51 protein-coding genes and 9 pseudogenes (1 of these 60 cut by a window edge) are annotated in these 55,498 nt (G+C 70.2%); 28 read left to right on the top strand and 32 right to left on the bottom strand.

Annotated features, from left to right (window positions below):
• Positions 1-660, top strand: partial view of an NADP-dependent oxidoreductase gene (locus ACH4VO_RS29180; protein WP_360994828.1) — the 3' portion only. 240 nt of this gene lie to the left of the window's left edge; 660 of the gene's 900 nt are visible here — the last part of the coding sequence; its start codon lies off the left edge, out of view; its stop codon occupies positions 658-660.
• Here ACH4VO_RS29180 and ACH4VO_RS29175 read toward each other — a convergent pair.
• From ACH4VO_RS29175 to ACH4VO_RS29140, 8 genes are all read right to left on the bottom strand, one after another.
• Complete coding sequence (locus ACH4VO_RS29175) at positions 627-767, bottom strand: hypothetical protein (RefSeq protein ID WP_360994825.1); 141 nt, start codon at positions 765-767, stop codon at positions 627-629. The two genes, ACH4VO_RS29180 and ACH4VO_RS29175, sit on opposite strands and share 34 nt — an antisense overlap.
• Before the next feature lie 113 nt (positions 768-880).
• A complete protein-coding gene (locus tag ACH4VO_RS29170; protein ID WP_360994823.1) occupies positions 881-2,020 on the bottom strand; it encodes an NAD(P)/FAD-dependent oxidoreductase in 1,140 nt (379 codons plus the stop codon).
• Positions 2,021-2,221: 201 nt separating this feature from the next.
• Positions 2,222-2,917: a TetR/AcrR family transcriptional regulator gene (locus tag ACH4VO_RS29165; protein ID WP_360994820.1), complete on the bottom strand. Its 696-nt coding sequence runs from the start codon at positions 2,915-2,917 to the stop codon at positions 2,222-2,224.
• A 427-nt stretch (positions 2,918-3,344) separates the two neighbouring features.
• Entirely contained in the window at positions 3,345-3,977 is a 633-nt protein-coding gene (locus ACH4VO_RS29160) for a CoA transferase subunit B (RefSeq protein ID WP_360994817.1), read from the bottom strand.
• Positions 3,974-4,726, bottom strand: coding sequence for a CoA transferase subunit A (locus tag ACH4VO_RS29155; protein WP_360994814.1), 753 nt, complete (start codon positions 4,724-4,726; stop codon positions 3,974-3,976). The genes ACH4VO_RS29160 and ACH4VO_RS29155 overlap by 4 nt, the downstream gene beginning before the upstream one ends.
• Positions 4,726-5,931 (bottom strand): fumarylacetoacetase, encoded by a 1,206-nt coding sequence (fahA, locus tag ACH4VO_RS29150; RefSeq protein WP_360994811.1) that lies wholly within the window; start codon positions 5,929-5,931, stop codon positions 4,726-4,728. The genes ACH4VO_RS29155 and fahA overlap by 1 nt, the downstream gene beginning before the upstream one ends.
• Positions 5,928-6,806, bottom strand: a complete 879-nt coding sequence (locus ACH4VO_RS29145) for a hypothetical protein (RefSeq protein ID WP_360994996.1) — start codon at positions 6,804-6,806, stop codon at positions 5,928-5,930. Before ACH4VO_RS29145 ends, fahA begins: the two co-directional genes overlap by 4 nt.
• A gap of 5 nt (positions 6,807-6,811) precedes the next feature.
• Positions 6,812-8,014 (bottom strand): homogentisate 1,2-dioxygenase, encoded by a 1,203-nt coding sequence (locus tag ACH4VO_RS29140; protein ID WP_360994808.1) that lies wholly within the window; start codon positions 8,012-8,014, stop codon positions 6,812-6,814.
• Between the two features lie 439 nt (positions 8,015-8,453).
• Between ACH4VO_RS29140 and ACH4VO_RS29135 the strand changes: the two genes are divergently transcribed.
• The gene (locus tag ACH4VO_RS29135; protein WP_360994805.1) at positions 8,454-9,125 is read left to right on the top strand and encodes a helix-turn-helix domain-containing protein; all 672 of its coding nucleotides are present in this window, start codon (positions 8,454-8,456) and stop codon (positions 9,123-9,125) included.
• A 201-nt stretch (positions 9,126-9,326) separates the two neighbouring features.
• Here the strand turns inward: ACH4VO_RS29135 and ACH4VO_RS29130 are convergent, their stop codons facing one another.
• Positions 9,327-9,989, bottom strand: coding sequence for an IclR family transcriptional regulator (locus ACH4VO_RS29130; RefSeq protein WP_069173529.1), 663 nt, complete (start codon positions 9,987-9,989; stop codon positions 9,327-9,329).
• Between the two features lie 204 nt (positions 9,990-10,193).
• Between ACH4VO_RS29130 and ACH4VO_RS29125 the strand changes: the two genes are divergently transcribed.
• The 7 genes and pseudogenes from ACH4VO_RS29125 to ACH4VO_RS29095 all read left to right on the top strand — a co-directional run.
• Positions 10,194-10,649 carry a nuclear transport factor 2 family protein gene (locus ACH4VO_RS29125; RefSeq protein ID WP_360994801.1) on the top strand — a complete coding sequence of 152 codons (456 nt, stop codon included), beginning with the start codon at positions 10,194-10,196 and terminating at the stop codon, positions 10,647-10,649.
• 232 nt (positions 10,650-10,881) lie between these two features.
• Positions 10,882-12,225 carry an MFS transporter gene (locus ACH4VO_RS29120; RefSeq protein WP_360994798.1) on the top strand — a complete coding sequence of 448 codons (1,344 nt, stop codon included), beginning with the start codon at positions 10,882-10,884 and terminating at the stop codon, positions 12,223-12,225.
• Complete coding sequence (locus ACH4VO_RS29115) at positions 12,222-13,037, top strand: SDR family NAD(P)-dependent oxidoreductase (RefSeq protein WP_360994795.1); 816 nt, start codon at positions 12,222-12,224, stop codon at positions 13,035-13,037. Before ACH4VO_RS29120 ends, ACH4VO_RS29115 begins: the two co-directional genes overlap by 4 nt.
• Positions 13,038-13,139: 102 nt before the next feature.
• Positions 13,140-13,976 carry an SDR family oxidoreductase gene (locus ACH4VO_RS29110; RefSeq protein ID WP_360994792.1) on the top strand — a complete coding sequence of 279 codons (837 nt, stop codon included), beginning with the start codon at positions 13,140-13,142 and terminating at the stop codon, positions 13,974-13,976.
• Entirely contained in the window at positions 13,969-15,435 is a 1,467-nt protein-coding gene (locus ACH4VO_RS29105; RefSeq protein WP_360994789.1) for an FAD-dependent oxidoreductase, read from the top strand. The genes ACH4VO_RS29110 and ACH4VO_RS29105 overlap by 8 nt, the downstream gene beginning before the upstream one ends.
• A complete protein-coding gene (locus ACH4VO_RS29100) occupies positions 15,432-15,938 on the top strand; it encodes a nuclear transport factor 2 family protein (RefSeq protein ID WP_360994786.1) in 507 nt (168 codons plus the stop codon). Before ACH4VO_RS29105 ends, ACH4VO_RS29100 begins: the two co-directional genes overlap by 4 nt.
• Positions 15,939-16,217: 279 nt before the next feature.
• Positions 16,218-16,397: pseudogene (locus ACH4VO_RS29095) on the top strand (RidA family protein); the annotation flags it as partial.
• A 155-nt stretch (positions 16,398-16,552) separates the two neighbouring features.
• Here the strand turns inward: ACH4VO_RS29095 and ACH4VO_RS29090 are convergent.
• The 7 genes from ACH4VO_RS29090 to ACH4VO_RS29060 form a co-directional block, all read right to left on the bottom strand.
• A complete protein-coding gene (locus ACH4VO_RS29090) occupies positions 16,553-17,311 on the bottom strand; it encodes a GntR family transcriptional regulator (protein WP_360994783.1) in 759 nt (252 codons plus the stop codon).
• Positions 17,312-17,419: 108 nt separating this feature from the next.
• A complete protein-coding gene (gene deoC, locus ACH4VO_RS29085) occupies positions 17,420-18,133 on the bottom strand; it encodes a deoxyribose-phosphate aldolase (protein ID WP_360994780.1) in 714 nt (237 codons plus the stop codon).
• Between the two features lie 123 nt (positions 18,134-18,256).
• Positions 18,257-18,712 (bottom strand): D-ribose pyranase, encoded by a 456-nt coding sequence (gene rbsD, locus ACH4VO_RS29080; RefSeq protein WP_360994776.1) that lies wholly within the window; start codon positions 18,710-18,712, stop codon positions 18,257-18,259.
• A 59-nt stretch (positions 18,713-18,771) separates the two neighbouring features.
• Positions 18,772-20,340, bottom strand: a complete 1,569-nt coding sequence (locus tag ACH4VO_RS29075) for a sugar ABC transporter ATP-binding protein (RefSeq protein ID WP_360994773.1) — start codon at positions 20,338-20,340, stop codon at positions 18,772-18,774.
• Positions 20,340-21,371: a substrate-binding domain-containing protein gene (locus tag ACH4VO_RS29070; RefSeq protein WP_360994770.1), complete on the bottom strand. Its 1,032-nt coding sequence runs from the start codon at positions 21,369-21,371 to the stop codon at positions 20,340-20,342. The genes ACH4VO_RS29075 and ACH4VO_RS29070 overlap by 1 nt, the downstream gene beginning before the upstream one ends.
• A gap of 144 nt (positions 21,372-21,515) precedes the next feature.
• Positions 21,516-22,553 (bottom strand): ABC transporter permease, encoded by a 1,038-nt coding sequence (locus tag ACH4VO_RS29065; RefSeq protein WP_360994767.1) that lies wholly within the window; start codon positions 22,551-22,553, stop codon positions 21,516-21,518.
• Positions 22,550-23,467, bottom strand: coding sequence for a ribokinase (locus ACH4VO_RS29060; RefSeq protein WP_360994764.1), 918 nt, complete (start codon positions 23,465-23,467; stop codon positions 22,550-22,552). Before ACH4VO_RS29060 ends, ACH4VO_RS29065 begins: the two co-directional genes overlap by 4 nt.
• Positions 23,468-23,730: 263 nt before the next feature.
• Between ACH4VO_RS29060 and ACH4VO_RS29055 the strand changes: the two are divergent.
• From ACH4VO_RS29055 to ACH4VO_RS29045, 3 genes and pseudogenes are all read left to right on the top strand, one after another.
• Positions 23,731-23,923, top strand: a pseudogene (locus tag ACH4VO_RS29055) (IS3 family transposase); the annotation flags it as partial.
• A pseudogene (locus ACH4VO_RS29050) lies at positions 23,921-24,166 on the top strand (transposase); the annotation flags it as partial. The pseudogenes ACH4VO_RS29055 and ACH4VO_RS29050, both read left to right, overlap by 3 nt.
• A 590-nt stretch (positions 24,167-24,756) precedes the next feature.
• Entirely contained in the window at positions 24,757-26,745 is a 1,989-nt protein-coding gene (locus ACH4VO_RS29045; RefSeq protein WP_360994761.1) for a serine/threonine-protein kinase, read from the top strand.
• 743 nt (positions 26,746-27,488) lie between these two features.
• Here the strand turns inward: ACH4VO_RS29045 and ACH4VO_RS29040 are convergent.
• Entirely contained in the window at positions 27,489-28,541 is a 1,053-nt protein-coding gene (locus ACH4VO_RS29040) for a LacI family DNA-binding transcriptional regulator (RefSeq protein WP_360994990.1), read from the bottom strand.
• 164 nt (positions 28,542-28,705) lie between these two features.
• Positions 28,706-28,873 (bottom strand): annotated as a pseudogene (locus ACH4VO_RS29035) (IS256 family transposase); the annotation flags it as partial.
• A gap of 246 nt (positions 28,874-29,119) precedes the next feature.
• Here ACH4VO_RS29035 and ACH4VO_RS29030 point away from each other — a divergent pair.
• On the top strand, positions 29,120-29,455 hold the full coding sequence (locus ACH4VO_RS29030; protein ID WP_360994759.1) for a hypothetical protein: 336 nt from the start codon (positions 29,120-29,122) through the stop codon (positions 29,453-29,455).
• A 72-nt stretch (positions 29,456-29,527) separates the two neighbouring features.
• Here the strand turns inward: ACH4VO_RS29030 and ACH4VO_RS29025 are convergent, their stop codons facing one another.
• On the bottom strand, positions 29,528-29,710 hold the full coding sequence (locus tag ACH4VO_RS29025) for a hypothetical protein (RefSeq protein WP_360994756.1): 183 nt from the start codon (positions 29,708-29,710) through the stop codon (positions 29,528-29,530).
• 304 nt (positions 29,711-30,014) lie between these two features.
• Positions 30,015-30,413 (bottom strand): hypothetical protein, encoded by a 399-nt coding sequence (locus ACH4VO_RS29020; RefSeq protein ID WP_360994753.1) that lies wholly within the window; start codon positions 30,411-30,413, stop codon positions 30,015-30,017.
• Between the two features lie 752 nt (positions 30,414-31,165).
• Between ACH4VO_RS29020 and ACH4VO_RS29015 the strand changes: the two genes are divergently transcribed.
• From ACH4VO_RS29015 to ACH4VO_RS28975, 9 genes and pseudogenes are all read left to right on the top strand, one after another.
• The gene (locus ACH4VO_RS29015; protein ID WP_360994750.1) at positions 31,166-31,933 is read left to right on the top strand and encodes a GntR family transcriptional regulator; all 768 of its coding nucleotides are present in this window, start codon (positions 31,166-31,168) and stop codon (positions 31,931-31,933) included.
• Between the two features lie 157 nt (positions 31,934-32,090).
• Entirely contained in the window at positions 32,091-33,215 is a 1,125-nt protein-coding gene (locus ACH4VO_RS29010; RefSeq protein WP_360994748.1) for a TIGR03364 family FAD-dependent oxidoreductase, read from the top strand.
• 5 nt (positions 33,216-33,220) lie between these two features.
• The gene (locus ACH4VO_RS29005) at positions 33,221-33,925 is read left to right on the top strand and encodes a phosphonatase-like hydrolase (protein ID WP_360994745.1); all 705 of its coding nucleotides are present in this window, start codon (positions 33,221-33,223) and stop codon (positions 33,923-33,925) included.
• Positions 33,922-35,055 carry an ABC transporter ATP-binding protein gene (locus tag ACH4VO_RS29000; RefSeq protein ID WP_360994742.1) on the top strand — a complete coding sequence of 378 codons (1,134 nt, stop codon included), beginning with the start codon at positions 33,922-33,924 and terminating at the stop codon, positions 35,053-35,055. The genes ACH4VO_RS29005 and ACH4VO_RS29000 overlap by 4 nt, the downstream gene beginning before the upstream one ends.
• A complete protein-coding gene (locus tag ACH4VO_RS28995; protein ID WP_360994740.1) occupies positions 35,048-35,992 on the top strand; it encodes a 2-aminoethylphosphonate ABC transporter permease subunit in 945 nt (314 codons plus the stop codon). The genes ACH4VO_RS29000 and ACH4VO_RS28995 overlap by 8 nt, the downstream gene beginning before the upstream one ends.
• A complete protein-coding gene (locus tag ACH4VO_RS28990; protein ID WP_360994737.1) occupies positions 35,979-36,776 on the top strand; it encodes an ABC transporter permease subunit in 798 nt (265 codons plus the stop codon). Before ACH4VO_RS28995 ends, ACH4VO_RS28990 begins: the two co-directional genes overlap by 14 nt.
• A gap of 49 nt (positions 36,777-36,825) precedes the next feature.
• Positions 36,826-37,887, top strand: a complete 1,062-nt coding sequence (locus ACH4VO_RS28985; RefSeq protein WP_360994735.1) for a 2-aminoethylphosphonate ABC transporter substrate-binding protein — start codon at positions 36,826-36,828, stop codon at positions 37,885-37,887.
• Between the two features lie 200 nt (positions 37,888-38,087).
• A complete protein-coding gene (locus ACH4VO_RS28980; protein ID WP_360994732.1) occupies positions 38,088-38,579 on the top strand; it encodes a hypothetical protein in 492 nt (163 codons plus the stop codon).
• A gap of 66 nt (positions 38,580-38,645) precedes the next feature.
• Positions 38,646-38,834: pseudogene (locus tag ACH4VO_RS28975) on the top strand (restriction endonuclease); the annotation flags it as partial.
• Between the two features lie 410 nt (positions 38,835-39,244).
• On the opposite strand, the gene ACH4VO_RS28970 reads toward ACH4VO_RS28975, so the two are convergent.
• A complete protein-coding gene (locus tag ACH4VO_RS28970; protein ID WP_398441663.1) occupies positions 39,245-40,057 on the bottom strand; it encodes a peptidase S1 in 813 nt (270 codons plus the stop codon).
• 471 nt (positions 40,058-40,528) lie between these two features.
• Between ACH4VO_RS28970 and ACH4VO_RS28965 the strand changes: the two genes are divergently transcribed.
• Together ACH4VO_RS28965 and ACH4VO_RS28960 are read left to right on the top strand one after the other, a co-directional pair.
• Complete coding sequence (locus tag ACH4VO_RS28965; protein ID WP_360994727.1) at positions 40,529-40,966, top strand: hypothetical protein; 438 nt, start codon at positions 40,529-40,531, stop codon at positions 40,964-40,966.
• Between the two features lie 222 nt (positions 40,967-41,188).
• Positions 41,189-42,610, top strand: coding sequence for a hypothetical protein (locus tag ACH4VO_RS28960; protein WP_360994724.1), 1,422 nt, complete (start codon positions 41,189-41,191; stop codon positions 42,608-42,610).
• On the opposite strand, the gene ACH4VO_RS28955 is transcribed toward ACH4VO_RS28960, so the two are convergent.
• From ACH4VO_RS28955 to ACH4VO_RS28945, 3 genes are all read right to left on the bottom strand, one after another.
• Positions 42,572-43,039 carry a hypothetical protein gene (locus ACH4VO_RS28955; protein ID WP_360994722.1) on the bottom strand — a complete coding sequence of 156 codons (468 nt, stop codon included), beginning with the start codon at positions 43,037-43,039 and terminating at the stop codon, positions 42,572-42,574. The genes ACH4VO_RS28960 and ACH4VO_RS28955 overlap by 39 nt on opposite strands.
• Before the next feature lie 172 nt (positions 43,040-43,211).
• Positions 43,212-44,522: an FAD-dependent oxidoreductase gene (locus tag ACH4VO_RS28950; RefSeq protein ID WP_360994719.1), complete on the bottom strand. Its 1,311-nt coding sequence runs from the start codon at positions 44,520-44,522 to the stop codon at positions 43,212-43,214.
• A 193-nt stretch (positions 44,523-44,715) separates the two neighbouring features.
• The gene (locus ACH4VO_RS28945; RefSeq protein WP_360994716.1) at positions 44,716-45,312 is read right to left on the bottom strand and encodes a TetR/AcrR family transcriptional regulator; all 597 of its coding nucleotides are present in this window, start codon (positions 45,310-45,312) and stop codon (positions 44,716-44,718) included.
• Positions 45,313-45,364: 52 nt separating this feature from the next.
• Here ACH4VO_RS28945 and ACH4VO_RS28940 point away from each other — a divergent pair, with 52 nt between their 5' ends.
• From ACH4VO_RS28940 to ACH4VO_RS28930, 3 genes are read left to right on the top strand one after another with little or no spacing between them, the layout of a single operon-like run.
• The gene (locus tag ACH4VO_RS28940; RefSeq protein ID WP_360994713.1) at positions 45,365-46,591 is read left to right on the top strand and encodes an amidohydrolase family protein; all 1,227 of its coding nucleotides are present in this window, start codon (positions 45,365-45,367) and stop codon (positions 46,589-46,591) included.
• Complete coding sequence (locus tag ACH4VO_RS28935) at positions 46,588-47,442, top strand: alpha/beta hydrolase-fold protein (RefSeq protein ID WP_360994710.1); 855 nt, start codon at positions 46,588-46,590, stop codon at positions 47,440-47,442. Before ACH4VO_RS28940 ends, ACH4VO_RS28935 begins: the two co-directional genes overlap by 4 nt.
• A gap of 60 nt (positions 47,443-47,502) precedes the next feature.
• Complete coding sequence (locus tag ACH4VO_RS28930; protein WP_360994707.1) at positions 47,503-48,918, top strand: FAD-linked oxidase C-terminal domain-containing protein; 1,416 nt, start codon at positions 47,503-47,505, stop codon at positions 48,916-48,918.
• 89 nt (positions 48,919-49,007) lie between these two features.
• On the opposite strand, the pseudogene ACH4VO_RS28925 reads toward ACH4VO_RS28930, so the two are convergent.
• The 5 genes and pseudogenes from ACH4VO_RS28925 to ACH4VO_RS28905 all read right to left on the bottom strand — a co-directional run.
• Positions 49,008-49,189 (bottom strand): annotated as a pseudogene (locus ACH4VO_RS28925) (methyltransferase, FxLD system); the annotation flags it as partial.
• Positions 49,185-49,325: pseudogene (locus ACH4VO_RS28920) on the bottom strand (leucine zipper domain-containing protein); the annotation flags it as partial. The pseudogenes ACH4VO_RS28920 and ACH4VO_RS28925, both read right to left, overlap by 5 nt.
• Positions 49,326-49,383: 58 nt before the next feature.
• A pseudogene (locus ACH4VO_RS28915) lies at positions 49,384-49,942 on the bottom strand (dihydrofolate reductase family protein); the annotation flags it as partial.
• Positions 49,943-50,197: 255 nt separating this feature from the next.
• Positions 50,198-50,404: pseudogene (locus ACH4VO_RS28910) on the bottom strand (transposase); the annotation flags it as partial.
• Between the two features lie 660 nt (positions 50,405-51,064).
• Complete coding sequence (locus tag ACH4VO_RS28905) at positions 51,065-51,391, bottom strand: helix-turn-helix domain-containing protein (protein ID WP_360994704.1); 327 nt, start codon at positions 51,389-51,391, stop codon at positions 51,065-51,067.
• 85 nt (positions 51,392-51,476) lie between these two features.
• Between ACH4VO_RS28905 and ACH4VO_RS28900 the strand changes: the two genes are divergently transcribed.
• Positions 51,477-52,673, top strand: coding sequence for an MFS transporter (locus tag ACH4VO_RS28900; protein ID WP_360994702.1), 1,197 nt, complete (start codon positions 51,477-51,479; stop codon positions 52,671-52,673).
• A 556-nt stretch (positions 52,674-53,229) separates the two neighbouring features.
• Here ACH4VO_RS28900 and ACH4VO_RS28895 read toward each other — a convergent pair.
• The 3 genes from ACH4VO_RS28895 to ACH4VO_RS28885 form a co-directional block, all read right to left on the bottom strand.
• Complete coding sequence (locus tag ACH4VO_RS28895) at positions 53,230-54,240, bottom strand: aldo/keto reductase (protein WP_360994699.1); 1,011 nt, start codon at positions 54,238-54,240, stop codon at positions 53,230-53,232.
• Positions 54,241-54,251: 11 nt separating this feature from the next.
• Positions 54,252-55,025, bottom strand: a complete 774-nt coding sequence (locus ACH4VO_RS28890; RefSeq protein ID WP_398441657.1) for a helicase-related protein — start codon at positions 55,023-55,025, stop codon at positions 54,252-54,254.
• Positions 55,025-55,498: DEAD/DEAH box helicase family protein (locus tag ACH4VO_RS28885; protein ID WP_398441655.1), on the bottom strand; the 474-nt coding region annotated here is incomplete at its 5' end. The genes ACH4VO_RS28885 and ACH4VO_RS28890, both read right to left, overlap by 1 nt.

Here is a 55,498-nt window from a genome sequence, read left to right as displayed (position 1 = left end):
GCGGTGGGTGACGAGGTCCTGGGGTGGACCGTCACCGGCGCATACGCCGAGCACGCGCTGGCCGTCGACTTCGGCCCGAAGCCCGCGGACCTCGACTGGGACCTCGCCGCGGCACTGCCCGTCGCCGTCGAGACCTCGGTCCGCGTGCTCGACGCCCTCGGCGTCGGGGAAGGCGACACGCTCCTGCTGCACGGAGCCGCGGGTGTGGCCGGCGCCGTCGGTGTTCAGCTCGCGGTCACCCGCGGCGCCACGGTCATGGGCACCGCCTCCCCCGGAAACCACGACTACCTGCGCTCGCTGGGCGCGATCCCGGTCGCCTACGGCGCCGGCCTCGCCGACCGGGTCCGCGAGGCCGCACCGCAGGGCATCGACGCCGTGTACGACGCCGCGGGGGCAGGCGACCTGGAGGTGTCGATCGACCTGCGCGGCGGCACCGACCGGATCATCACCATCGCCGATCTGAAGGCCGTCGAGCTGGGCGTCACCTTCTCCGGCCCCGGCGCGCCGTTCGGTTCCCGCCTCGGCGAGTACGCCCGCCTCGCAGCCGACGGCAAGCTCACGGTGCGCATCGCGCAGAGCCTTCTGCTGGAGGACGCCGCGAAGGCGCAGGAACTGAGCGCGAGCGGTCACGCCGCCGGGAAGCTCGTCCTGCGGCCGTAGCTCAGCGCCCGGCCGCGCTGGCGGGCCTGTTCCAGGACCCATGGGGCGACGTTCGCTCCGGCGCGGCCGGTGCGGGTGCTGCCGAGAATGATCGCGATCTTCGGCAACGTGACTCCTGTGGGTAGAAGTCTCCGGGCGGGGGAGAGCTGTGTGCGGTGGGCGTACCGGCCCTGGGGGAAAGGCCGGTGGGGTCCGCCGCCGCGTGGCGTGGGGGCGGGGGTTACGGGGCTGCCGGACCGGTGGTGAGGAACGCCGTCATCTGCTCCAGGCCTTGCGGGCCGAACATCGTGTCCAGGCTCCGGGCGGAGTCGGCGGCGGAGGCTTCGCTGCGCGGGAAGAGGGCTTCCTCGTAGGCGGTCAGGGCGGCCTCGGTGTCGCCGGGGTGTGCGGCGATGGCCAGGGCGAGTTCGGCGCCGTCGAACATGGCGAGGTTGGCGCCCTCGCCGGCGAAGGGCGACATCACGTGGGCGGCGTCGCCGAGCAGGGTCACGCCCGGCACGCGGTTCCAGCGGTGGCCCACCGGCAGGGCGTGGATGCGGCGGGGGGTCATGGTGTCCGCGTCGGTGATCAGGCCGCGCAGGGCCTCGTCCCAGCCCTCGAAGCGGGCGAGGACGGCCTGCTTGGCCGCCGTCAGGTCGGCGAAGTCGACCGTGTCGAGCCAGCCCTCGTCCGCCTTGAGGGCGGTGTGGACGTGGAGGCTGCCGTCGGTCTCCTTGTGGGCGAGGAAGCCGCGCTCGTCGCCGAGGCAGATGAAGAAACCGCCGCCGATCACGGCCGCGCTGCGCGGGTGGCGGGTCTCGGCCTCCAGCAGGTCGGTCTCGACGAAGGAGATGCCGGTGTACGCGGGCCTGGCGTCGGAAAGCAGGGGCCGCACGCGTGACCAGGCGCCGTCGGCGCCGATCAGCAGGTCGGTGGTGATGGCGGAGCCGTTGGCGAAGGTCACCTCGTGGCGTCCGCCGTCCAGGGCGCGGACTCCGGTGATCTTCCTGTCCCAGTGGACGGTGCCGTCGGGGAGGGCGTCGAGGAGCAGGTCGCGCAGGTCGCCGCGGTCGACCTCGGGCCGGCCGCCGGTGCCGTCGTCCTCCTCCGAGACGTGGACGGTGCCGTCACGCCCGAGCAGGCGCATGGCCTGGCCGCCCTCGTGAATGATCTTGAGGAAGCCGTCGTGGAGGCCGGCGGCGTGCAGGGCCTTCTGGCCGTTCTCCTCGTGGATGTCGAGCATGCCGCCCTGCGTGCGGGCCTCCCGCGACGGCTCCAGCTCGAAGACGGCCGCCTTGATGCCGTGGACGTGGAGGACACGGGCGGCGGTGAGGCCGCCGAGACCTCCGCCGATGATCGCGATGGGGTGGTGCGTGTTCATGGGGTCCTCCTCGGGGTGCGGGGAATGACGCTGCGGCCGCCCTTGCCAGCTCGCACTTCAACCGTAACGAACGTGTTCGTAGCGAACAAGTTCGTCGATGGGTTGCGTCCCTCGTGCGTCCCTCCCGTGCGCCATGGGCGCGGGCCGAAGCGCAAAGCGGCGTCCCGAGCGGGACGCCGCAGCCCTCGGAGCCTCCCGGAATCAGCCGGTGGCGCCCGGGACGGGGGTGTGGAGGATGCCGTTGATCACGAGATCGAAGCCCCAGGACAGCCGGGCGTCCTGGGTGCCGGACAGTAGCGCCGGCAGGTGCGCCTTGATCATCGGGTGCTCGGCCTTGTCCACGCCGTGCGCGGCACGGGTGAGCGCGTCCCAGTCGTCCTGACTCATCGGGTCGCGCTCCTGGGTGCCGTGCTCGGCCGCGGTGGCGGTCGCGTACTGCAGGAGGTTGTCCACTCCCCAGGCGACCTGCTCGCGCGGGGCGCCGCTGCGGGAGAGCAGCAGTAGGAGGCGTTCGAGCAGGTCCAGGTAGTTCGCGCCGCTCGGGCGGGCGATCAGGGCGGAGCGGGCGAGCTGCGGGTGCTCGAAGAGCAGGCGGGTGTAGGAGGTCAGGACCGCGACAAGGTCGTCGCGCCAGTCGGCCCCGGGCCGGTCGGCGGGCAGCTCCACCTCACCCAGGAGCGCGTCCAGGACGGCGGCGTGCAGCTCGGCGGTGTTGGCCACGTAGACGTAGAGCGAGGCCGGGCCGGTATCCAGCTCCTGGGCCAGGCGCCGCATGGTCACCTTCTCCAGCCCCTCGGACCGCATGACCCGCACCGCCGCCTCGACGATCCCCCACCGTGTCAGGGCCGGCTTCGCGGGTCGTTCCCGCCGGCTGATCGGTTCTCGCTTGGCAGTCATACGCCGATCGTAACGAACATGTTCGCCGCCCAGGGCGGTTGGGAAACACGCCTTGCCCGCCCCGCCCGTCGAGCCGGCGCCCCCTGGGCAGGCTCCTTCGCCGCGGGCTGCCGGGCCGGTACGCCCGCCATGCCACCGGCCAGGCACGTGCGAGAACCGCCAGCGCCACCGGCCCCACGGTGCCGAAGCCCTCCGGGGCCCGCGCCCCGGGGCCGCCGCCGGGACGTCCACTACTCCCAGCGACGACCCTCCCGCCCGTGCCCGCCGGCTCCCGGCCACGGGGTCCTCGGCGCAACGCTCCGCGGTCTCCCGTTTCGAGCCAGGACCGTGCCCCCGCCGTGCGGGTTGCGGCCCGCGTCCCCCTTCCCGGCAGTGCCGGCCGACGTTTCAACGCCCGGCTCGGACCTGTCCGGTCGTACGGGTTCCGCTATCCGCAACTGATCTCCGGCTGAGTCCTGGCCCTGACGTCCCCGACGGAGACGTTCGGAGCCAGTTCGACCAGACGCAGGCCCTCGGTGGTGACGTCCAGGACGCACAGGTCCGTGATGATCCGCTGCACGGCCCGCTTTCCGGTGAGGGGCAGGGAGCACTCCTCGACGATCTTGAAGCTCCCGTCCCGAGCGACGTGCTCCATCAGGACGATGACCCGCCTGGCACCGTGCACCAGGTCCATCGCCCCGCCCATCCCCTTGACCATCTTTCCGGGGATCATCCAGTTCGCGATGTCCCCCTTCGCCGATACCTGCATGGCTCCCAGGACCGCTGCGTCGATCTTGCCGCCCCGGATCATGCCGAAGCTGGTCGCGGAGTCGAAGAACGAGGCGCCGGCGCGGACGGTGACGGTCTCCTTGCCTGCGTTGATCAGGTCGGGATCGACCTCGTCCTCGGCCGGGTAGGGGCCCGTGCCGAGGATGCCGTTCTCGGACTGGAGTACCAGCTCCACGTCCGCCGGGATGTGGTTGGGCACCAGCGTGGGCAGACCGATGCCGAGGTTGACGTAGTCACCGTCGGACAGTTCCGCCGCGGCACGGGCCGCCATCTGCTCGCGGGTCCAGCTCATCGCACCGTCCTCTTCTCGATCCGCTTGTCGGCGGCCTGCTCGGGCGACAGCGCGACGACACGGTGTACGTAGACGCCCGGCAGGTGCACGTGGTCGGGGTCGAGTTCGCCGGGCTCGACGAGTTCCTCGACCTCCGCGACGCAGATCCGGCCCGCCATGGCGGCCAGGGGGTTGAAATTGCGGGCGGCCCTGTCGAAGACCAGGTTGCCGTGCCGGTCCCCGCGGGCGGCCCGTACCAGTGCGGCGTCCGCCACGAGGGCGTGCTCGAGGACGTAGGTGCCGCCGTCGAACTTCTGGGTCTGCTTGGCCGGTGAGGCGATCTCGACGTCACCCGCGCTGTCGTACTTCCAGGGCAGGCCGCCTTCGGCCACCTGCGTGCCGACACCGGTGGCGGTGAAGAACGCGGGAATGCCGGAGCCGCCGGCCCGCAGCCGTTCGGCCAGCGTTCCCTGGGGCGTGAGCTCGACCTCCAGTTCACCGGCGAGATACTGCCGGGCGAACTCCTTGTTCTCCCCCACGTAGGAGGCGACGATGCGGCGGATCCGGCCTGCGGCGAGCAGGAGACCGAGTCCCCAGTCGTCGACACCGGCGTTGTTGGAGACGACCTGGAGCCGGTCGGCGCCCGACCGGAGGACGGCGTCGATCAGCACGGAGGGAATGCCGCACAGGCCGAAGCCGCCCACTGCCAACGTCGCTCCGGAACCGATGTCCTCGACCGCCTCGGCGGCGGAGGGAACCACCTTGTCCATCAGGCCTCCCGGCCGTGTCGCGCGGCGACGATGCGCCCCCGCGCCTCACCGAAGCCGACGCGGGTGCCGCCGGCTCCGGGAGCGGTGGCGCGCAGCACCACCTCGTCGCCGTCTTCCAGGAACGTCCGCTGCTCCCCGGCGACCGTCACCGGCTCAGCCCCGCCCCAGGTCAGCTCGATGAAGGCGCCGCGCTGCCCCTTGGCCGGCCCCGAGACGGTGCCCGAGGCGAACAGGTCGCCGGTGCGGGTGGGTGCTCCGTTGACCGTGAGATGGGCCAGCATCTGTGCGGGCGACCAGTACATGGCGGCGTACGGCGGCCGGGAGACGACCTGGCCGTTCCACTCGACCTCCAGGCCGATGTCCAGGCCCCAGGGCTCGTCGAGCGCGAGGTAGGGGAGGACCTCCGGCTCCTGGACCGGGGTGCGCACCTTGGCTTCCTGCAGGGCCAGCAGCGGAACGACCCAGGGGGAGACGGTCGAGGCGAACGACTTGCCCAGGTTGGGCCCGAGCGGCACGTACTCCCATGCCTGGATGTCCCGGGCGGACCAGTCGTTGAAGAGGACGACGCCGAAGAGGTGCTTCTCCGCCTGCCCGGCCGCGACGGGCTCACCGGGCGCGCTGCCGGTGCCCACCACGAAGCCGAGTTCGGCCTCGATGTCGAGGCGTACCGACGGTCCGAAGACCGGTGCCGGGTCGTTCGGGCCCTTGCGCTGTCCGGCGGGGCGGACGATGTCGGTCCCGGAGACGACGATCGAGGCGGACCGGCCGTGGTAGCCGACCGGGAGGTGCTTCCAGTTCGGCATGAGCGGCTCGGGGTTGTCCGGGCGGAACAGCCGTCCGAGGTTGGCGGCATGGTGCTCCGACGCGTAGAAGTCGACGTAGTCGGCCACGTCGAACGGCAGATGAAGGGTCACGTCGGCGACGGGGTGCAGCGCGTCCCGGGGTACGTCCTCCTTCAGCGCGGCGGTGACGGCGGATCGCACCTGGACCCAGCGGTCGTAGCCCTGGGCCATGAACGGATTGAGCGTCGGGCCCGCGAACACGTCGTCGCCCAGGAGCGTCGCGAGGTCGACGACGTGCTCGCCGTAACGGGTGCCGACCCGGGGGTCGCGGCCGGGCAGCGAGTACACCCCGTAGGGCAGGTTGTGGATACCGAACAGGTCTTCTCGGGGCACGTCGAGGCGGACGGTGGCGGATGCGGTCACAGGAGGTCCTTGGTCAGGTCCGGGCCGAGCAGGTCGAGAGCCGCGAGCTCACCGACCGGCTCGGCGAGAGAACAGGTACCGAAAGAGCGGAAGGCCTTCCGGACTTCCGGCGACAGGGCGCGGACGAGCCCGGCGACCGTGGCGGCGTCGCGTTCGGCCAGGACCGCGGCGATCTCCCTTTCGCCGGCGCCGTCGAGCGCGGCGCCGGTGGCTGCGAGCAGGTTGAGGTGACCGTGCTGATCGAACAGGGTCCGCGGATCGGTGGTGCGCACCGCGTGGTGCAGCCCCGCCGTCGCCTTGAACGGGACCCCGGCGCCCACCGCGAGGTGTACGGCGCGCGCGAGTTCCCGCTCGTCGGGATACAGCTCGGCCCGCGTTCCGCCGGTGCGGAACTTCGCCAGGTACGGGGAGTCCGCCAGAGAGGCGATCAGCTCGGCACGGCGTTCGTCGCGCGGCACCTCCACGTACACGGTCACCAGGGTGCCGTCGTCCGCGTGCGACAGGGCGGCGGACAGCCGGGGCACGATCTCCGCGGCGGGCATGCCGTCGGGAACGGCGACCTCGAGGAACCGCAGCCGAGCTGCCCGCAGCGCGCTGACCGAGGCCCGCGCGTGCGCCGCGTCCTCGGGTGAGGGCACCGTGACCGAGAGCTCCACGGACCCCGCGTCGTACGCGGTCGTCAGCTCCGCCAGCTCGGCCAGCCGTGCCTGCGGAACCACGAGAGGCCCCACGAGCGGCGCGTGGGCGGCGGCGACGTGTTCCAGGTGCGCGGGCACCGCCTCGGCCAGCGGCATCTCGCCGGGCGGGAACACCGCGGCGTCGTCGCAGAACGAGGCGAACAGCTCCGGTGGGACCCTTCCGGCGCCGGGAGTCATGCCCGTCACCTGCCTGTCTCCTTGCCGCTCTCGGCCCATGAGTAGGCGTAGACGCCGTCGTCGCAGTCCCGTGCCGCCGCACCGAGTTCCAGCGGCTGGAAGGTGTCCACCATGACCGCCAGCTCGTCGAAGAACTCCGCTCCGACGGAACGCTCGTAGGCGCCGGGCTGCGGTCCGTGCGGGTGGCCGCCGGGGTGCAGACTGATCGAGCCCTGCCCGATCCGGGACCCCTTGCGGGCCTCGTAGTCACCGCCGCAGTAGAACATCACCTCGTCCGAGTCCACGTTGGAGTGGTAGTACGGGACCGGGATGGCGAGGGGGTGGTAGTCGACCTTGCGCGGCACGAAGTTGCAGACGACGAAGTTGTCGCCCTCGAACACCTGGTGGGCCGGCGGCGGCTGGTGGACCCGGCCCGTGAGGGGCTCGAAGTCTCGGATGCTGAAGACGTACGGGTAGAGGCAGCCGTCCCAGCCGACGACGTCGAAGGGATGGTGCGGCAGCGTGTGCACCGTGCCCGCGATTCCCCCCGGGCCGTTGCCGCGGTGCTTGATGTACACCTCGACGTCCTGCTCCGTCACGACCCTGGGGTTCTCGGGGCCGCGGAGGTCCCTCTCGCAGAACGGGGCGTGCTCCAGGAACTGCCCGTAACGGGAGAGATAGCGCTTGGCGGGGGTGATGTGGGAGTTGGCCTCGATGGCGTACAGCCGGACCGTGCCGTCCGGGACGATCCGGTACGTCGTCGCGCGGGGGATGACGACGTAGTCGCCGTCGTTCACCGGCAGATCTCCGAAGACGGTCTCGACCCGAGCCGCACCGGACTCGACGTAGAGGCACTCGTCACCGATCGCGTTGCGGTAGTACGGGCCGGCCGTACCGGCGACGACGTAGGAGAGCCGCACGTCCCCGTTGCCCAGCAACAGCCTCCGGCCGGTCACCGCGTCGGTCTCCGGAGCGTCCTCGCCGAAGAGGCCGTGCGTGGAGAGGTGGCGTGGTGTCAGCGGATGGTTCGGGACGAGCGACTGGTCCGGCAGCTCCCAGCTCCGGTACGCCGTGATCGCGGACGGGATGTTCACGTGGTAGAGCAGCGAGGAGTCGGACGAGAAGCCTTCCTCCCCCATCAGCTCCTCGAAGTACAGCGACCCGTCGGGTGCGCGGTGCTGAGTGTGGCGCTTGGGCGGGACGCTTCCCGCCACGCGGTAGTACGGCATGTCTGTCCCTCCTGTCGGCGGTTCGCCCTGTGGCGGTGGACACCCGCAGCGGCGGACGCAGGCGGCACCGGGCAGGTGCGACGCGGGGAAGGGCTGCGAGCTGCGCCGGGTGGTGCGCGTAGGCCGTGCGGCCTGAGGACATGCCCGGCGCCGTCGTGCTGGAGATGTCGCCACTGTTCCCAGATGTGCACCTGGCGCACACTTTTGTGCGCTGTCCGCAACCTGGATGCAACATAGTTCGCGTCCCGAGTGCGGTCAAGAGCTGCTGTGCCGCTGATCGGCCGAGTCGGGGCCCAGTAGGCGCGGCCGTGGCGGCGGCGGACGCGGGGAGCCGTCGGCACGCCGTTCGGTGGGGGTGACTAACCTTCGAGTGGCCGCACTCCATGCCCGGAGCCGCGGCGCGCTACGCCCCGCGGAGCCGACACAGGAGGAAGCCCACGTGGCCACCTTGCAGAGCCTGGACCGTGGCCTGCGTGCCCTCAGCCTCATCTCCCTCGCCTCCGAGGGCCTCACGGTCGCCGAGATCGCGGCACAGCTCGGCACCGACCGGGCGACCGCGTACCGCGTCGTCGACACGCTCGAGCAGCACGCGCTGGTGGCCCGGGGCGTGGGAAAGAAGATCCGGCTCGGGGCCGGCGCGGTCGTCTTCGCGAGCCGCTTCCAGCCCCAGCTGATTCGCGCGGCCGGACCGGTTCTCCAGGAACTCGCCGACGCCGCCGGGGTGGCCGCGTTCCTCTCCCTGGCCCAGGGGGACGACGCATGCGTCCCCGTGCTGTCCGCGGAACCCGCCCGGCAGACGATCTTCCAGGTCAGCTACCGCATCGGGGCCGGTCACCCGTTGGACCGGGGAGCCAACGGCATCGCCATCCTGGCGCTCCAGCCCGCGGCGGAGAGCGACTCCGAGGCCGTCGGACGAGCACGGGAGGCCGGGTACAGCGTCACCGCCGGGGAGCTTCAGCACGGAGCCGTCGGGGTGGCCGCGGGCTTCGAGGTGCCGCACCTGCTCGGCGCGTCCGTCGGCACGGTCGCCATGGGCGAGGTCGACGTCGATCGTCTCGGCGGGCTGGTGAGGGAGGCGGCCGCCCGGCTCGCACGGCTCAGCCGCGCCTGAACTCCGCCTCACCCGCACCACGGACGCCGCGCCCTGGGACCGGCACGGTGTTCGCAGCCTTCACGGGCGCCGCCCCGTCAGCAGACCCGCGGGCGGGCGCCGGACGCGCCGTCGTCGCGGCCGGCGCCCCGGGTGTCCGACGGGGGCGGTGCCGCGGACGTCGAGCGGGGCGGCGCCCGCCGGAGCGACCGGCCGGGCCCGTCAGCCGAGCAGTTCGCCCAGGCTCCTCGCGGCACGGGCCACCCTGGTGCCGAGCTGGTCGAGGTCGGTGTACTCGAAGACCGAGACACCGATGCTGGCCGCCGCCGTCCCGTTGCCCGACGGAACCGCGGCGGAGACGCCGGTCACGGCGGGAATGACCTCGCCCGTGGTGACGGCGTACCCCTTGGCGCGGGCCTCGGTGACCTCCGCGCGCTCACCCTCCCGGTACGGGCCGTGGGCGAGTACGGCGACGCCGCCGGAACCCTGCTCGATGGGATGGGTCTGACCGGGCCGGAAGGACACGTGGACCAGGGCGCCGCGCGGCTCCACCACCATGAGGGCGCGCATCTGGGTGACGCCCTCCTGGACCAGCAGGTGTGCGGTGGCCCCGGTGCTCTCGGCCAGCTCGTCCAGGACCGGACGGGCCAACGCGCGCAGATCCTGCTGTACGGGTTCGGCCAGCGACACCAGGCCCGTGCCCAGGACGATCCGGCGCTGGTGGTCGCGGCGGCACAGCTGATGTGCCTCCAGGGTCCGCACCAGGCGGTGTGCGACCGTGCGGTGCACCGAGATGGCGTCCGCCAGTTCGCTGACGGTCAAGCCCTGCTGCTGCTCCGAGAGGACTCTGAGCAGCAGCAGTCCGTGGTGCAGCGTCTTGGACATACCAGCATCGAGTTCCGGGACCGACCTGGTCGGCGGAGGTGAAGTCACGAATTCATCCCTTGACGGGTTTCAGCCAGCTACCTATGCTCCCATTATTCGCACAGGTGGTGCGAATATCGCACACCGCCTTGATGTCTCGCAAGCTCTCCTCTCCAGCGGCTCGGACGACTGCCGGAGCAGGACACGAGCCGAACGGATCTCCGTATGAACCCCAACGCGCCCGCGCCTTCAGCTAGCGCCCAGCTGGCCGAAATTCACCAGCTGTACCACGTCCAGAGCCACCTCATCGACGGTGGCCGCGCCGCGGAATGGGCAGCGACCTTCACCGCGGACGGCAGCTTCACCTCACCCTCCTATCCCGCCCCGGTGACCGGCACCGCCGAACTGACCGCGTTCGCGCAACGGTTCGCCGCCGACTGTGCCGCGGACAACGTGGTGCGCCGGCACGTGGTCAGCAATGTGGCGCTGACCGGCGACGACGGAGCCGGAACCTTGCGGGTGACGGCGTATCTGCAGATCGTCGCGACACCCGGCGGCGGTATCCCGCACACAGAACGGTTCACCACACTCACCGACCGGGTCGTCCACGACGGGGCCGGCTGGCGGATCGCCGCCCGCGTCGTACGCCGCGACGACGCCCCCGCCGGCCCCCAGGCCTGACGCCCCGGGCCGGGCCCGCACACAGCACGACACCCCTACGGCGACGTCCGGCCGGGCCACGACCCGGAGCGTCGGTGAGAAGCCCGGGCGACGACCGGCACCCTCCCGCCGAAAGCACCGGCACCCGTCCCGACCCGCACTGCCTCGGACGTGTGACAGCGACCCCGCCCCGGAAGTCGCCCATGCCCTTCAGTGCCCCACCCAAGCTTTCGCGCGTTCTAAGGACCGATCCATGGCAGACCTGGCACCCGAGCCGACGCAGACGAACCGACCAGGAGAGGCGTTGTCCGAGGCCGCCGCGAACCCGGCCTCCACCCTGAAAGTCATCCGAGCGGCCATCCTCGGGACCGTCGTCGAGTACTACGACTTCGGCATCTACGGCTACATGGCCACCCTTCTCGCCGCGCACTTCTTCGTCGAGAGCGACCCGAACTCGGCACTCCTCTCCACCTTCGCCGCGTTCGCGGTCGCCTTCTTCCTCCGGGCACCCGGAGGCATCCTCTTCGGTCACATGGGCGACAAGTACGGCCGCAAGAAGGCCCTCACCTGGACCATCCTGCTGATGGCCGTCGCCACCACCGGCATCGGGCTGATCCCCTCGTACGCCACGCTCGGCATCTGGGCAACCTGCCTCCTGGTGCTGTGCCGCTGCCTCCAGGGCTTCGCGGCCGGCGGCGAACTCGGCGGCGCGAACGCCTTCGTGTCCGAACACGCCCCGGCCCACCGACGCGCGTTCCAGACCTCGTTCGTGAACACCGGCACCTACCTCGGCTCGCTGGCCGCCTCCCTGGTCGCACTGGTGCTGACCTCGGCTGTCAGCGAGGACACCCTGCACGACTGGGCCTGGCGCATCCCCTTCCTCCTCAGCGCGGTGATCGGCCTGATCGGCCTCTACATCCGCAGGCAACTGCCCGAGACCGAGCAGTTCGAGGCCGTACAGGAGAGCGACTCGGTCGAGGTGGCGAAGTACCCCATCGCCGACGTGTTCACCCACGCCTGGCGCCAGATCGTGCTGGTCATCTTCCTCGGAGCGCTGATCGTCGGCGGCTACTACGTGGCCGGAGTGTACGCAGCCAGCTACCTCCAGACCGAGGGGGGACGGTCGGCCGACTTCGCGTTCACCTCCACGTGCATCGCCATGGTCGCCGCGGTGATCAGCCTGCCCATCGCCGGATACGTCGGCGACCGCATCGGCCGCCGGCCCGTGTTCTTCTTCGGCAGCGGCATCACCGCCCTCATCTCCCTCCCGGCCTTCATGGTGATGCGTGACGGCAGCCCGGTGGCCGCCGTCCTCGCCCAGTGCTCGTTGACCTTCTTCATCGGCCTGGTCAACGGCGTCTCGTTCGCCACCTACGCCGAGATCTTCCGCGCGCGCTACCGCTACAGCGGCATCGCGATGAGCAACAACGTCACCAACATGGCGCTGGGAGGCACAGCGCCCTTCATCGCCACGCTCCTGATCAGCACCACCGACAACAACCTGGCGCCGGCGGGATACCTGATCGCCACCGCCCTCATGACCTTCATCGCCACCTTCTTCCTCAAGGAGACCCGCAGAACGGAGCTGCAACTGTGAACCGCACACGGACCGGCCGACGTAGGTTCGAAGGCTGTACCGTCCTGGTCACCGGCGCTGCCGGGGGCCTGGGCCGTGCCGACTGCCTGGCACTGGCCTCCGAGGGCGCGCACGTCTGGGCCACCGACATCGACGTCGCCGCAGCCGAGGCGCTCGTCCCCGAACTCGCGGCGGTCGGTGGGTCGGGGCAGGCCACCCACCTGGACGTCGCCGACGCCGCGTCCTGGAGTGCGCTGGCCGACGAGGTGGAGGCCGCCGGGCCGCTCCACGGCCTCGTCAACAACGCCGGCGTCAGCCTGCGCGCGGGTATCGCCGACACCACCGTCGAACAGTGGCAGCGCGTCATGGACATCAACCTCTCCAGCGTCTTCTACGGACTCAAGACGCTCACCCCCGCACTCACGCGCGGGGCCGACGACGGCAGCGCCGCAGTCGTGAACGTCTCCTCCATCGCCGGGATGGTCGGCTACTTCTCCGCCACGTACGGCACCAGCAAATGGGGCGTCCGCGGGCTGTCGAAGGTCGGCGCGCTCGAACTCGCCGCGCACGGCATCCGCGTGAACTCACTGCACCCGGGACTCACCGCCACGCCCCTGCTCCACCAGGCCCCCGACACCGCCTTCGTGGACGAGAGCGTGCGGTCGGTCCCGGCGGGCCGACTCGCCACTCCCGAGGAGATCGCGCGCGTCGTCACCTTCCTGCTGTCCGACGACGCCACCTACATCACGGGCGAGGAAGTCGTCGTCGACGGCGGACTGACGTCCGGAGGGCTCTACCACCGCATCCTCGCGGGACTGGCTGAAAGGCCCTGAACCGCCCCACCGGGACCGGCCGACGACCGACGCGCCGACGACCGACGCGCGTCGGCACCGGTCCGCGACCCACCACACCCCACCCCACCTGAAGGACCTCCCATGACCACCACCAACACACCCGACAGCAACCCCGGCCGCGTCAACCACGACGCCCTGCCCGCGATCAACCCCGAACTGGTCGGCCGCACCGTCGTCGTGACCGGCGCCGGCCGCGGCATGGGCGCACTCTTCATCGAGGAACTGGCACGCCGAGGCGTCAACGGCGTCGGCGGAGACCTCGACCAGGAGGAGATGTCCTCCGTCGCCGAGAAGATCAATGCCCGCCTCGCCGGCACCAGCGGCGCGGGCCGCGTGGTCGGCGTCGGCGCCGACGTCACCGACCCGGCCGCCGGCGACGAACTGGTCGGCACCGCCCTGCGTGAGTTCGGCCGCCTCGACCTGTGGGTCAACAACGCCGGCGTCTTCCCCCAGGCCGGGTTCACCGACATCACACCCCAGCAGCTCGCACTCACCTACGGCGTCAACGTCAACGGCGTCGTGTACGGCGGACAGGCCGCTGCCCGCCACTTCCGCACCGTCGGGGGCGGCGCGATCGTCAACATGTCCTCGGTCGCCGCCGTCCGCGCACGGCCGACCCGTGCCACGTACAACTCCTCGAAGGCCGCCGTGCGGCACCTCACGACCTGCATGGCCGTCGAGCTCGGCCCCGACAACATCCGCGTCAACTCCATCGCCCCGGGCTACATCGACACCGAGATGACCCGCTGGATCCGCGAGGACCAGGCGGCGATGGACCGCGCCCTCACCACGGTCCCGCTGCGCCGGATCGGCGCGCCCATGGAGGTCTTCGCCGCCCTGTACTTCCTCCTCTCGGACAGCGCCCGGTACATCACCGGCATCAGCATCCCGGTGGACGGCGGTTCCCAGCATGTCTGAACCCCACGCCACCGCATACGACTACGACGTCATCGTGGTCGGCGCAGGCGGCGCCGGCCTGGCGGCCTCCGTCTCGGCCGCCCAGGCGGGCGCACGCGTACTGCTGCTGGAGGCCGAGGACGAGATCGGCGGATCCACCCAGCTCTCCGCCGGGCTGCTGACCGCCTCGGCCACCAGCGTCCAGGACAGCCTCGGCATCGACGACTCGCCGCTCCGCATGTTCCAGCACTACATGGACCTGAACGGCTGGCGGGTCCGGCCCGGCCCCGTCAGGATGTTCTGCGAGGAGTCCAGCAGCACCGTCGAGTGGTTGCTCGAACTCGGTGTCGAGATACCCGCCCAGGTGTCGCGCAGCGCCCACCAGCCGGGACTCACCCGAGCCGGCGTGGAGGACGTCTGGCGAGGCCACGTCCCCAAGGACCAGGGCTACGGACTGGTGCAGGTGCTCGACAAGGCCCGCGCACGACTCCACGTGGACCTGGCCCTCGGCAGCCGGGTCGAGGACCTGGTGGTACGGGACGGTGCCGTCCGCGGCGTCCTCCTGGACGGTGAGGAGGCGACCGCCCCGGCCGTCGTCATCGCCAGCGGCGGCCTCGCGGCCGACCCCGACCTGGTCCGCCGGTTCCTTCCCGACGCCGAGACCGCCGGGGACGCACTGTTCGTGGTGGCCGCGCCCGGCTCACGGGGCGACCACGTCGGCATCGCCGAGCGACACGGCCTCGCACTGTTCGGCCAGGGCTGGGGCCTGCTCCTGGTGACCGCCGAATTCCAGCGGTACCACCACTGGCAGAGCGGATTCCCGCCCGCCTCCCGCATCCACGTCGGCCTGGACGGCCGACGCTGCATGGACGAGGACGCCCCGTACGCCGTCAGCCCGGGCATCCTCAAGGACCACGGCGGCTGGGTCTGGTCCGTGTTCGACGACGACGCCCGCCTGTCCCTGCCCTCCGGCTACGCCGACTGGGACGCCGACCGGGTCCTGGAAGAGGTCGCCAAGGGCGTCGTCCTGCGCGCCGACACCCTCGAGCGACTCGCGGACCTGATGGACGTGCCCCCGGATCACCTGACCGCGAGCGTCACCCGCTTCAACGCCCTGTTCGCCGACGGCACCGACGAGGACTACCTGCGCCACGAATCCCTCGCCGCCAAGGGCGCCGACCCACACCTCGCCCCGATAGCGAACGGACCGTTCTTCGCGGTGCGGATGCTCCCCGCCGAACTGGTCTGCACCCACACCGGCCTCGAGGTGGACGCCCGGACCCGGGTGCTGGGCACCGACGGCCGGGCTCTGCCAGGCCTGTACGCGGCAGGCGAGGCAGCCGGCGGAATCCTCGGCGAACGCTATGTGGGCGGCGGCAACTCCGTCGCCCACGCGCTGGTACTCGGCCGGGTCGCCGGCCGTGAGGCGGCCGCCCGCGCGGTCGCGTCCTCATCCCCGACCGACAAGGCCCCCGCATGAGCCGCGCCGACGACCGTTTCGAGATCCAGGACGTCCTGTTCCGCTACGCCCGGGCGGTGGACCGACTGGATTACGACGCCGTAGCGGCCTGCTACTTCGACGACGCCGTCGACATCCACGGCGGGTACACGGGGGACGCCGCCGGGCTCGTCGAGGACATCCGCGCCCGGCACCGCACCATCGACTCCTCCCAGCACTTCATCTCCAACGTGCTGGTGAAATTCACGGGCGAGCACAGTGCCGACGTCGAGTCGTACTGCCTGTGTTTCCTGCGGCAGGCCCCCGCCGAACCCGGCGGGGGGCAGGATCTGGCGATCATCCGCTGCCGATACGTCGACCGGTTCGAGCGTCGCGACGGTTCCTGGGGCATCGCCGACCGGGTCGTCGTGTTCGACGAGTCGCGCGTCATCCGCATGGCCGACGGCCTGGCTCCCGACTGGGTCGCATCGCGACGCGACGGAACCGACCCCGTGTACAGCTGGGGGCACCGGAGCCACGCGTAGGCCGTGAGCAGCGGGGGCGAGCCCCCGTCGGGGCCGGCCGCGCGGCGCGGGATCGTGTGGCCGGCTTCCGCCGTCGGCCGTAGCGACGCAGAGCCAGTGCGGTGGCCGGCCGGCGAGGTCGTACGGGTCGGGTCCGTCAAAGCCCGTGACCCCGAACCGGACTCGATCGGTACCATCTTGTTCCTCGGCGGTGCATACCTGAGCAAGACTGGCCATCAACCCACCGACCCCCCCCGAAAACCTCAGTAGTCGAGGTCAGCATGGGGGAGGGGCACCACCCTGACCTTCTACGTGAGCCAGTGGAGCGGAGAGGATCGGCGACTTGATGGCCGGCGTCGGGCCGTCGCCGACGAGACCGGCCTCCGGCTTCCCATGCCGCCGGCCTCCCTCATCGGGGTCGAGTACCTCTTCATGCCGGACCTCCTCGTCGAAGTCGAGGCGACCGCACTGCTGGACTGATCCCTCCGACAGGGCCCCCGGCCGCCCCTGCACGGCCGCGTGGAGAGGGCTTGGGCAGGCCGCCCGCCCGAGGGCCGGACGGACGACGGACGGACGACCCCTCCGGCGGTTCGGGGGCCGGTGTGTCCGGGCGGTCGGATGGCTCCCTACCGTGGTCAGCGGCGCAGCAGGAGGGAAGTGACTCGGAGCCGGCCGCTGTGGATCCAGACGTCGGAGTATTCGACGGGCCGGTCGTCGGCGAGGTAGGTGACTTGCTGGAGGTACTGGACCGGGTCGCCCTCCGTGAGGTCGAGGGAGACGGCGACGTCGGTACTGGCGGCCTCGGCGCCGAAGGTGCGGCGGGCGGTGGCGATCTTCAGCCCGTAGGTGCCTTCGAGGACGCCGAAGAGGCTGGCGGAGGTGAAGTCGACCTCCTCGATGCCGGGCGCGAGGTCGGTGCGCACGAAGTTGAACAGCAGGGCGACCGGCCCTTGGTCGGTGCGCCGGACTCGTACCAGGCGCAGGACAGGGGTGTCCGGGGTCACGTCCAGCAGGGCGGCGACCGGCTTGGGCGGCGCGATCAGAGCGCACTCGCGTACCGTCGTCGTGGTCACCACGCCTTGGTCGGCGAAGTCCTCGGACAGGGTGCTCAGCTTCTGCGCGATGGCGGGTTCGATCGTTGTCGAGGTCACGAAGGTGCCCCGGCCGCGGACCTGGCGCAGCAGGCCCTCCTTGATCAGCGTGGTCAGCGCCCTGCGCAGTGTGCCGCGGCTGACCCCGAACTCCTGGGCCAGCTCCGGCTCGCTCTTGAGGCGGTAGTGCGGCGGCCACTCGCCACTGGCGATCCGCAGCCGGATGTGCTCCGAGATCTGGACGTGGATCGCCGTGGGGACGTCCCGTTTGATGCCGGGGAGCTCGCCTTTGTCGGCCGTCACCGTGGTCGCATCTCCTTCTTTCTGCTCTCACCGGGGGCGGGTGTCGCTCCGGTGCGGAAGCCGTACCCCGGCCGCGGCGGGCGGCTGGGGTACGGCGGTGGCGGGCGGTCAGTAGCTGGCGGTGGACGCGTCGCCGGAGTCGGTGATGATCGCCAGGCCGGCGCTGGTCCCGAGGAGGGAGGCGCCCGCCCGCAGGAGCTCCAAGCCCTGGCTGTAGCTCTTGATCGAGCCGGATGCCTTCACCCGGACCCCTTCCCGTGCCCGGTCAACAAGGTAACGAACGCTGGTGGGATTCGCAGTCTCGATCTGGCCGCTGCTGGCGTTCTTCAAGAAGGACGCCCCCGCCTCCATGGCGAGTTCGACCGCGGCCTCCTTCTCGGCGTCGGTCAGCAGAGGCAGTTCCAGCATGACCTTGACGGGCAGGCCACAGGCGCGAACGACGCCCGCGATGTCCTCGCGGAAGTCGTCGTAGCGGCCGCTCTTGAGCCAGCCGACCTGCACGCCGATGTCGAGCTGGTCGGCGCCGAGACGGGCGATCTCGGCGGCCTCGGCGGCCTTTCCGGCGCTGGTCATGACGCCGACGGTCGGGAAGTCCAGGGCGGAGGCCACCTCGACGCCGGTGCCCTTCAGTTCGGCGACGACGACCGGCAGCCAGGAGGCGGGAACCATCGCCGCGTTGAAGCCGTGGGTGACGGCTTCCTGGGCGTGGGCGATCATCTCGTTGCGCGTCGCGTCCGGGTCGATCTTGGTGTGCTGGATGAAGGGCGCCAACTCGGCCGGGCTGAGGTTGAGTTCGGCGGGATTGACGGTGGTCTCGGACACGGGGTGATCTCCCTTGGGTGGGCGGGGGCGGCAGGAGCCCGGCGGATCGGCCGCCGGCCTTCTTCCTTGGCTGCCGCCACGGGTTGACGATGGTGTCGGCGCGCGCGTGCGGGCCGGCGCGGCTCAGACCTTGGAGGCGTACTGCTCCGGGACGACGACGCCATCGCCGCCGAACCAGCGGGGCGCGTCGACGCCGCAGTAGAGGCCGATGTTTCCCCAGGGCTCGAAGGCTCCGGTGCGCACGACCACTTTGGCGTCGCGGGCGAGGTCGCCGAGGACCTCGGCGTGCGGGCGGGTGGTGAACTCGGCGCCGGCGAAGCGCTCGTACAGCCAGGAGTCGAGGCGGGGGTTGTGGCTCGGGACGTCCTCGGCGCGGACCACGCCTTCGACGACCAGTTCGTCGGCGATCAGGCCCAGGACGGTGCGCAGGTCGGGCAGGTTCTCGGCGAGGGCCAGATCGATGCGGTGCGCGTCGCGCGGCACGGGGAAGCCCGCGTCGACGACGAGCAGCAGGTCGGTGTGGCCGAGGGTGGCAAGGGCTGCGCTGAGTTGGGCGTTGAGGATGCCGGAGCGCTTCATGGTGGGTTCCTTTCGAGTGGGGCCTGAGAGGGAACGGCGGGTGTGTGGGGCGGGCGGGATCAGGCCGCGGCCGGTGCCGCTCCGGTGGCGAGGGTCATCACGGATTCTTCGGTGGCGTCGGCGGAGTCGACGACGGCCACCAGGCGGCCTTCGCTCATCACCGCGATGCGGTCGGTCAGGGTGAGTAGTTCGGGCAGGTCGGAGGAGGAGCAGAGGATCGCCAGGCCCTTGTCGGCGAGCGCGGTGAGCTGGGCGTAGATCTCGGTCTTGGCGCCGATGTCCACGCCGCGGGTGGGCTCGTCGAGGATGAGCACGCCCGGGTTGATGGCGAGCCAGCGGCCGAGGACGGCCTTCTGCTGGTTGCCGCCGGACAGGCTGGTGATGGGCTGGGTCATGGTGGCGGTCTTGACCCGCAGCCGCTGGGCCTGATCGGTGGCGGCGGCGTCGAAGGCGCGGCGGCGGATCAGGCCGAGCCGGCTGTACGCCTTGGTGGTGAGGGCGCCGACGTTCTCGCCGACGCTCATCGTGGTCAGCAGACCCTGGGCGCGTCGCTCGCCGGGGACGAACGCCAGACGGCGTTCGACGCTGGCTATGGGGTTGCGCCGTCGGTAGGGCTCGCCGAGCAGTTCCACGGTGCCGCCGGTGCCCGGGTCCGAGCCGAAGAGGTTGTGGAGCAGTTCGACGCGGCCGGAGTCGGGGAGGCCGGCGACGCCGAGGATCTCCCCGGGGCGCAGGCTGAAGGAGACGTCCGTGTGTCGTTTGCCGCTCAGTCCGCGGACGGTGAGGGCCGGTTCGGCGGCGGGCGTGGCGGTGGCCCCGGCGCGGCGGGTGAACTGGCCCAGTTCGCGGCCGACCATGGCGGCGACGGCCTGGTCGGGTGTTGTGTCCCGGCTGCGCCAGGAGGCGACGTGGCCGCCGTCGCGCAGAACCTGGATGTGGTCGGCGAGTCGGAAGACCTCCGGCATGCGGTGGGAGACGTAGAGCATGGTCGTCCCGGCGGTCCTGAGCTTGCCCATGAGGGCGAACAGGCGGTCGGCCTCGGCGGGGGTGAGCATGGCCGTGGGTTCGTCCAGGATCAGGACACGGCACCCGCGGGCGAGGGAGCGGGCCACCACGATGAGCTGCTGGGTGGCCAGGTCCAGAGTGCGCACGGAGGCGTTGGGGTCCAGATGGAGGTCGAGTTCGGCGAGGAGTTCGGTGGTGCGCTCCCGCATGCGGCGCTGGGAGGGGAACCAGCGGTTGCCGGGTTCGACGCCGCTGAGGACGTTCTCGGCGACTGTGCGGTCGGGCAGCAGCGACAGTTCCTGGGGGACGATGGCCACGCCGTGCCGGCTGAGCATGGAGGCCGGTTCGAAGGAGGTGACCTCCTCGCCGAAGACGGTGACGCTGCCCTCGCTGGGCGGCTGGAGGCCGGCCAGGATCTTGAGCAGGGTCGACTTGCCGGCGCCGTTCTCCCCGAGGAGGGCGGTGATGTCACCGGCGGGGACGTCGAAGGAGACGTCGTGCAGGGCGCGGATCGGACCGAAGTTGCGGGTGAGACCGCGGATCTGGACGGCCAGGCCGCCGGCGCCCGGGGCCTCGGTGCGGTCCGGGCCACCCGGGGAGGCGTCGTGGGGTGCGCGGGTCATCAGTCCTCCACGGTCGCGTCGGCGAGGTTGCCGGGGGTGACGAACTGGGCGCCGGTGTCCACGCCCTTGATCTCGGTGCCGTCGGTGAGGAAGTCGTGCAGCACCTTGACGGCCTGGTAGCCCTGCTCGGTCGGATTCTGGCTGATGCTGAAGTTCAGGACGCCGCGCTCGATGTACTCGGCGGTCTGGGTGAGCAGGTCGAAGCCGCCCATGGTGATGTTGTCGGCCTTGCCGGACTGGGCCACCCACTTGGCGGCGGCCGTGGTGGAGCAGCAGTCGAGGCCGGCGACGGCGACGACGTCGGACTGGCCGGACATGGTGGACTCGACGGTGTTGTAGGCGCTGTTGGGCTCGTTGCCGACGTTGACCGGGCCGACGATCTTCAGTCCGCTGCCGTCCAGGCCCTCCTTGAAGCCGTTGAAGCGGTCGTGCGACCAGCCGGCGCCGGTGTCGACGGAGAAGACCACGACGGACTTGCCGTTGACGTCGCCTGTGAGGTCCTTGCGCAGCTGCTCGGCCTGGGCCTTGCCGGAGCCCTTGAGGTCCTGCCCGACGAAACCCATCTGCTCGGAGTCGGGGTTGTCGGTGTTGAAGGAGATGATCGGGATGCCCGCCTTGTACGCCTGGCTGATGACGGGCTTGAGGGCGTCGCTGGAGGCGGAGGAGACGGCAAGGCCGTCGACGGCCTTCTGCTGGATGAGCGTCTGGATCTCGGAGACCTGCTTGGCGGCGTCGCCGCCGGTGGGGCCGATGAGGGCGACGTCGGCGCCCAGCTCCTTGCCGGCCTTCTTCATGCCGGCGCCGATCGGCGTGGCGAAGGCGAGGGACGGGTCGTGGTAGCTGAGCTTGATACGCATCGGCTTGTCGTCGTCGAGCCGCTGCTGGATGTACGGGGCGAGCGTGAAGGAGCCGTCGCCGGAGCCGCCGGAGCCGCTGTCGGCGGAGGTGACGGCGCCACACGCGGTGAGACAGAGGGCCGCGGCGGCGGCGGTGGCGGCGGTGAGGCTTCTGAGGAGAGTGCGCGGGGACATGAGGGCTCCTTCGTCGGGTCCGTGGGTCTGGTAGGAGGCGGGGGAGGAAGGGCCGGTGGGGCGGCGGTGGTGGGGCGGTTTGAGCCGCGGGTGGGGCCGGTGCACCGGCTTCCGCGGGGGTGTATGGGTGCGGGGCGGCGTGGGTCAGGCGCGGGTCTTGCGCTTGCGCTGCCAGGTGTCGGCCGCGACGGCGGCGACGATGACGAGACCGGTGACGACGGTCTGCCAGAAGGACGAGATGCCCTTGATGTTGAGGATGTTCTGGAGGAGGCCGATGAAGGCGACGCCGATGACGGTGCCCCACATCGTTCCGGAGCCGCCGAAGAGGGCGGCTCCGCCGATGATGACGGCCGAGATGACGGTGAGTTCCAGGCCCTGCCCGGTCACGCCCTGCACGTAGGAGAGGAAGGACAGGCCGAGGACGCCGGCGAGGCCCGCGGTGAAACCGGACAGGACGAAGGCGGTCAGCTTGACCCGCTTGACGTTGACGCCGACGAGCCGGGCGGCCTCCTGGTTGCCGCCGACCGCGTAGGTGTTGAAGCCGAAGCGGGAGCGGGCCAGCACCACGACACCGAGGGCGGCGACTGCGGCGAAGAAGACGAACTGCATGGGCACGAGGCCGAACAGCCGTCCCTGGCCCAGCAGGTTGAACTCGGCGACGCCGGGCTGGGAGGAGCTCAGCGAGATCGGGGCGCCGTCGGAGATGAGCAGGGCGATGCCGCGGAAGACGCTGAGCGTGCCGAGGGTGACGATGAAGGACGGGACGCCGAGGACCACCACGGCCAAGCCGTTGAGGAGTCCGGCGAGGACGCCGACCGCCAGGCCGACGAACATGGCCGCGGGCCAGCTCCAGCCGTCCGAGATGAGCATGCCGGTGGAAATCGCGGACAGTGCGTAGGTGGAGCCGACCGAGAGGTCGATCTCACCGTTGAGGATGACGAAGGTCGCCCCGACGGCCATGATGCCGATCTGTGCGATCTGCTGGCCCACCGAGAGGAGGTTGTCGGACTGGGCGAAGGTCGGCGAGAGCACGGTGCCCAGGAGGAAGAGCAGGACGAGCGCGGCGAAGACGCCGGCCTCCCGGGCGTGCAGCAGTCTGCGCAGCGCGAGCGGGGACTGCCGGGTGCTCGCGTCGGACGACGGTGCCGCAGTGGCGGGCGGCTTGGTGGTGGTCGAGGTCACGAGGCACTTCCAATCAGGGCGTTCAGCTGGGCTCTGGTGGGCAGGGCGGGGATGACGCCCGGGATCGACACGGTGTGCGAGCCCGCGACCGCGGCGAACTCCACGGCGCGGTCGACGGGCCGGCCCTCGGCCAGGGCGACGGCGAAGGCGGCGGTGAAGGAGTCCCCGGCGCCCGTGGTGTCCACGACCGTCCGGGCCGGATGCGGGGGCACCGTGGTGACGCCGCTGTCCTGGGCGACCAGCGCGCCCTCGCCGCCCCGGGTGATGACGACGGTGCCGCCGGTGCGCCCGTGCAGCGCGCGGGCCAGGTCCTCGTCACCGAGCCCGTGTCCCTCGTCGAGGCCGAGGAGGACGGGGGCCTCCGTCTGGTTGGGCGTGAGCACGTTGACGAGGGGCCAGCACTCATCGGGCAGCGGCCGGGCGGGGGCCGGGTTCAACAGGGTGCGGGTGCCGCTCTCGTGTCCGGCGCGGAGGGCGGCGACGACGGCTTCCTCGGGGATCTCCATGGAGACGACGAGGATGTCGGCGGAGGCGATCTCGGCACGGAAGGCGTCGACGGCGGCGGCGCCCAGCTCGTCCAAGGCCCCGGGGGCGATGGCGATGCGGTTCTCCCCGGACGGCTCGACCAGGATGAAACCGACCATGGTGGGCGCCGTGGCGGTGACCACGTGTTCGGCGCTCACCCCTTCGCGCCGCCACAGCTCGCGCGCGGAGCGGCCGAACTCGTCGTCGCCGACGGCGGTGAGGAGCGTGACCTCCGCGCCCAGGCGGGCGGCGCCGACGGCCTGGTTGCTGCCCTTCCCGCCGGCGCCCGAGTCGAAGAGGCCGCCCGAGACGGTCTCACCGGCTGCGGGCGCCTTGGGGACCCGCATGGTGAGGCCGGCTCCGTAACTTCCGACAACCGCGATCTTCATCGGCACACGCCTTTGTGTATGGACAACCATGGACAAGCGAGATCGTAGGTATAGGGATGTCCATAGTCAATGGTCGGGCGTGCAGGGAATGTCGGGCATGAGGCACTCAGCCCCCGGGCCCCTCCGCCGACGGTGAATCAGCAGCTCAGGAATCGCCGTCGCCCCACCTGTACGCCGCTCGGCCGCCCGCCGAGGTCTTCGCAGAGCAGCTACGCTCGCTGCAACAGTCCGGTGTTGCAACGACTGGTTGAACTCGCCCAGTCCGCTCACGGAAGTTCGTGTCCGTTCTCGCACGTCACGACCTGATCGGCTCCATGGGCCGGGCCGGGCCGGGTCGGTGCGGCCGGCAACAACGCGGCGATGGAGAGCTTCTTCGCGCTGCTGCAGAAGAACGTCCTCGACCGCCGTACCTGGGCCACCCGCCAGGAGCTGCGGATCGCGATCGTCACCTGGATCGTCTGCCAGGCCGTCGTCATCGCCACCGGCGTCATCCAGGACGGCGGCCGCGAAGTCGTCGGCGTCACGGTCGGCGACAACGAGACCGAAGTCTTCTGGGCCCCGTTCCTGTGTCACCTGCGGGAACGCGGCCCGAGTGGCGTCCGCCCGGTCATTTCCGACAGCCACAGCGGTCTGGTCAAAGCGATCCGCACGGTCATGCTCGGCGCCGCCTGGCAGCGCTGCCGGGTCCACTTGGTCCGCGTTACCCAAACGATTGGCGCAATCGTTTGGGTGGAGCATACTGGCCACCAGGGAGCGTCCGGCTACGGCAACGGGGAGGCTTGATGAGGTGGTTGGGCAGACGGCGCGAAACAACGCCGGTGTCCTCTGAGTTCATCGCGGCGCTGCGGGAGAGCAGCGAGACTGCGGAGCTGATCGGGCGTCAGGGCAACGCGGAGCTGGCGGCGGAACGGTACGGCGGACTGGTTGCGGAAGCGGAACGCGTTCTGGGCCGGCGAAATACGGATACCTTGGCGTTGCGACACCAACTGGCACACTGGACCGGTGAGTCAGGTCGGGGCAAAGCCGCAGTCCAGCTGTTCACGGATTTGTTGGCCGACCGGGGCTCCAGGGGCCGTGCCATCCGGACACCGAACTGGCCCGGCACCAACTCGCTCACTGGCACGGGCGGTCGGGCCGGCCGCAGGAGGCGGTGCGCCGCTACGAGGCCATGCGCCGGTCCACCGAGCGGGAGAACCGTAGCGAGACCGCCCTCACCCTGCTGTGCGAGGTGGGGTACTGGCAGCAGAAGAGCCGGGGACAACGCGGCGGCGCTGCGTGTGTTCTCCCAGATGCTGCAGACCGCGCAACGGGAGCTCGGCCCGGGCCACCAGCTGGTCGGCATCGCACGTCAGCGCTACGCCGAGGTCGCCGGCGTACTGCCGTTCGGCAATGAGGGCGGCCGCGAGGGGCTGCGGGACTTTTTCGCGACGGCCGCCGCGGTCGAGGCCGCCGGAGACTTCCCGCGCGCCGTCCGGATGTACGGGGAGATAGCCGCACGGTTCGAGGAGCTCGACGGTCCGGCCGGCTCCGAGACCCTCTCCGCGCACGTCGCGCAGGCCAAAGCGGCGGTGCGGGCGGAGGACTACGCGACGGCTGTCGGCTGTTTCGACCGGGTACTCGCGTGCATGGAGCTCCAGGGGCAGCTGCCGGGCTCGTCGATGTATGACACCGTGCGCGGGCAGCGCGACGAACTCGCCCGTGCAGCCGGCCGCACGGTACTGCGCATCGCGCAACGGACCGCGACGCTGCTGGGGGAGGCGGTACAGGCGGCGCCGGATGCGGCATGCGCGGTGCTGGCACGCGAGGCCGGCGCAACCGACACGACCCGCCTTACGGTCGTCGACGACGGCGCGGACGACCCGGCAGGACACGCGTGGACAGCGGGGCAGTGGGGCGATGTGCTGCGGTATTTGGCCGGGCAGGGGTATGAGGCGACGGCCCTGTGCTTCGCCCGTGCCGACCGGCGGCCAGCACCCGAAGAGGCCTCTGTATGCGCGGAGTTGGGACTGCCGGGTGTCTACGTGTCCCGCTTGAGTGACGAGCACGTAGAGGTCGAGGTGTTCGTCTTCGGGGAGGGCGGGCCGGAGAAGGCGCGGTTTGTCGTGGTGAAGGACAACCAGGACCAGCGGCTCACGACGAGTGACCTGGATGCGCGGAAGGCGACGTCTGCGGGAACCGCGGGTGTGGGCAGGATCGCGGTGCACCCCCAGGCCGTGGCCCTGGGTGGCTGGCGGGAGATGGAGCGGGCGCGGCCCGCGGCCGGTACGGACCGGCCGCGGGCTTTCGGCACGTACGAGGTGCTGGAGTGTGTCGGCGAGGGCGGCTTCGGGCGGGTCTACCTGTGCCAGGACGCTGACGGGCTGATGGTCGCGGTCAAGACGCTGCACGCGCACCTCGCGGCGGCTCCCCCGATCAAGCGGGGCTTCGCCGACGAGGTGCGGGCGGCCCAGCGGGTCGACGGACGGTTCACCGTGCCGGTGATCGCAGCGGACACCGGCGGTGCGACCCCGTGGATGGCGGTGCCGTACGTGGCCGCCCCTTCGCTGCAGGAACTCGTCGAGCACTGCGGCCGGCTGGAGGCCGACCTGGTGCGCACGCTGGGAGCGGGCATCGCCCTCGCCCTGAGCGCCATTCATATCGAGGGCATCGTGCACCTTGATCTCAAGCCGGCCAACGTACTGCTGACCGAGGACGGCCCACGCGTGATCGACTTCGGTATCGCCCAGATCGAACGGCTCACCGGACCCAGGCGTGGCTTCGCCGGCACCTACGCCTACGCCTCCCCCGAGCAACTGCGTGAGCAGCCCACCTTCACACCCGCGAGCGATGTCTTCTCCCTGGGCACCGTCCTTGCCCGCCTCGCCCTGGGGCGCAGCCCCTGGGGCCGGGACACGCCGTCCGTGGTCGCGAACATCCGGGCCGGCACACCCGATCTCGCCGGGCTGCCGAAGGACCTCATGCAGGTGGTCCGGTCATGCCTTCAGCCCGATCCGGACCAGCGGCCGACGGCCACCGCCGTGGCCGAGACACTGGTTCCGGGAGCCGGCGACGGCAGGATCGACCCGCCGCCGCTGCCGGAACAGGCGCGGGCTCTGGTCACGGAGCACGCCACCATGCCTGCCACACGCCATCACGAGACGCTCGCCCACACTCGAGCTCATGCTGCTGAAGACACCGCCTGGGCCGCGCTGCGGGCTTCCCCCGCGGTCGACGCCACAGCCACGGCCACAGCGTCCTCTCGCGATCCGGCCGTGCAGCCCGCCGAGCAGGGTGAGTGACTTCGTCGAGTCATAGCCGACGTCGAGGTGCACGCAGATGCAGTCGGGTAGCAGCCCAATTCCGGCCAGTGGATCCGGAGCATGGAGAGCTGTAAAGATACTCTCGTCGCGAATGCCCTGCCCTTGGAGGCCGCCGCCGAGCATGCCGGCGCGGCTACCCGGCCGCGGGTCCTGAGGCCGGCCTGCCGAACCCCTTGCCCCAATGGCGGTCGTGCGTATCAAGGAGGGGCTAGGTGGAAGTGCGGTCCGGCAGGGCGGGCCGCGTCGCGTTTTCCAGCCATCGCCAGGAGCATGCGGGCCACCCCGTTCCGCCGTGCGGGACGGGGTGGAACTGCCGGAATCACCGAGGGCGCGCGGTGTGATGAAGCGCGCTGGCCAGTCGCCGGGCACCAACAGTACGGTCTCGGCGGTTGCGGGTTCGCTTCACGCGCTTCACCGCCCGCCGAGGCCACCCGTACCCGCACGGTCGCGCAGGTACGGGCGCCGAGCGGCGCGAGGGGTCACGGCACCAGGATCTGCTCTGCGGACTCCACCCGGACGATGTCCGAATTGTTCAGCTCCATTTCGTAGGCGGTCTGCGCCCATTCCTGTCGTGGGACGGCGCGTAGCGCCACGGGCATGCTCCGTCGTGACCGCAGTTCCTGCCCGCTCGTAGCTATCGGGTGATGAGTGCGTCGGTGCGTCGAAGAGCCGCCGACCACGGTGACGCCGCAGATCGGTCCATGCGCCTGCGGGCGACGTTCTCAGCTCAGTGCGGGCCCGATGGGAGCGCCGCTGGAAGCACGGGTGACGAGCCCGGGGCGCAGGCGCTGCGAGGTGGCGGGTTCACCGGCGATGCGGTGCAGGAGTTGGCGTACGGCCGCGCGACCGAGTTCGGTCATGGGTGAGTGGACGCTGGTCAACGGTATGGGCAGTTCGGCGGCGAGAGGGGTGTCGTTGAAGCCGACCAGGGCGAAGTCGCTGCCGGGGCGCAGGCCCAGGTCGCGGGCGGCGCCCATGGCGCCGAGGGCGGCGAGGTCGTTGACTGCGAAGAGCGCGGTGGGCCTGCCGGCGGGCGCGAGCAGCTCCTTCGCGGCCCGACGTCCGCCGGGGATGTCGAAGGAACAGTGGCGCACCTGGTGGCCCGGGACCGGCAGGCCGGCCGCACGGTAGCGGTCCAGGAAGCCTGCCGCGCGGTCGGTTCCGGTGCTGGCGAACGGTTCTCCGGCGATCACCGCGACCCGGCGGTGCCCCAGTCCCAGCAGGTGTTCAGCCGCCATCCGCCCGCCCAGGAAGTCGTCGCAGGTCACGGCGGGATGATCCCCGTCCGTGCGGCGGTTGACCAGGACGTACGGGACGCGTCGCAACGCGGGGTCGGCCAGCACAGCGCCGTCGAGATGAGCGTCACCGATGATCAGCCCGTCCACCCGGCGTCCCAGCACCATTGCGATCCGCTCCCGCTGCACGGCGGGATCGTCGCGGGTGTTGGTCACGAAGACCGACAGCCCGTGTGCAGCCGCCTCCTCCTCCACACCCTCGTAGATGGTGGCCACCACGATCTCCGACAGACGCGGAAAGAGCACACCCACCAGGTTGCTGCGCCGGGTACGCAGACTGGTGGCGTGCGGATTGGGCCGGTAACCCAACTCCCGGGCAAGGGACCGAATGCGCTGCGCCGTCTCCCCGGACGCCGCCCGGCCCTGCACGTCCGCCTTGCCGTTGAGGACCCGCGACACCGTCGAGACATGCAGCCCCAGCCGCTCTGCGATCCCCTGCAACGTGACCGGCTCGTTCGTACCCGTCGTAGCGCCACCCATCTCATCCACGGTCCCATTGTGGCCGAGTCCGCCATAGCCCCTGACGTGTGCGCACGCAGGACCCTCTCACCGCCAGGAGCGGCCTGTCAGCCGAGCTCCGGCTGACCTGGGGTCTGTCCAGTCAACGGCTGATCTTGGTTGCTGATTGACAGTAGCCTGGGAGGGGGGAGGCGCCCTTCGAAGGCGCTCTGGAAGGCGTTCAGAGGCGCCTTCCAGCGCATCGTCCAGCGGCGCCGGCCCTTGCCGGTCGGGTCCAGGCTCATCAGCGCCATGTAGACGCACTTCAACGCGGCGGCCTCCGTCGGGAAGTGGCCGCGGGCCCGGACCGCCTTAGCATCCAGCCTGCCGTGTCCGTGTTCGTACCCGCGTCCTGGAACAGGGTGGGAATCCAGGTCAGGGCCGCGTAGTAGCTCATGCTCTGGAGGCCCATGAGCGCGGTCACGGCCCAGGCGACGGGATCGTGCGTCAGGGCGCGGACGGAGGGTTCACCGGCATCGGAGGGGGCGTCGGCGACATCATGCGTGCGGGGATCGCGGACGGGGGCGGGCCGTAACCGCGGGACGAGGGCGGCGAAGGCGATGAGGGCGGGAACGGCCCACATTCCCAGAGCGGGTCGCCAGCCGCCGCTTCGTCAGCTGCTGGAGCAGCCCGCCCTCGCCGGTCAGCTGCAGGCTCTCGGCCTGAGCCCGGCCCACGAGCTTGTCGATCAGCCGGTCGTTTACAGCTTCGCCGGCACCACCTCGGACGGTTCGACGGTCTCGGCCTGTGTCACGTCGTTGCTGGTCATCGATGCATCTTCCATGATCGGGAGTTACACCGAACGTTTTACAGTCCCCACCGGCGCCGTGCCCGAAGAAGCGGCCGAGCCGGTCTGGACCGGCGTCGGCCGGCACATCGCCCGCGACGGCGGCTGACGGCCCACACCAGCTGGCACGGCCAAACGCACCGGCCCGGGCTCTGCCGCAGTGCGGGGTCCTGTGGGCCGTTCACGAGCTGAACGCACCGCTGCAGAAGGCCTCGTCGCATGCCAGAGCCCGGTAGGTGACCCCTTCCCAGCCGTTGAGCCGGTCGCCCAGGCGGGTCCCCGCCTCCTCCCGCAGATACGCGCGGACCGCGTTGCTGCCGCTGCTATGCAGCAGGTCGGTGAGCTGCCGGCGGATGCCGCTCACGGTGCGGTTGGCCTGGATGGCAAAGAGCCTGGCCAGACCAAACAGGGCGAAGTGGTGGCGGGTTCGGGTTTTCCCGACCCAGGACGCATGCCCAGGCACGGGGAAGGCGGACCGTCTGCGGCCGGGCACGTCAGAACAGAAAACGCAACGGCCCTGTGCGAGCGGTGCTGCTCCCGGCGGACGGATGCCGGGCCCTGACGGGTGTCGGGTGGCGGCGGGCCAGGCCCCGGGCCAAAGCGACGACCGTCCCGGTGTTCCAGGCAGGGTCCGGCGGCCGTCTCCTGCCGCCGGAGCGGCGGGCGGGCTACTGGTCGGGGTGGACGGCTTGGACGCCGGTGCCCGCGTACGCCTTCGGCGTCAGGGTGAGAAGGTACCGCCCGGCGGGATGCGTGGCGGAGGGGCGGGCGGCGTGGATGGCCTGGACGGCGGCCCAGGAGTGCCCGAAGCGCAGCAGTTCGGTGGCGGTGACCGCGGCGTCAGTGTCGAACGCCTCGATCCGGATGAACCGTAGCCCCTTGATGTAGCCCAGCAGCCCAGGGCGTTCGGCGTCACCGGCCGTCAGGGCCAGCACCGGCGCATACAGATCACCGAGTCCTCCGGAGGCCTGGACGTAGAACGCGGCGACCGCCTCGTTGAACGGGTCCTTCGGGTCGTACAACGCTCCCGCGGTCGTGTGGTCCAGGACGACCGCGATCCCCGCCACTACGCGGCCGCCCGCGGACCGTGCGCGCTGCCGCCGAGGCGCTCCAGCAGAGCCCGGGCCTTCGCCTCGGCCTCAGGACTCGGCGCGCTGCCGAGCGCGGAGGCAAGCTCGGAGCGGGCCAGCTCGGCCCGCTCCGCGTACTCCGCCTGCGTCGACGTGCTCCGCGCGAGGTCCTCGACCAGGCTTCGGATGGTGGTGCCATGCTCGGCGGCCAGCAGGGCGAGCCGGTCCCGCGCGGCCGTGCATCGCCGCGAAGCGGCCCACGCATCTTCCTGCCTGGTACCGCAGATCCTCCGCGGCCTCCCACAGCACCGTTTGGATGGTCGCTCAGGCCTTCGACTCCGACGAGGACGACCAGCCGGTCATGCGGGCCGACCCGGAGATCGTCACCGCGGCGGTGCTGGCCGTTCTGGGAGCGTTCGAGGACTTGGTGCAGACGCTGGGTGACTACTACGGCAAGGACACTTCCCGGCCCGGACTCGTCGACCTGATCGGCTCGATCGAAGGCGCTCCGAGTGTTGCAGACATTGCGGCGCGGGCGGAGCAACTGGCTGGCGAAGAGATCTCATGCCCGCCGCCGGGGCTGCCGGTCCAACCCTCCTCAGGCCGCAAGGGGTTCAGGGGCAAGGGCGCCGGGCGCCGCCGTGGCGCTCCGGCGCGGGACGTCACCCCGGCCACCGCTGTACGAAGCCAGGGAGAAGGGGAGACCGTCATGCGCGCCGCTGTTCATGTCCGTCTGCCACCATCAGCCGGTGGACTACCCGAACGACCAGGCACCTGGCGCACCGATCCGCTCCGGCATCCCGGAGCACGGCCGAATCCCCAAGTACTACGCCGTCAAGGCGCATGTCTCCCTTCTCCTCGACGATTTGGGCGAAGGGGGGTTGCTGCCCACCGAGCGGGACCTCGCCCTGCGGTACGAGGTGTCCAGGGAGACCGTGCGTCAGGCGCTGCGCGAACTGCTGCTGGAAGGCCGGGTGCGGCGGCAGGGGCGGGGCACCGTGGTGGCCGGACCCAAACTCGAACAGCCGCTCTCGCTGGCCAGTTACACCGAAGGGGTGCGACGCCAGGGCCGCACGCCGGGCCGCCATCTCATCGGGCTCGAACAGTTCCCCTGCCCCGCCGCCCTGACCGCGGAGATCGGTGTCCCGCAGGGTGAGCCCGTCTGGCACCTGGAACGCGTCCTGCTCGCCGACGACGAGCGGGTGGGCCTGGAGAGCACCTACGTCTCCGTGGCACGGGTGCCCGGCCTCGGTGAGGAGTTCGACCCCGACTCCTCCTTCTACGCCTATCTCCACGACCGGCTCGGCGTCTCCTTCGGGGACGCGGACGAGCGGATCGAGACCGTCCTCGCCACGCCCCGTGAGGCCCTGCTGATCGGTACCCCTCCCGCCCTCCCGATGCTGCTCCTGCACCGCCTCTCCCGGGACACCGGGGGAAGTCCGCTGGAACGGGTACGGACGCTCTTCCGGGGGGACCGGTTCTCCTTCACCACCCATCTGGGGCGCCGGGACGGGTGACCCGCACCGCCCGCCCGCCCGCGTGCCGGCAGGGCGGGCCACGAATCCCGTACGATAACGGATAGGTAACGGGTCTGGTCCAACCTTGCGGCGCGGTTCACCCTTCCGTCGCCTCGTGGACTCGTGCGGGCCACCCGCCGCCAGGAGTGTTGCCGCTGTGAGAGTCATCATCGTAGGAGCCGGCGTGGTGGGAACCATGCACGCCTGGCACGCAGTCGAACGCGGCCACGAGGTCGTACAGATCGAGCGTGAAAGCGAGGCACGCGGGGCATCCCTCCGTAACTTCGGACAGATATGGGTGAGCGGGCGGGCCGGCGGTGAGGAACTGGAGACGGCCCTGCGGGCCCGCGAGCAGTGGGAGTCCATCGGGCAGCGGGTGCCGGACCTCGGCTTCCGTCCCTGCGGATCGCTCACCCCGCTCCGCACCGAGCTGGAGATCGCCGTGGCCGAGGCCGCCGTGGGCCGACCCGACGCGGCGGCCCGGGGTTACAAGCTGCTCACCGCCACCGAGGCCCGAGCCGTGAACCCCGCCCTTCGCGGCGCCTTCACCGCGGCCCTGTGGTGCGAGCGGGATGCCGCCGTCGAACCGCGCACCGCGCAACTCGCCCTCAAGAAAGCCCTGCTGGCCACGGGCCGGTACACCTTCCTCGGCGGCCGCGAGGTGCGTGAGGTGGTCGGCACCGCGTCCGTACGCGACGACCACGGCGACGTCCACACCGCCGACACGGTCGTCCTCGCCACCGGGGCCTGGCTCGGCGGCCTCGTCCGCGAACTGGTGGGCCCCGGCCTGCCCGTCCGGCGCGTCCGCCTGCAGATGATGCAGACCGACCCCCTTGGCGAACCGCTCACCACCTCCGTGGCCGACGCCGACAGCTTCCGCTACTACCCGGCCTACGCCGGTGAGGCACTGGACGCACTCAACTCCCGGCAGGCGCAGACGCCGACCGCCGCCACCCACCGGATGCAGCTGCTCATGGTCCAGCGACACGACGGCGGGCTGACCATCGGCGACACCCACGCGTACGAGCACCCCTTCGACTTCGACACCGTGGAGGAGCCGTACGAGCACCTCGCCGGCGTCGTCGAGTCCTTCCTCGGCCGGCCGCTGCCGCGCATCCGCCGCCGGTGGGCCGGGGTCTACGCCCAGTGCACCGACACCGGCCGCGTCGTCCACCGCCAGCGGGTGCGCGACGGGGTCTGGCTGGTCACGGGGCCGGGCGGGCGGGGCATGACCTGCTCGCCCGCCATCGCCGAAACGACCGCTGACGAACTGGGCTGGTGACGAAGATGGCTTCGACAGACGACACCAGGATGACCCTCGTCGTCCTGGACATGGCCGGCACGACCGTCGCCGACGGAGGACTCGTCGAGGAGGCGTTCTCCGCCGCCGTGCAACGGCTCGGTGTCACCCCCGGATCGGCCGAGTACACATCCCAGCTCGCCTATGTGCGGGCCACGATGGGCGAGTCCAAGATCTCCGTTTTCCGCCACCTGTTCGGTGACGAGGAGACGGCCCGACGCGCCAACAGCGCCTTCGAGGACGCGTACGGCGCACTCGTCGACGACGACCGCATCGCCCCGCTGCCCGGCGCGCGGGAGGCCGTGGAACGGCTCACCGGCGAGGGCCGCACCGTCGTCCTGACCACAGGATTCGCCCGCCCCACCCAGGACGCCATCCTCGGCGCGCTGGGCTGGCGCGACCTTGTCCCGCTGACTCTCTGCCCCGCCGACGCGGGCGGGCGCGGGCGCCCCTACCCGGACATGGTGCTGGCGGCCTTCCTGCGCACGGGCGCCGCCGACGGCGTCCGGCAGGTCGTCGTGGCGGGGGACACCTCGTTCGACATGCTCAGCGGCGTACGTTCCGGGGCGGGGATCGTCGCGGGCGTCCTCACCGGTGCCCACGACGAGGACCAGCTCACCCGGAGCGGTGCCACGCACATCCTCGGTTCGGTGGCCGAGCTGCCCGACCTCGTCGCCCGGGTGGAATCATGAGCGGCGCGGCGCCCTCCGGCATCCGCTTCGACCAGGTAACCGTCGCCTACGACGGCAACGTCGTCCTCGACCGGCTCGACCTCACCGTCGAACCCGGTGAGGTCATGGCGCTCCTCGGCCCCTCGGGCTCCGGGAAGACCACCGCGCTACGGGCCGTCGCCGGATTCGTGCGACCCTCCTCCGGGCGGGTGTGCCTCGGCGGCCGGGACGTCACCGCCCTGCCGCCGCATCGGCGGGGCATCGGCATGGTGGTCCAGCAGTACGCACTCTTCCCGCACATGAGGGTCCGGGAGAACGTCGCCTTCGGGCTCAGGGCCCGCAAGGTGGCCAGGACCGAGATCGCGGACCGGGTCACCGAGGCCCTCGGACTCGTCGGCATGGCCGCGTACGCCGACCGCCACCCGCGTGAGCTGTCCGGCGGACAGCAGCAGCGCGTCGCCATCGCCCGCGCCCTCGCCATCCGCCCCGGGGTGCTGCTGCTCGACGAACCGCTCTCCGCGCTCGACGCCCGGCTCCGCTCCGGGATGCTGGCCGAACTGGCCCGTCTGCACCGCGAGCTGCCGGACGTCTCGATCCTCTACGTCACCCACGACCAGGTCGAGGCGCTCACCCTGGCCGACCGGATCGCGGTCATGGACCGGGCGCGGCTCCAGGACTGCGACACCCCGCAGGCGCTCTACCGGCGCCCGCGCACCGAGTTCACCGCCTCGTTCGTCGGCAACGCCAACCTGCTGCCGGTGACGGCCGGGGCCCGGCCGGGAACCATCGACTTCGCGGGACACCCGCTCACGGTCACCACCGGCCCGGCAGCGGCCGGCGCCGCCGCGACCCTCTGCGTCCGACCGCACCTGGTCGGCCTGGGCGCCGGCCCCAACGCCCTCACCGGCACACTCGCCGAGGTCCAGTGGCGCGGCTCCACGCATCGGCTGTTCGTCGACACCGGCGGCCACCGCGTCAAGGCGGACGTACGCGAACTGCGCGAGCCACCAGCAGTCGGGGACACGGTCACCCTGCACTTCGCGCCCGAGGACGCGGTCCTGCTCCCGGCCGGGGCGGGCGGCGGAACACACGCGGCGATACAGCCGGGTCCCGTCGCGGCCTCCCACTTCGCCGGGGGCTCCGATGCCTAGTGCCTCCGCCACCACCGGTGCGGCGACGGTCCGGAAGGTTCCGCTCACGAGCGGCGGCCCGCCGACCGAGGGAGCCCAGGACCCGCCGACCACCCCCACGGCCGGCCGCGGCCCCCGGCGGGTCCCGGCGGTTCTCTGGACCCTGCCGCCCGTCGTCGCCCTCACGCTGGCCTTCCTCTACCCGCTGGCCCTCGTCGTCCAGCAGTCCGTCACCCCGGACGAGGGCGGCACCTCCCTCGCCCCCTACACAGAGGTCCTCGCCTCCGCATCCTTCCGCTCGGCACTCACCACGACCGTCTGGCTCGCCGCAGGCTCCACGGCGGGCTGCCTCGTCCTGGGCTTCGTCCTGGCGCTGGTGATCGCCTTCGTCCCGTTCCCCGGCGCGCGAGCCGTCGCCAGGTTCATCGACGTCTTCCTCTCCTTCCCATCCTTCCTGATCACGCTCGCCCTGCTGTTCGTCTACGGAACCGTCGGCATGGCCAACGGCATCTGGACGGACGTCACCGGAGCGGCGGACGGACCGTTCCACTTCCTCACCACCCGCTGGGGCGTGCTGCTCGCCGAGATCACCTACTTCACCCCGTTCGTGATGCGCCCCCTACTCGCCGCCTTCTCCCAACTGGACACCGGGCAACTGGAGGTGGCGTCCTCCCTCGGGGCCGGACCGCTCCGCGTCGTCCGCCGGGTGATCCTGCCCGAGGCGCTCCCGGCGCTTGCGACGGGCGGCAGCCTGGTCCTGGTGATGTGCCTCAACGAATTCGGGATCGTGCTGTTCACCGGCGCGAAGGGCGTCACGACCCTGCCGATGCTCGTCTACAGCAAGGCGATCCTCGAGTCGGACTACCCGGCGGCCTGCGTCGTCGCCGTCGTCAACATCGCCCTCTCCGTGGGGCTGTACAGCCTCTACCGGGTGGTGAGCCGCCGTGCTGGTGCATAGCCGTGCCGGGAGGTGGGCCGCGTGGGCCCTCTTCCTCGTCCTGTTCGTACTCCTGTTCGCGGTGCCGCTGGCCGTGGTCGCGGCAGCGTCCTTGGCCACGAACTGGTCCGGCGCCTTCCCCTCCGGCCCCACCGGCGCCCACTACGCCGCCGCCACCGGTGACGACTCCCTTCAGGCCCTGGGCACCAGCCTGGTGACCGCGCTGGCGGCGAGCCTGCTCGCCCTCACCGTCGGAAGCTGGGCCGCTCTCGCCGCGACAGCCCTGCGCAGACGAGGGCAGCGGCTCCTGGACGCGCTCTTCGTGCTGCCGGTCGCCGTACCGTCCGTCGTCGTCGGTCTGTCGGTACTGGTCGCCTTCAGCCGGCCGCCGGTCCTCCTTAACGGAACGCGCTGGATCGTCATCCTCGCGCACACCGTTCTTGTCACCGCGTTCGCCTACCAGTCGGTCTCGGCCGCGATCGTACGTCTCGACCCGATGTACGAGCAGGCGGCGGCCGGGCTGGGCGCCCGCCCCTCGTACGTCCTGTGGCGGATCAGGCTGCCGCTGCTGCTGCCCTCGCTCACCGCGGCGGCAGGACTCTGCTTCGCGCTGTCCATGGGCGAGCTCAGCGCCACGATGATGCTGTACCCGCCCGACTGGACACCCCTGCCTGTGCGGATCTTCGCCGCCACGGACCGCGGTTCGCTGTTCACCGGTGCGGCGGTCGCCGTCGTCCTCATGGCGACGACGCTCCTCGTACTGCTCGGTGTCTCCCGGATCCGGACCAGAGCGTCCTACCGCTGATCCGCCGGCCCCCGTAACCCCCGAACGAGTTCCTGGAGACACGACACCCATGCGCAAGAACCTCCTCCGGCCCCTCACGGCCGTGGCCGGCTGCCTCACTCTCGCCGCCGCCCTTTCCGCCTGCGGCGGTTCCTCGTCCGCCTCCGACGAGAAGGTCGTCACCGTCTACAGCGCCGACGGCCTCAAGGGCGAGAACAGCGACGGCTGGTACGACAAGGTCTTCGCGGACTTCGAGAAGAAGACCGGCATCAAGGTCGAGTACGTGGAAGGCGGCTCGGGCGAACTGGTGCAGCGCACTTTGCGCGAGAAGTCCCACACACAGGCCGACGTCCTCGTCACCCTTCCGCCTTTCATCCAGCAGGCCGGTGCCAAGGGGCTGCTGGCGGTGTACGAACCGGTCGGCTCCGACCAGGTCGACGCCGCCGACAAGGCGTCCGACGGCACCTGGACCTCGGTCGTGAACAACTACTTCGGCTTCGTCTACAACAAGAAGGAGCTGGCCGCCGCCCCCAGGAACTGGGAGGACCTGCTCGACGGCAAGTTCAAGGAGAGAATCCAGTACTCCACTCCGGGCGTCGCGGGGGACGGCACCGCCGTCCTCATCAAGGCGATGCACGACTTCGGCGGCAAGGAGCCGGCGATGGTCTACCTCAAGAAGCTCCAGGCCAACAACGTGGGGCCGTCAGCCTCCACCGGCAAGCTCGCGCCCAAGGTCGACAAGGGGGAACTCCTGGCCGCCAACGGTGACGTCCAGATGAACTTCGCCCAGTCCAAGAACATGCCCAACCTCGGCATCTGGTTCCCCGCCACGAGCGCAGGCGCACCGACCACTTTCGCCCTCCCGTACGCCGCCGGTCTGGTCGACAAGGCGCCCCACTCGGAGAACGGCAAGAAGCTCCTCGACTTCATGCTCTCCACGCAGGCTCAGCAGGACGTCAGCGCGGTCGGGGGCGGCTTCGCGGCTCGCAAGGACGTGACGGCCACCGATGCCAACGCTACCGAGCTGGCCGCCCTCATGGAGGGGGTGGAGGTCTTCGAGCCCGATTGGTCGGACATCGGCACCCACCTGGACAGCTACGTGGACGCGTGGAAGACGGCCACCGGAAGCTGACCGTCGCCGGAGGTTCACCGAGGCGTTTGCACCCCGGACGTTTCGTAGCGGAATGATAACGGGGCTGTACCTACACTCAACTCCGCTCCACCTCGACGCCATCGACCACGCGGGTCACACCTACGGTGCGGTCGTCAGCCAGTACTCACCGCCGCCCCCGGGCCTCCGGCGGCCGTTCTCGCCACCGCGTCAGGAAGCTCGTGCAGTGGGAGCCCCTGGATGTGGTGCACAAGGCCGCCACTCGCGTGCCGCGGCAGGGTCCCCGGTACGTGGACAGCGGCGAGGACAGCTCGGGCCGCCGTGACCAGCGCGGCCCCGAGCTGATGGACGTGGTTCCGGACCAGGCCGTGAGCGGCGCAGCGCGGCGCTGGTCCCGGCCGCCGCTCTGCCGCCGACGGTCCTGCTCGACGAGCTTCTCCGGCCTGTTCGGCGCACTCGACGACGGCGGCCGCAGCGACCGGCACGACGGAGAGGATCTTCGTGCACTCCGGGTCGAGCTGGGCGAGCTCACCGGCCAGGACATCGAGGGCGGCGGCCCGTCCACCGCGCCCCCGCTCCAGCGCGACGGGTCGGCGGCGTCGGCCAGCGTGCACGCTGCGACGACGGCGGCCTCCGCCAGTGCCTCGACCTTGCCCGGTTCGGTCCCGCCCAACGAGGTCTGGTCGCACAAGTCGTGTGCGCTGATCACATGATGGCGTCCGCGATCCGCTCCCTCGGCACGGAGCCCGCGGCTGCGCGGTCACCATCCGCAGGCCCTCGACCTCGGAGCCGACGTGATCGGCCGCCTGCCCGACGGGCGGAAGATCGTCATTCAGTGCAAGCGCTATGCGAAGCACCGCACGGTCGGTAGCCAAGACATTCAGACGTTCAACGGCACCGCCCGCGCCGAACACGGTGCCGACGTCCCCGTCTTCGTCGCCTCCTGCGTCTTCACGAAGCCGGCCCGCGGCCTTCAAGTTGGCGGAGGCTCGGTGGACCCCACCTGGTGGACACCTCGGTGCGCCGGATAACGATGGACTCCACCCAGTGGACGCCGCGATGGTGCGCCGCACCACCTGACGATGCCCGGCACTCTCGCGCGCGCCGGTGCGCCGCACCCGACGTTTTGCACCGCGCCGGTGCGCCCGCCGCCGGCGACCCCTTGTCCGGGCGTGGTCGGACGCGCGCGACCCCCTTGTCCCGCTCCGCACACCCCCTTTCCACCTCTGCTACCACGACGTTTTCCCTTGACATCGCCGGTTTTGGCTCGCGATCAGGTCGCGGTCAAAGGGGTGTGTGATAGAGGAGCCCGCCCGGCCGTGGCGCGCCCTCTCCAGGTGTTCAAGATCAAGGGCAAGCTTCACCATGCCGTTGCTCCCTATCCTGTTCCAGAGGTCAGGACGACCTGAACGACATTGTCGGGCCCGTCTGCGAAGGGGGGCGTGAGAGATCCCTGCCAAACGCGTACAGCGCCGCCGACACTCAGAACGCCCAAGCGGTCGCCAGTAAGGGCGAGCTGGGTAATCTCGGTGCCCAGATCGTTCCAGGTGGCGGAAAGTCCACCTTCCTTGACCAATGCTCTGCCGTCTGCCAACAGCACGCCGATACGCTTGCTAGCGAGAACGATTTGCGTAACGTCGCTGTGCTCGTTGGTCCAGTCAGTGGAGGAAGGGTCGCCTTGCTTGACCCATGCCGTTCCATCGACCGTCAGGACGCCGATACGGTCGCCAGTTAGAGCAAGTTGCTTGACCTTGTCGCGCTGGAGTATGAACTCGGCTTCAAGAGTGCCTTTCTTTACCCATGCGGTTCCATCAGACAGCACGACGCCGATACGGTCGCCAGCGAGAGCAACCTGCTTGACCTTGTCGCGCTGAGGCTTGAAGGCTGCATCGAGACCGCCTTCCTTGACCATTGTCGTGCCGTCGGTCGAGACGATGGCGATACGGTCGCCATCTAGAACGAGCTGCCTGACGCCGGTGGCCTCGTTGATCCAGTCGCCACTCTTCAGATCGTCGTCTGCCTTGACCCAGGCTGTGCCATCCGTGGTCAAGGCTCCGATGCGGTTGCCGGCGAGAGCCGTCTGCCTGACTGCGGTTCGCTGAGCGACATAATGTGCCTTCAGCATCCCCCCGTTTACGAGGAGGGTGCCGTCGGTCTTTACTACCCCGATCCTCGGGTAGTTTGACGTCACAAAATTATCGGACATGGCTCTGATCCCATCTTAAGTCCGTCGCTAATCGTTGCATAAGCTTCTGAGAGAGCCGAACCCTGGGTGGAGGTCGCATCTGATTGCGACAGTGATGTCTTGTGCCGGGCGAGTGCGGTCAAAAAATCCATTTCGGACCTGATAGTGGGAAGTGTCGTACAGGAGAGTCACGATGTGAGCCTGGCATGGTTTTGTCATCCCAGGCTCTCAGCTTCTCGAGTCAGCCGATGAAATGTGACGGTCACTGTCGCCCCGATGCTCGGGCAATGTTTTGCATGTCCTCAGCAGCGGACCCAATTCCAGGCTGCATGAACGGCATACCCTCTGCAACTCGGCAGACCCCAGGGGGGACCGTGTTGAGATAGTGCACCCGCACACCGGAAAATGGCATTCGCGTATACGCGGCAATGGGACTGTAAACGTTCGGTGTAACTCCCGATCATGGAAGATGCATCGATGACCAGCAACGACGTGACACAGGCCGAGACCGTCGAACTGTCCGAGGTGGTGCCGGCGAAGCCTGTAAACGACCGGCTGGTTGATGTCCTTGCGGCGGCAGGGCCGAAGGCGCTCACCGCGATCCGCACGGCACGAGCCGGAGTGCGCCAGTGTGTGAGGGAGTCGGCCGGTGCGCACGGTCCGGCCGCCGAGGGCGGCGTGATCGTGCACCTCCATGGTGTGCCGGTGCTCGCATACCCCGAGAAGCAGGACGCCACCGCGACCGGTAAGACTCTCGCAGCGCTCACCCCCGCGCCGAAGCGGGGCGGCTATCCTCCAGCCCACGGCCCTGGCCGTCTTGGTGCCGCCCCCGCCGTGCCGGAGACGCCGTCCGCCGGCTACGTCCACGACCAGGAGCAAGGCGAGCGGCGGCGCTGGAGGTCCCGTCGCGGCTGACGGCCGCCTGCCCGGGCTCGCGAGGACCGCTACAAATGACGCACCACCGTTGAACGGGCGATCAATCCTCTGAAGCAGTCCCAAGCAGGGGCGATGCCACCACGTTCGGCTTCGGCGGGCACCGTGCCGAGTGGCGGACCTCGGCGATCACGGGCCATATTTCACGGCCCTACGCGAACCCCGGCCCTACGATCACCTGGTACGACTGCTGGAGGGGTGGGCATGCTCGAGGACGTCGAGGACGGGGCAGCGGCAGCGATACGGCTCGCGGGAGGCGCGTCGCTTCAAAGCACGCTTGGTGTCGCCAACCCCGCTGGCTGGCTCGCGCTGGACGCAGTAGTGCGTGAGGCGGCCTGGCGCCGCCTGCAGTTCTTTTTGGGGTGGGAGCACCCCGCCCCACTGCCCGCCGACCTGACTCAGCTCGGTGAGTCTCGGCTCGCACTCGCCCTCTGCCACCGCGACGGGCGGATCCGTAAGGAGGCGGTGCGTCAGTCGGTCCGATACCCCGGTCTGCTGCCGTTGGTTGTGATTCGCTGCGCCGATTGGGTCGAACCGGTGCGCGAGCACGCCCGGCAGCTGCTGTGCGAGGCCCTGAACGTGGACTCTGCCCTCGACCTCGCGGCGCTCATCCTCCGCGTCGGCGGCCGCGACAGAGGTGCCTTCGGTGTCGAGGTGCTCGGCCGCATCCTGCGCCAGGCATCCCATGGGCAACTCGCTGTTCTCTTCGCTGACCCCGACCGCATCGTCCGGCGGTTCGCGTACCGGCTGGCCATCGAGGGCCGACTGCTTTGTTCCGCTGAGCTGGCCCGCGCGGCCGCCCGGGATCAGGACACTGTGGTCCAGGATCTGTGTGCCACAGCGGCGCTCACGGCTCTGGGGGATGAGGACGCCTACGAGGGTGTGCTGTCTCCACTGCTGTCCGCGCGCAGCCCGCGTACCCGTTCGGCCGGCGTCACCGCGCTGAGACGGGTGGGGCGGTCAGAGCATGCGGAGCCGTTTCTCAGCGACCGTTCCGCACTCGTGCGTGCATGTGCCCGGTATGTCGTACGACAGCAGGGAGGTGACCCGGCGGCCTGGTACCGAGAGCGGTGCACAGCACAGGGCGCCCCCGAGTTGCCGCCTGGTGCGGTCATCGGGCTGGCCGAGTGCGGGAACCGCGCGGACGCCGGACTGCTGCGGCCGCTGCTCGTGCACCCGTCGGCCGGGGTGCGGGCGCGAGCGGTGGCAGGGCTGCGGGCACTGGACTGTGTGAATGCGAAGCAGCTGTGGCCGCTCCTGGACGACCCTGCCGCCGGTGTTGTTCGCGAGACCGCCGCCGCCCTGCTGACCTCGGCCAAGGAACTGCCCGCCGAATGGCTGTTGGAACGCACCAGCTCCGAGCGGCCGCGGCACATCCGCGTCGGCGCATTCCGGCTGCTCGACGCGCGCGGCGGCATCGTGGCGCTACGGGCGGGGGTCGGTCTGCTCGAGGACCCGGACAACAAGCTGCGCACCTGGGCCGGACAATCAGTGCAGCGCTGGCATCCGTCACCGGACGAGCGGCACGGCGACGCGGAGGTGGGTGAACTGCTCGACCGGAGCCGACACCTCTTCAGCGACTACGTACTACGCCGACGTAAATGGGAAGCCGGCGTGGACAGCTGAGACCGCACCACGGTCCAGAGCTTCGCTCAGCACTCGCCGACGGCAGCCCCTTCTCGCCTTCAGCCGGAACTGGAGGTCGAGGAGGTCGGTGAGTTCGACTTCGAGGCCGTGGGCGCGGCGCCCATGGTCGCGGAAGTAGGTCTCGCCGAGTGCTTCGGCGGTGAGCTGGAGAGCAGCCGCAGTAGCCGGTACGGGCGCGGCCACCGTGGTGGGGACAGGCGCTTCGCTCGCGGGAAGGACTGGTGCGGCGGGCGCGCAGGGTGCTGCCGCGGCCGGTGCGGCAGGCAGCGTGCTGCCCTGGTCGGCGGCGGCTGCGGTGGCGGGGTAGAGCCGTGCGAGCTGCTTCAGCAGGTGTGCGTAGGGCTCTCGCTGACGGCGGCCGCGGCAACCTGCCGGAAGACCACTGCAACTCGGCGATGATGGACTCATGGCTGACACCGCCCTCATCAGCAGTCCGCGTCCGCGCCGGGAGCCCCGGGTGCTGCGCCCGCATCAGGTCAAGGGGCCTCCTTCAGCTGCGCGTGCCTTCTCGCGCCGTCAGGCGGCTGATGCGCTGCCGGATGGCAGCGAGCACATCCGACCGGCCCCCGGCGGCCCGGTGTCAGCCGAGGACTGTGCCCGTGGATGCGGCCGGGCGACGTCGGCGTGAGAACGCACCGAGGTCGATGGTCCGGCCGGTGTGTTCGCAGGTGTGCGTGAGCGCACTGCGGTCGTGGTCGTGCCCGCCTTCGACGCCGTGGATCAGGGTGGTCATGAGGCGGCCCACCAGCGGGGCGTTCTTGAACTGGTTGCCGCTGGTGCCGATGGCTACGTAGAAACCGGCAAGTTCGGTCCGGTCGTATACGGGCGTCCAGTCGTCGGTCACGTCGTACACGCCTGCCACCCCTTTGGGCTTGTTGGGAACGCGGAGACCGGGCAGTCGGCGAGCCGCCCGCGTCACCTGCGTCCTGAACTGCGACACGGTCGGAAGGGGGCTCCCGTCGTCCGGATCGTCGAGCCATTCCAGCGGGTCGCACTCGGGTTCCGTGCCGCCGACGAGAAGGAATTCCCTGCCCTCGGGCCGTATATATGTGCCGAGGTCCATATCGGCCAGCACCGGTGCCTGACGGCCGCCGCCGACATCGTGGTAGCCGGCGGGGGCCGCTACGTGGTGCACCTCCTGGCGAAGCGGCCGCAGACCGATGGTGAAGTCGCCGCCCACCTCGGCGAGCCGGTTCAGCTGTCCCGACCATGGGCCGGCCGCGTTGACGACCACCCCGGCGGACAGTTCGGTTCCGTCCTCGAGGCGCACCCCGCGCACGCGTCCCCCGCGCCGCGTCACCGCGGTGACCTCGGTCTTCCACCGGAAGGTGGCTCCGTGCCGCTGGGCGGCCGATGCAAGGTTGCGCGCGGCGAGTTGCGGGTCGTCGACAAAGCCTCCGTCGGGTGTGTGGAGAGCGCCGAGCCGAGCGGACGCGTCGGTGAAGAACTCGTCGTCATCCACGGGGCGGGGCGGGAAGTACCGGCCGGTGTCCACGGCGGGCAACCGCTCGGACAGCTCCTGTGCATCCCATTTCTCGTACGGGACACCGACCTTGTCGAAGTGGCGCGTGAACAGGCTGCAGGGTGCGAAGTCCACGTCCAGCAGGGTGACGCCGCAGCGGTTGAACGCTGCGAGGGGTTCACCGGCGGGTGCTTGGAGATGGTCGCGCCATGCTTCCCAGCAGTGACGGGACTCCCACGCAGCGTTGACGCCCGCGATCGTGGGATACGTGAAGCGGACCACGGCGCTCGAGGCGCTGGTGGAGCCGTGGCCTGCGCCGCCGAACTTGTCGACCACGACCACCCGCAGGCCACTCCGCGCCAGTTCGAGAGCGATGGAGGATCCGATGACCCCGGCCCCGACGACGACTACGTCTGTGTTCTCAGTCACGTTCCAACTCACCTTCTTCTTGCCGGACCAGACGGTTCCTGCGGCGGCGCGGCGGGTCGCCACTCCGCCGCTGTCCGCACCGTACGCAGGTAAGAGGCCATGTTCCGGCGACTGTTGTCGGCACTTTCCGTCGCCGTACCCCACCGTTGTCGCGCATGTGCGCCGATGCTCAGCTGTGAGGGCCGAAGGCCGCTCACCGTTTTGGACGTGATCGTGGAGCGGGTCGGCCCTCGCTCATACGCAAGATCAAGGTGACCGCGTCCTCCGAGCGGGTTCCGGGAGAGAGGACTTCCTGCAGGAGGAGGCCGCGAATCGCGGCGATGGTGACGGTGGCCACCTCCCGCGCGTCCTTCGCCTCGAGCCCTTCGCGTTCCGCGAGGGAGGACAGCATCACGGTCAGGTCGTCGATCGACTCCACGAACTCACGGAAGTCCTCGGGGGCGTACGCGGCCAGTCCGACGACGTAGAAGAAGCCGCGGACACGCGACAGCTGCTCCGGCCGGGTGTAAGCACGCCAGATCGCCCCGACGAAGTCGTCGAAGGTGCCCTGCTGGGCGGCCTCCAGGAGCGCCTCGTTGTCACGGGATCGCTGGGCCGTGAGCAGGGCGGCCAAGACGCCCGGAAGCGACCCGAAGTGGTAGCGCAACAGGGCGTGGCTGGTCTCGATCCGGGCGGCGATCTCACGGAGCGACATCTCCGGCGGGGGAAGGGCCTCGCCGAAGGCGTCGAGAAGCCGTGCCAGGAGCCGCTCGCGCGCGCTGCCCCTGCGTTCCGAGGTTGACAGGATCACTCCCGCAGTTTATCCATTGGAAAAGAAGATTCGCAACGGCGGAGGAGCGACGATGAGACCTGCTCATGTGGTCGGCGCGACGGTCATCGACGGATCAGGGCGCGACCCCGGCAAGCTTGGCGTCACGATCGAGAACGGCCGCATCACCCGCCTCGGTGCCTCCGGCGCGCACGGCGAGCGTCTCGACGTCGAGGGACTGACGATGACGCCCGGCCTGATCGACGCCCACGTCCACCTCGGCCTGTCGAGCCCGATCCAGCCGCACTTCTCGTTTGGGATCAGCGCCGCCGAGATCGCGGCGGACATCTTCGCCACGGCCGGCGCGACGCTCGACGCCGGCTTCACCACGGTTCGCGACACCGGCGGGATCGACGGCGGTGTCGTCACCGCGATCGCGAAGGGCAAGGTGAGAGGGCCTCGCGTGCTGTCGTGCGGACCTGTTCAGTGCCAGATCGGCGGGCACGGCTACTACGGAGCCGCATGGGAACCCACCGAGCTGTGGAGCAGCCATCACATCCCCGGCCTGTGCGCCCTGTCGATGATGGCGGGCAACGCGGACGAGCTGCGGCACAACGTCCGAGAAGCCTTCCGTCGCGGAGCCTCCTTCCTGAAGCTCTGCGTGACCGGCGGAGTGGTGGGTGGACACGATCGGCTGAGCGACACCCAGTTCACCGTCGAAGAGATCGCTGTCGCGGTTCAGGAAGCCGCGGCGCGGAACACCTATGTGACCGTCCACGCCCACAACAACGAGGGCATACGCAATGCGGTCGAGGCCGGGGTGCGCTGTGTCGAGCACGGCACCAGCCTCGACGAGTCCACAGCGGCTCTGATGGCCGCTCGCGAGGTTGCCCTCGTGCCCACGTTCGCCGTCGTCGAGCAACTGCTGCACGACACCGCCGGAGCCGGTCTCGCCGAGTCGATCCGCGACCGGGCCAAGGGCGTACGCGAGCAGATGACGAAGGCACTCGCTGTCGCCAAGCGTGCCGGAGTACGGATCGGGCTGGGGTCCGATCTCATCGGTCCGGCCCAGGACCGTCGTGGCAAGGAACTCAGCCTGCGCGCAGCCCTCGAGTCGCCGATGGAAGCGCTCGTGGCGGCGACCCGGACCAACGCCGAGATCCTCGGCCTGTCCGGCCAGGTGGGTGTCATCGCTCCCGGCGCGCAGGCAGACCTCGTTCTCTGGAGCGGCAATCCGCTGGAAGACCCGGAACTGTTCTCCGACCCCACCAACGCCGTCCTGGTCGTCCAGGCCGGCCAGATCGTGAAGGACCTCAGATGAGCACCATGTGGCAGGGCTGCCTCCCCCACACCGATTACTTCGAGATGCGCTCCGGCGGTGGGCACGACTACGGCGTCTGGGTCACCACGCCACCGCACTACGACCCTGCCGCGGCGCCGGCGCCTGTCGTGTACGTGCTCGACGGCAACTGGGCCGTGGGCATGACAGCCCCGCTCATCGTCACGCAACTGGACCCCATGCGAAAGATTCAGCCCTACGTCCAAGTCAGCGTGGGGTACGCAGGTGAGGAAGCGGAGCACTGGGAGCGGTTGCGCAACCGCGACCTCGTGCCGCCCGGTGAACCCATCGCGAAGGAGTTCGTCGATGCGGTGGAAATGGGGGTCGAAAGGGGGGTGACGACTCGCGAGCAAGCCGACGCCTACCTCGCCGAATTGAACGTCAGCCGCGGGGACATGTTCCTGAACTTCCTTACCGACGACCTGCACCCGCGGATCGAACGCGACTACGGCACAGCCCCGAGCGGTCACGGCCTCTTCGGCTACTCCTACGGCGGACTCTTCAGTCTCTACGCCTGGCTCACCAAGAGCACCTTCTTCGAGAGCATCGGCGCGGGCAGCCCCGGCATCGTCACCGCGGACAGTCAGGTCTTCGCTCGGCTCGAAGCCCTGGGTGACACCCTGCCCGACACCAAGCTGCACGTGACCTTCAACGAGCAGGAGATGCTCGGAGACCTGGCGGTCTACCAGAACCTCACGAAGAACACGGCCACGTTCCTTCACCACCTCACCTCACGCGGCGGATCCGTCACCAGCGCACTCATGCACGAGACGCACGTGACCGGGCTGCAGGCATCGTTCCTCAGCTACCTCAGGACCTGCCGTGCCCAGTGAGCCTGGATGCCGCAGTTCTCGTTCCGTCCCATGTGAGTCGACTTCTCCGGAGGTGTGCGGATGACCGAGCGTGACATCGTCAGGACGACGCCCCCTGCCGTGGGTATCACCGAAGCGCTCAGGCGACGGCTGCCCGCCGGCCGGGTGGTGACCGATCCGGACATCGTCGCCGGTCTCTCGCACGACCAGGCGGTGTGGGCGCCTGTTGGCCGAGCTGTGGCCGTCGTGCGCGCCAAGACCACCGACGAGGTCCAGACCGTGGTGCGTGCGTGCCTGGAGCAAGGAGTCCCATTGGTTTCACGCGGCGCCGGTACCGGATTGTCGGGAGGCGCCAATGCCGTCGAAGGAAGCGTGATCCTCGCGCTGGACGGCATGGATCGGGTGCTGGAGGTCGACGAACTGGAGCGCCTCGCCGTCGTACAGCCCGGTGTGGTCAACGACGACCTGCGCGCTCATGTAGCGGCGCTTGGCCTGTGGTATCCGCCTGACCCCGCTAGTTCGCCGTGGTCGACCATCGGCGGAAATGTCGCGACGAACGCTGGCGGAGTGTGCTGCGTCAAGTACGGCGTCACTCGCGACTATGTCCTGGCGTTGGAGGTCGTGACCGGCACGGGCGAGGTGGTCCGGCTCGGGCGCCGTACGTCGAAGGGGGTCGCTGGCTACGACCTTGTGGGCCTCATGGTGGGTGCCGAGGGCACTCTTGGGGTCGTCACCGAGATCACGGTCCGGCTGCGACGCCTGCCTCCGGTCGGCGTGACCGTCGTCGGCTACTTCGACAGCGTAGGGCAGGCCGGTGACGCGGTGCGTGCGACGGCGGCCGCCGGGCTGGAGCCGGCCGCGCTGGAACTCGTCGACCGGCACTGTCTGCGTGCGGTCGATGCCTGGAAGAACATGGGCCTTTCAGCCGAGGCGGACGTGGTCCTCCTGGCCCGTTTCGACGATGATGGCCGCGCCGCCGAGGAGGGCGCCCGCCGGCTGGTCGACTGCTTCCGCGGGGCCGGCTCGACTTGGGCTGACCGGTCGGAGACAGAGGAAGAGGCCGAGATGCTCTTCGCCGCCCGCCGGCTGGCCTTCCCGGCGCTCGAGCGGCTGGGGCCGGTCCTCACGGAGGACGTCTGTGTGCCCATCGGGGCGGTGGCGGAGATGCTGGCCCGCATCGACCGGACCGCGGAGAGGCACCGGATCACCATCGCCAACATCGCGCACGTCGGCGACGGCAACTTGCATCCGCTGCTTGTGACGGAACACGGTGACTCGGCGGCTCAGGTCCGGGCCCGTGCGGCGTTCGACGACATCATCGCGGACGCCCTTGAATTGGGTGGCACGGTGACTGGTGAGCACGGTGTGGGACTGCTCAAGCGGCCCGGTCTCACCCATGAACTCGGCCCGGCCGTCCTGGAGATGCATCGCGCGGTGAAGCGCGCTCTCGACCCGGCCGGGATTCTCAATCCCGGCAAAGTCTTCGGGCCTGCATGATTCCTTGGCCAAGTACGGGCTCCAGCTCCAGGGCAGATCGCATGAGGCGTGTCTGCGGTTGCAGAGCCAGCACCTCCGGATCGCTGCGCGTGCTCGCCCCTGACCTGGGTGAAGGCGACCGACCGGGTCAGGCCGCGCATCCGCAGCGGGACGACGAGCCGACCGCCCTGCTCGAGCTGGGTGGTCCAGGCCGGGGAGATGTCCCAGGCCCGGCCGTCACCATCACGATGTCGACCTCGCCGAGGTCCGGGGTGGGCTCGGCGGCATCGGCCGGGGCCGAGCTCGCGGCTCCTTCGCAGGTCGCAGACGCGGTCGTCCGCCACGGCCGCGGTCCGGTGCGGCGTCGTACGAGGGCGGCTCGACCGGTCAAGCAGGCCCGCGTCGCCCTCGGCCCGCCACCGGCGGATCCGTCAGCAACGCTCTCGATCCATGCAGCCAGCGCGTGGGGTGCTGCTGCTCAGCGCTCGTCTCGTACCTGGTCAGGACCACGCCGCCGGGAAACGTCCGCGTCTCCACCAGGTTCAGGACCAACCAGTTGTCCAGCGCGGTGAAAAACGGCGTGCCGCCGCCCACCAGGACCGGATAGGTGGCGATCGCGTACTCGTCGATCAGCCCGGCACGCATGGCCGCCCCGGCGAGCGTTGCGCCGCCGATGTTCATCGGGCCGCCGTTCTCGGCCGTGAGGCGGGTGGTCTCGGCGATCGCGTCGCCGGTGACCAGGCGGGTGTTCCAGTCGACCTTGTCGATCGTCGAGGAGAACACCACCTTCGGCGTCTCCCGCCAGTTCCGCGCGAACTCGATCTCCGCCGGGGTGGCGTCGGGCTGCTGGTCGCCGGTCGGCCAGTAGGAGCTCATCGTCTCCCAGAGCTTGCGCCCGTACAGTGACAGGGCCACTCGCCTGCTCGTGGTCGAGCCACCACTGGAACAGCTCGTCGCTCGGCGGTCCGCTCCAGCCGATGTCATCGCCGGCCGCGGTGATGTAGCCGTCCAGGGTCAGGTTCATGCCGTAGATCAGTTTCCGCATGGTCCAGCCTTCCGTCCGTGGGTGTCCGGCGTCCATGGGGACTCTCCGACAACGCGGCGAGGTGTCGTAGCTGCGTCGTGCGCCCGCCGGGAAACGCGGGACAGCCCTCAGGCACAGGTCTCCGGCCGCCTTCTGGCAACGGGGATCCGCGTGGACATCAGGCGCCCCATCGCCGGCGCCTGATCGAGCCCCAGTCGGACGTCTGTTCCCCCTTACCCCGCATCAGCCGACCTGTATGCAGTGCGTCCACTGGGCCCTCGGCGACGCCGGACCAGCCCTCGAAGCAGGCCGGAGTCTGCAAGCGGGACAGTTCAAGACGGTCAGCACGGTCTTGGCTCGGGTGCCGTTGCGGCTGTTGCCGCCGTTCTTCCCGGCGGGATCATGCTTGTCATAGCCCAGGTGGTCAGTGATCTCGCCCTCGAGAGCGGACTCCAGGAGCCGCTTGGTCAGCTGCTGGAGCAGCCAAGGCGTCATCGGGTGGCCACCCGGGCACGGCGCGAACGAGTAGGGCCTGCCTGGCGCTAACCGAGGTGGATGGGTGGCGCCCGCCCCCCCAGCGGCCGGAAGAGAAGGGGCCGGTCGTTGCATCAGGCACGGCATGCAGCACGTGGCGGTGGGGCGGGATTCAGCCTCTGGGCTCAGGGGTGTGCGCCGGGCAGCGCCCAATCGGCGTCCGCCGTAGGGGTCTGGTCGTCGGATGCCGCAGGAGTGTCGGGGTCGCAAGGTGCTAATAACTGCCAGGAGTGCAGATCCCGGGATCGTTCGATGAGGATCGCCGGAACGTAACGGGCGATTATCGGCGGCCTCTGCACCCGGCGTGCCGTGTCACCGCTGTCCTCGCCTGCGAGGGGGCACACCCCGATCAGCACCGACCTACCGACTGCCTCCCTTCAGAAGAACCGCACCCAACCGTGTTGGGCTTCAGCTCCCTTGGAGGGAAGAGCTGCTCTGGGTCGATGCCGCGTTCCGTGCACGGGCGTTGAGAGGCCCGTCCGACGCAACGGCCGGTAGTAGATCTCTGTGGCGTCGCAGCTGGTGAGGCCCCGGCTGTCACGGCTCACTCATCCGCATGCTCGGTCACATCCGACACCTGCCGTGCTGCCGCGCCAGGCCCCGAGGGCGTCAGCCCTCCCGCGCCATGGCGGCCATCAACGCGTCCAGCAGACCCGGTGCCGCTTCCTGGAGGGTGGTGCGGCGGAGGCGGTGTCCGCGGGAAGGGCCGACCATGACCGGATGCAGGACGCCTGCCTCGACCAGAACCTTGAAGTGGTGGGTCGCGGTTGATTTGTTCAGGCCCTCGTAGAGGTCCGAGCAGGGGGCTTCGGCAGCGGGGCGTGTCGCCAGGCGGCGGACCATTTCCAGGCGTACGGGGTCCGCGAGTGCACGCAGCAGTTTCTGAACGGGGGCGGCGGGCGGCAACTGGTCGGGCGGGGTCTCCCAGGACGGCATCAGACAACTCCACAAGTTTGACGTACGTCGTACTTCTCCTTACCGTTCCCGAAGTACGATCCACATCATACTTGCAGGAGTCCTCGTGAAGGCACTCTCCCCGGGCCGTCGCTCCCAGTCATGGAGCTACGCGGCCCTCCTCGCCCTGCTCATGCTCGGGCAGGCGACCTCCGCCATCCCCTCGCCGCTCTACTCCCTGTACGCCGAGAAGTGGGATTACCCGCCCTTTCTGACTACCGTCATCTTCGCCGCGTACGGGGCCGTGGCCGTCGTCGCGATCCTCGTCTCCGGGCCCCTGTCCGACCGGTACGGCCGTCGGCCCGTACTCATCGTCGCCGTGCTGCTGCTGCTTGCCGGGCTGGTCGTCTTCATCTTCGCCGCGGGACCCGGCTATCTCGTCGTGGCGCGGATGTTCAACGGCCTGGGGATCGGCGCGGTCGTCGTGGTCGGCGGAGCCGCCCTGCTGGACGTGAGCCCGGAGCGGGCGGCGCGGAGCGGGACACTCACCGCCATCGCGTTCAACGTCGGCATCGCCGTCGCCGCGCTCGGCACCGCCGGCCTCGCCCAGACCGACTTCCACCCCCTGCTCCTGCCCTATCTCGCCGACGCGCTCATCGCCCTCGTCCTGCTCGTCCTCCTCCTGGTGATGCGTGAACCGCACCCCTCGGCCGGTGCCACGCCCCTCGGGATCCCGCGCCCGCAGGTGCCCAGGGAGATCCGCGGGCGCTTCGTCTTCGCCGTGATCGGTGCCGGTGCCGCCTGGGCCGTGCTCGGGGTCTGCTTCTCGCTGGAGCCATCGATCGCCGCCCACGCCGCGCACGTCGACGGGCCGTTCTTCGGCGGCGTCGTCATCGCGGCAGTGACTCTCTCCGCCGCGATCGCCCAGGTAGCCAGTGCCCGCTACCCGGCCCGCACGGTCGCGCTCGTCGGTGACACGGCACTCGCCGTGCTCATGCTGGCCGGAGTAGGCGGCTTCGCGACCGGCAACGCCGTCATCATCATCGTTACCGTCGCACTCCAGGGCGGCGCCTACGGACTCGCCTTCGGCGGCTCCCTGCGCCACCTGACCGCCCACATCCCCGCCGAGCGGCGCGGAGCCGTCATGTCGATGTTCTACCTGCTCGCGTACGGTGCGCTCATCACGCCCACGCTCCTCGTGGGTATCGGCGCGACCGTCTGGGGCGACACCGCGATCTTCCCCGTATTCTCCGTGCTCGCGACCCTTCTCTGCCTCTCCGCCGTGGTTGTCGAGCGCGTGCTGGGGCGGCGAGGTGGTATATGAAGGTTTAGGTGTTTTTAGGCCCTTTGGTCTAGTGGTTTTTGGTTGGTCTGTCTGGCCTATACCCGTCCGGCGGTAAGGCGGCCGTCGAAGAGCTGGTCGAACTCGTTCAGCGCTGCCTTCCACTTGTTGTTCCAGCGCTTGCGTCCGCGGCCGGAGGGGTCGAGGGTGAGGGCCAGGTAGCTGCTCCCCGCACCCGCAGTCCCAGGGCGGTAAGGACGGCCAGGCGAGTCTTTCCCTGCTCCCCGCGCCCGCGGGGATGGTCCCGCCTGGACAGGGACGACCTTGAGGCGTCCATTCCGTCCGGGCCGCCGCCGGTCAGGAGATGGCCCATCACGATTTCCATCGGCAGGCCGTGGCCGAACCGCTTGAAGTTGGGCATCTCGCCGATGGTGGGGTACGCAGACGGCCCTGGTGCCGCCCCACGGGGGGAGGGCGGCACCAGGGCCGATCTACGGATAACCGTAGCGCTGAAGTGCTGGTCAGGGGCGGTGAAGCGGCAAGCCGGGCTGTGAAGGCCGAGGCCAAGGATTCGTCGAAGGCCCGGCTGTAGCGCGGACTACCGGGAGCCCGCCACGGGCCGCTGCTTGTAGAAGGACTCCTCCAGGTAGGCGGCCTCGTGCGGCTGGTAGGGCTCCTCCAGGTAGGCGGCCTCGTCGTCGTCGAGTTCGACGTCCACTGCGGCGACCGCGTCGGCCAGCTGGGCTGGCTTGGTGACCCCGACGATGGGCGAGGTCACTGCCGGGTTGCGCATGACCCAGGCCAGGGCGACCTGGGCTGGGGACAGACCCCGCTTATCCGCGATCTCGTGGACGCGCTCGGCCACTGCCTGGTCCCCGTCGCGGTAGAGGATCTTGCCGCCCGGGTCTGTTGCGGCACGCGCCGTGGCAGCGTCCCGGACCCGCGTCAGCCTGCCCCGCGCCAGCGGGCTCCACGGGATCACGCCGATGCCCTGGTCGGCGCAGAGCGGAAGCATCTCCCGCTCTGCTTCCCGGTGGATGAGGTTGTAGTGGTCCTGCATCGACACGAACCGGGTCCAGCCGTTCAGGTCAGCCAGGTACAGGGCCTTGGCGAACTGCCAGGCGTACATGGAAGAGGCGCCGATGTAGCGGACCTTCCCGGACTTAACCGCGTCGTGCAGCGCCTCGAGGGTCTCTTCGATCGGGGTGTCGTAGTCCCAGCGGTGGATCTGGTACAGGTCGATGTAGTCGGTCCCCAGTCGCTTCAGGGAAGCGTCGAGCTCGGTGAAGATCGCCTTGCGGGACAGCCCGGCGCCGTTCGGACCAGGGCGCATCCGCATCCAGACCTTGGTGGACAGAACGACCTCCTCGCGCCGGGTGAAGTCCTTGACCGCCTGGCCGACGATCTCCTCGCTGCTTCCGGCGCTGTACCCGTTGGCCGTGTCGAGGAAGTTGACACCGCTCTCAAGGGCCTGCTTGATGATGTCCCGGCTGGCGTCCGCGCCCAGCGACCAGGGCTCGCCGCCCCGGTCCGGCTCGCCGAAGCTCATGCAGCCGAGGGTGATGGCGGAAACTTCCAGTCCGGTCGTCCCGAGTTTGATGTATCGCATGCTTCACGAACCTAGGAGTTGGAGTGCGCTCTAGCGCAAATACGTCTCGGTCCGGGATGGCCCTGCTCGTCGACGTCCGAGCCCTTCCTGGCCTCGTCGTTCCCCCCTCCGGAGCGGTTCTGTATGCCCCTGACACGACTCTGCGCCTGGCGCTCGGCGAGCTGCTCCACTACCCGGGCGTCGTGCGCCCTGAGCGCCTCCAGCAGCTTCGCCGACCCGCCGAACGCCCGGGAGGTGAGCATGCTGTCGGTCGTCTCGCCGGGGCCGAGCAGGACCGGCACCACAAGCGAGGCGACCTTGCCTTCACCGGGGTGAATACGCAGCGCGCGGCCCACGGCCTGGACGAGGTCGGGCATGGAGCCGCGGACGTCGGCGAAGTACACGGAGTCACAGCGGGAGGTATCGATGCCTTCACATAGCACCCGGACGGACCCGAGGAACATCTTCTCCACGACGGTGCCGTCAGCAGCGACTCCCCGGGAGAACTCATCCAGGACCCGCCGCCGGTGGTGGCACAGCCAGTTGGCCCACACCGCGCGCGGGTACAGCCCGGGATCCGCGGCGTGTCGCCGGCCGGCGACGTGGGGAAGGCCGGCCGGGAACGTCTCGGCCTCCTTCACCTGGTGGTGAAAGACCAGCGTCCGCCGAAAATTCTCCTCGGCCGAGGCCTTCACCAGCGCCGTCTGCAGAGCGGCGAGACGCGCCCCCCGCGCCTCGTCCGAGCGGCCTTCCACGCCCAGCAGCTGCGCCGCCTGGAGCTGGGTGTCGGTGATGTCCCGGCACACTACCTGGTAGGGCGCGCAGATGCCGCGGTCGATCGCCTCGGACAGCGGCTGCCGAAGGGGGAGTCGGGGGAGTCCTTCATGCTCGCGACCAGCTCACCCGGTGCGCCCGGTGCGGTCTCGGTGTCCTCGTCTGGTTGCCACAGCCTTGGGGTGGCGGTCATGTAGAGCCGGCGCAGTGCGGGGATGCGGGTGTTGTCGTGGACGACCGCCCACGGCCTGCCGATCCGGCCCGAAACCCGGTGCGCTTCGTCCACGACGATCAGGCCCCAGCCCGGAACGCCGGCCTGGTGGGCGCGCTCGAGCGTGCGGAGTCCGAGGGAGGCGTACGTGGCGAACACGGTAACCTTGTCGAACGGCCGCACCCAGGCGACGAGCTCGCCCTGGCCTGGTGGCGTACTGGTGGGGCGTGCTGATTCCGCACTCTGCCGTGCTGTCGTCGTAAGCTCTTGAGGACTGCGCAAGTCGAGGGAAGT

The organism is Streptomyces sp. NPDC020780, assembly GCF_044334475.1.
Lineage (GTDB): Bacteria > Actinomycetota > Actinomycetes > Streptomycetales > Streptomycetaceae > Streptomyces.
Note: the sequence above shows the minus strand (reverse complement) of the source record. Positions and strands in the feature narration are given on the sequence as shown.

Bases quoted from the DNA above. Each gene is read 5' to 3' on its own strand.
- ACH4VO_RS29170 (WP_360994823.1), bottom strand. From the start codon at position 2,020: ATGAACACGCACCACCCCATCGCGATCATCGGCGGAGGTCTCGGCGGC.
- ACH4VO_RS29165 (WP_360994820.1), bottom strand. From the start codon at position 2,917: ATGACTGCCAAGCGAGAACCGATCAGCCGGCGGGAACGACCCGCGAAG.
- ACH4VO_RS29160 (WP_360994817.1), bottom strand. From the start codon at position 3,977: ATGAGCTGGACCCGCGAGCAGATGGCGGCCCGTGCCGCGGCGGAACTG.
- ACH4VO_RS29155 (WP_360994814.1), bottom strand. From the start codon at position 4,726: ATGGACAAGGTGGTTCCCTCCGCCGCCGAGGCGGTCGAGGACATCGGT.
- ACH4VO_RS29145 (WP_360994996.1), bottom strand. From the start codon at position 6,806: ATGACTCCCGGCGCCGGAAGGGTCCCACCGGAGCTGTTCGCCTCGTTC.
- ACH4VO_RS29140 (WP_360994808.1), bottom strand. From the start codon at position 8,014: ATGCCGTACTACCGCGTGGCGGGAAGCGTCCCGCCCAAGCGCCACACT.
- ACH4VO_RS29130 (WP_069173529.1), bottom strand. From the start codon at position 9,989: ATGTCCAAGACGCTGCACCACGGACTGCTGCTGCTCAGAGTCCTCTCG.
- ACH4VO_RS29125 (WP_360994801.1), top strand. From the start codon at position 10,194: ATGAACCCCAACGCGCCCGCGCCTTCAGCTAGCGCCCAGCTGGCCGAA.
- ACH4VO_RS29120 (WP_360994798.1), top strand. From the start codon at position 10,882: ATGGCAGACCTGGCACCCGAGCCGACGCAGACGAACCGACCAGGAGAG.
- ACH4VO_RS29110 (WP_360994792.1), top strand. From the start codon at position 13,140: ATGACCACCACCAACACACCCGACAGCAACCCCGGCCGCGTCAACCAC.
- ACH4VO_RS29105 (WP_360994789.1), top strand. From the start codon at position 13,969: ATGTCTGAACCCCACGCCACCGCATACGACTACGACGTCATCGTGGTC.
- ACH4VO_RS29100 (WP_360994786.1), top strand. From the start codon at position 15,432: ATGAGCCGCGCCGACGACCGTTTCGAGATCCAGGACGTCCTGTTCCGC.
- rbsD (WP_360994776.1), bottom strand. From the start codon at position 18,712: ATGAAGCGCTCCGGCATCCTCAACGCCCAACTCAGCGCAGCCCTTGCC.
- ACH4VO_RS29075 (WP_360994773.1), bottom strand. From the start codon at position 20,340: ATGACCCGCGCACCCCACGACGCCTCCCCGGGTGGCCCGGACCGCACC.
- ACH4VO_RS29070 (WP_360994770.1), bottom strand. From the start codon at position 21,371: ATGTCCCCGCGCACTCTCCTCAGAAGCCTCACCGCCGCCACCGCCGCC.
- ACH4VO_RS29060 (WP_360994764.1), bottom strand. From the start codon at position 23,467: ATGAAGATCGCGGTTGTCGGAAGTTACGGAGCCGGCCTCACCATGCGG.
- ACH4VO_RS29045 (WP_360994761.1), top strand. From the start codon at position 24,757: ATGCTGCAGACCGCGCAACGGGAGCTCGGCCCGGGCCACCAGCTGGTC.
- ACH4VO_RS29040 (WP_360994990.1), bottom strand. From the start codon at position 28,541: ATGGGTGGCGCTACGACGGGTACGAACGAGCCGGTCACGTTGCAGGGG.
- ACH4VO_RS29030 (WP_360994759.1), top strand. From the start codon at position 29,120: ATGAGGGCGGGAACGGCCCACATTCCCAGAGCGGGTCGCCAGCCGCCG.
- ACH4VO_RS29005 (WP_360994745.1), top strand. From the start codon at position 33,221: ATGGCTTCGACAGACGACACCAGGATGACCCTCGTCGTCCTGGACATG.
- ACH4VO_RS29000 (WP_360994742.1), top strand. From the start codon at position 33,922: ATGAGCGGCGCGGCGCCCTCCGGCATCCGCTTCGACCAGGTAACCGTC.
- ACH4VO_RS28995 (WP_360994740.1), top strand. From the start codon at position 35,048: ATGCCTAGTGCCTCCGCCACCACCGGTGCGGCGACGGTCCGGAAGGTT.
- ACH4VO_RS28985 (WP_360994735.1), top strand. From the start codon at position 36,826: ATGCGCAAGAACCTCCTCCGGCCCCTCACGGCCGTGGCCGGCTGCCTC.
- ACH4VO_RS28965 (WP_360994727.1), top strand. From the start codon at position 40,529: ATGACCAGCAACGACGTGACACAGGCCGAGACCGTCGAACTGTCCGAG.
- ACH4VO_RS28960 (WP_360994724.1), top strand. From the start codon at position 41,189: ATGCTCGAGGACGTCGAGGACGGGGCAGCGGCAGCGATACGGCTCGCG.
- ACH4VO_RS28955 (WP_360994722.1), bottom strand. From the start codon at position 43,039: ATGAGTCCATCATCGCCGAGTTGCAGTGGTCTTCCGGCAGGTTGCCGC.
- ACH4VO_RS28940 (WP_360994713.1), top strand. From the start codon at position 45,365: ATGAGACCTGCTCATGTGGTCGGCGCGACGGTCATCGACGGATCAGGG.
- ACH4VO_RS28935 (WP_360994710.1), top strand. From the start codon at position 46,588: ATGAGCACCATGTGGCAGGGCTGCCTCCCCCACACCGATTACTTCGAG.
- ACH4VO_RS28930 (WP_360994707.1), top strand. From the start codon at position 47,503: ATGACCGAGCGTGACATCGTCAGGACGACGCCCCCTGCCGTGGGTATC.
- ACH4VO_RS28905 (WP_360994704.1), bottom strand. From the start codon at position 51,391: ATGCCGTCCTGGGAGACCCCGCCCGACCAGTTGCCGCCCGCCGCCCCC.
- ACH4VO_RS28895 (WP_360994699.1), bottom strand. From the start codon at position 54,240: ATGCGATACATCAAACTCGGGACGACCGGACTGGAAGTTTCCGCCATC.